At 75.1% G+C, this 57,671-nt stretch carries 51 protein-coding genes and 1 tRNA gene (1 of these 52 running past the window's edge); 12 read left to right on the top strand and 40 right to left on the bottom strand.

What is annotated here, in order from left to right; genetic code table 11:
* Positions 1 to 729, bottom strand: the 5' portion of a protein-coding gene (locus tag CS2_RS03360; protein ID WP_070318881.1) for a sensor histidine kinase. 450 nt of this gene lie to the left of the window's left edge; the window shows 729 of its 1,179 coding nt (coding positions 1–729); the start codon lies at positions 727 to 729; its stop codon lies beyond the left edge, outside the window.
* A 77-nt stretch (positions 730 to 806) separates the two neighbouring features.
* Between CS2_RS03360 and CS2_RS03355 the strand changes: the two genes are divergently transcribed.
* Together CS2_RS03355 and CS2_RS03350 are read left to right on the top strand one after the other, a co-directional pair.
* A complete protein-coding gene (locus tag CS2_RS03355) occupies positions 807 to 1,481 on the top strand; it encodes a response regulator (RefSeq protein WP_070318880.1) in 675 nt (224 codons plus the stop codon).
* 89 nt (positions 1,482 to 1,570) lie between these two features.
* A complete protein-coding gene (locus CS2_RS03350; RefSeq protein WP_174524290.1) occupies positions 1,571 to 2,332 on the top strand; it encodes a deoxyribonuclease IV in 762 nt (253 codons plus the stop codon).
* A gap of 993 nt (positions 2,333 to 3,325) precedes the next feature.
* Here CS2_RS03350 and CS2_RS03345 read toward each other — a convergent pair.
* The 4 genes from CS2_RS03345 to CS2_RS03330 form a co-directional block, all read right to left on the bottom strand.
* Positions 3,326 to 3,398, bottom strand: a tRNA-Thr gene (locus CS2_RS03345).
* A 179-nt stretch (positions 3,399 to 3,577) separates the two neighbouring features.
* Positions 3,578 to 4,504: a DsbA family protein gene (locus CS2_RS03340; protein ID WP_070318879.1), complete on the bottom strand. Its 927-nt coding sequence runs from the start codon at positions 4,502 to 4,504 to the stop codon at positions 3,578 to 3,580.
* Positions 4,505 to 4,558: 54 nt separating this feature from the next.
* Entirely contained in the window at positions 4,559 to 5,065 is a 507-nt protein-coding gene (locus CS2_RS03335; protein ID WP_134852226.1) for a hypothetical protein, read from the bottom strand.
* 46 nt (positions 5,066 to 5,111) lie between these two features.
* Positions 5,112 to 6,983, bottom strand: coding sequence for a serine/threonine-protein kinase (locus CS2_RS03330; protein WP_070318877.1), 1,872 nt, complete (start codon positions 6,981 to 6,983; stop codon positions 5,112 to 5,114).
* 79 nt (positions 6,984 to 7,062) lie between these two features.
* Between CS2_RS03330 and CS2_RS03325 the strand changes: the two genes are divergently transcribed.
* The 4 genes from CS2_RS03325 to CS2_RS03310 all read left to right on the top strand — a co-directional run bounded on the left by CS2_RS03325 (position 7,063) and on the right by CS2_RS03310 (position 12,073).
* Complete coding sequence (locus tag CS2_RS03325) at positions 7,063 to 8,526, top strand: alpha,alpha-trehalose-phosphate synthase (UDP-forming) (RefSeq protein WP_169798619.1); 1,464 nt, start codon at positions 7,063 to 7,065, stop codon at positions 8,524 to 8,526.
* On the top strand, positions 8,519 to 9,316 hold the full coding sequence (otsB, locus tag CS2_RS03320; protein WP_070318876.1) for a trehalose-phosphatase: 798 nt from the start codon (positions 8,519 to 8,521) through the stop codon (positions 9,314 to 9,316). The genes CS2_RS03325 and otsB overlap by 8 nt, the downstream gene beginning before the upstream one ends.
* 211 nt (positions 9,317 to 9,527) lie before the next feature.
* Positions 9,528 to 10,652 carry an ABC transporter ATP-binding protein gene (locus CS2_RS03315; protein WP_046530085.1) on the top strand — a complete coding sequence of 375 codons (1,125 nt, stop codon included), beginning with the start codon at positions 9,528 to 9,530 and terminating at the stop codon, positions 10,650 to 10,652.
* A gap of 116 nt (positions 10,653 to 10,768) precedes the next feature.
* Complete coding sequence (locus tag CS2_RS03310) at positions 10,769 to 12,073, top strand: DUF4032 domain-containing protein (RefSeq protein ID WP_046530084.1); 1,305 nt, start codon at positions 10,769 to 10,771, stop codon at positions 12,071 to 12,073.
* Between the two features lie 21 nt (positions 12,074 to 12,094).
* Here CS2_RS03310 and rlmB read toward each other — a convergent pair whose 3' ends face one another.
* The 4 genes from rlmB to CS2_RS03290 are packed head-to-tail and all read right to left on the bottom strand — an operon-like array spanning position 12,095 to position 16,540.
* A complete protein-coding gene (gene rlmB / locus CS2_RS03305; RefSeq protein ID WP_070318875.1) occupies positions 12,095 to 13,096 on the bottom strand; it encodes a 23S rRNA (guanosine(2251)-2'-O)-methyltransferase RlmB in 1,002 nt (333 codons plus the stop codon).
* Positions 13,096 to 14,535: a cysteine--tRNA ligase gene (gene cysS, locus CS2_RS03300; protein WP_070318874.1), complete on the bottom strand. Its 1,440-nt coding sequence runs from the start codon at positions 14,533 to 14,535 to the stop codon at positions 13,096 to 13,098. Before cysS ends, rlmB begins: the two co-directional genes overlap by 1 nt.
* A gap of 56 nt (positions 14,536 to 14,591) precedes the next feature.
* Positions 14,592 to 15,842, bottom strand: a complete 1,251-nt coding sequence (locus CS2_RS03295; protein ID WP_082739759.1) for an alanine racemase — start codon at positions 15,840 to 15,842, stop codon at positions 14,592 to 14,594.
* The gene (locus CS2_RS03290) at positions 15,839 to 16,540 is read right to left on the bottom strand and encodes a TetR/AcrR family transcriptional regulator (RefSeq protein ID WP_070318873.1); all 702 of its coding nucleotides are present in this window, start codon (positions 16,538 to 16,540) and stop codon (positions 15,839 to 15,841) included. Before CS2_RS03290 ends, CS2_RS03295 begins: the two co-directional genes overlap by 4 nt.
* 146 nt (positions 16,541 to 16,686) lie before the next feature.
* On the opposite strand from CS2_RS03290, the gene CS2_RS03285 reads away from it, so the two are divergent.
* Positions 16,687 to 18,027 (top strand): D-arabinono-1,4-lactone oxidase, encoded by a 1,341-nt coding sequence (locus CS2_RS03285; protein ID WP_070318872.1) that lies wholly within the window; start codon positions 16,687 to 16,689, stop codon positions 18,025 to 18,027.
* A gap of 21 nt (positions 18,028 to 18,048) precedes the next feature.
* Here CS2_RS03285 and CS2_RS03280 read toward each other — a convergent pair whose 3' ends face one another.
* Both CS2_RS03280 and CS2_RS03275 read right to left on the bottom strand, forming a co-directional pair.
* Positions 18,049 to 18,321, bottom strand: a complete 273-nt coding sequence (locus CS2_RS03280; protein ID WP_134852220.1) for a hypothetical protein — start codon at positions 18,319 to 18,321, stop codon at positions 18,049 to 18,051.
* 130 nt (positions 18,322 to 18,451) lie between these two features.
* On the bottom strand, positions 18,452 to 19,363 hold the full coding sequence (locus tag CS2_RS03275; protein ID WP_070318870.1) for a LysR family transcriptional regulator: 912 nt from the start codon (positions 19,361 to 19,363) through the stop codon (positions 18,452 to 18,454).
* A gap of 72 nt (positions 19,364 to 19,435) precedes the next feature.
* On the opposite strand from CS2_RS03275, the gene CS2_RS03270 reads away from it, so the two are divergent.
* A complete protein-coding gene (locus tag CS2_RS03270; RefSeq protein ID WP_070318869.1) occupies positions 19,436 to 20,365 on the top strand; it encodes an EamA family transporter in 930 nt (309 codons plus the stop codon).
* Between the two features lie 20 nt (positions 20,366 to 20,385).
* Here CS2_RS03270 and ispF read toward each other — a convergent pair whose 3' ends face one another.
* From ispF to CS2_RS03255, 3 genes are all read right to left on the bottom strand, one after another.
* Positions 20,386 to 20,874 carry a 2-C-methyl-D-erythritol 2,4-cyclodiphosphate synthase gene (gene ispF, locus CS2_RS03265; protein ID WP_070318868.1) on the bottom strand — a complete coding sequence of 163 codons (489 nt, stop codon included), beginning with the start codon at positions 20,872 to 20,874 and terminating at the stop codon, positions 20,386 to 20,388.
* Entirely contained in the window at positions 20,871 to 21,614 is a 744-nt protein-coding gene (ispD, locus tag CS2_RS03260) for a 2-C-methyl-D-erythritol 4-phosphate cytidylyltransferase (protein WP_070318867.1), read from the bottom strand. The genes ispF and ispD overlap by 4 nt, the downstream gene beginning before the upstream one ends.
* A gap of 91 nt (positions 21,615 to 21,705) precedes the next feature.
* Positions 21,706 to 22,188, bottom strand: coding sequence for a CarD family transcriptional regulator (locus CS2_RS03255; RefSeq protein WP_046530074.1), 483 nt, complete (start codon positions 22,186 to 22,188; stop codon positions 21,706 to 21,708).
* Positions 22,189 to 22,545: 357 nt separating this feature from the next.
* Between CS2_RS03255 and CS2_RS03250 the strand changes: the two genes are divergently transcribed.
* Positions 22,546 to 23,118, top strand: coding sequence for a hypothetical protein (locus CS2_RS03250; RefSeq protein WP_046530073.1), 573 nt, complete (start codon positions 22,546 to 22,548; stop codon positions 23,116 to 23,118).
* 76 nt (positions 23,119 to 23,194) lie between these two features.
* Here the strand turns inward: CS2_RS03250 and pstB are convergent, their stop codons facing one another.
* From pstB to CS2_RS03220, 6 genes are all read right to left on the bottom strand, one after another.
* Positions 23,195 to 23,974, bottom strand: coding sequence for a phosphate ABC transporter ATP-binding protein PstB (pstB, locus tag CS2_RS03245; RefSeq protein ID WP_046530072.1), 780 nt, complete (start codon positions 23,972 to 23,974; stop codon positions 23,195 to 23,197).
* A 38-nt stretch (positions 23,975 to 24,012) separates the two neighbouring features.
* Complete coding sequence (pstA, locus tag CS2_RS03240) at positions 24,013 to 25,071, bottom strand: phosphate ABC transporter permease PstA (protein ID WP_046530071.1); 1,059 nt, start codon at positions 25,069 to 25,071, stop codon at positions 24,013 to 24,015.
* A complete protein-coding gene (gene pstC, locus CS2_RS03235; protein WP_046530070.1) occupies positions 25,071 to 26,075 on the bottom strand; it encodes a phosphate ABC transporter permease subunit PstC in 1,005 nt (334 codons plus the stop codon). Before pstC ends, pstA begins: the two co-directional genes overlap by 1 nt.
* Before the next feature lie 133 nt (positions 26,076 to 26,208).
* Positions 26,209 to 27,339 (bottom strand): phosphate ABC transporter substrate-binding protein PstS, encoded by a 1,131-nt coding sequence (gene pstS, locus CS2_RS03230; RefSeq protein WP_070318866.1) that lies wholly within the window; start codon positions 27,337 to 27,339, stop codon positions 26,209 to 26,211.
* 154 nt (positions 27,340 to 27,493) lie between these two features.
* A complete protein-coding gene (locus CS2_RS03225; protein WP_070318865.1) occupies positions 27,494 to 28,204 on the bottom strand; it encodes a response regulator in 711 nt (236 codons plus the stop codon).
* Positions 28,201 to 29,490: a sensor histidine kinase gene (locus tag CS2_RS03220; RefSeq protein ID WP_070318864.1), complete on the bottom strand. Its 1,290-nt coding sequence runs from the start codon at positions 29,488 to 29,490 to the stop codon at positions 28,201 to 28,203. The genes CS2_RS03225 and CS2_RS03220 overlap by 4 nt, the downstream gene beginning before the upstream one ends.
* A gap of 148 nt (positions 29,491 to 29,638) precedes the next feature.
* On the opposite strand from CS2_RS03220, the gene phoU reads away from it, so the two are divergent.
* Positions 29,639 to 30,313, top strand: coding sequence for a phosphate signaling complex protein PhoU (gene phoU, locus CS2_RS03215; protein WP_046530066.1), 675 nt, complete (start codon positions 29,639 to 29,641; stop codon positions 30,311 to 30,313).
* A 177-nt stretch (positions 30,314 to 30,490) separates the two neighbouring features.
* Here the strand turns inward: phoU and CS2_RS03210 are convergent, their stop codons facing one another.
* The 4 genes from CS2_RS03210 to CS2_RS03195 form a co-directional block, all read right to left on the bottom strand.
* Positions 30,491 to 31,231 carry a phosphoglyceromutase gene (locus tag CS2_RS03210; protein WP_046531123.1) on the bottom strand — a complete coding sequence of 247 codons (741 nt, stop codon included), beginning with the start codon at positions 31,229 to 31,231 and terminating at the stop codon, positions 30,491 to 30,493.
* Between the two features lie 72 nt (positions 31,232 to 31,303).
* Positions 31,304 to 32,638, bottom strand: a complete 1,335-nt coding sequence (locus CS2_RS03205) for a glycosyltransferase (protein WP_070318863.1) — start codon at positions 32,636 to 32,638, stop codon at positions 31,304 to 31,306.
* 244 nt (positions 32,639 to 32,882) lie between these two features.
* A complete protein-coding gene (locus CS2_RS03200) occupies positions 32,883 to 33,965 on the bottom strand; it encodes a lactonase family protein (RefSeq protein WP_070318898.1) in 1,083 nt (360 codons plus the stop codon).
* Positions 33,966 to 34,279: 314 nt separating this feature from the next.
* Positions 34,280 to 35,575 carry an ROK family transcriptional regulator gene (locus CS2_RS03195; protein ID WP_082739757.1) on the bottom strand — a complete coding sequence of 432 codons (1,296 nt, stop codon included), beginning with the start codon at positions 35,573 to 35,575 and terminating at the stop codon, positions 34,280 to 34,282.
* A 98-nt stretch (positions 35,576 to 35,673) separates the two neighbouring features.
* Here CS2_RS03195 and xylA point away from each other — a divergent pair, with 98 nt between their 5' ends.
* The gene (xylA, locus tag CS2_RS03190; protein WP_046530063.1) at positions 35,674 to 36,864 is read left to right on the top strand and encodes a xylose isomerase; all 1,191 of its coding nucleotides are present in this window, start codon (positions 35,674 to 35,676) and stop codon (positions 36,862 to 36,864) included.
* A gap of 146 nt (positions 36,865 to 37,010) precedes the next feature.
* Entirely contained in the window at positions 37,011 to 38,450 is a 1,440-nt protein-coding gene (gene xylB, locus CS2_RS03185; RefSeq protein WP_070318862.1) for a xylulokinase, read from the top strand.
* A 91-nt stretch (positions 38,451 to 38,541) separates the two neighbouring features.
* On the opposite strand, the gene CS2_RS03180 is transcribed toward xylB, so the two are convergent.
* From CS2_RS03180 to ftsH, 16 genes are all read right to left on the bottom strand, one after another.
* Positions 38,542 to 38,886 (bottom strand): histone-like nucleoid-structuring protein Lsr2, encoded by a 345-nt coding sequence (locus CS2_RS03180; RefSeq protein WP_070318861.1) that lies wholly within the window; start codon positions 38,884 to 38,886, stop codon positions 38,542 to 38,544.
* Between the two features lie 83 nt (positions 38,887 to 38,969).
* Positions 38,970 to 39,149, bottom strand: coding sequence for a hypothetical protein (locus CS2_RS03175; protein WP_070318860.1), 180 nt, complete (start codon positions 39,147 to 39,149; stop codon positions 38,970 to 38,972).
* 10 nt (positions 39,150 to 39,159) lie between these two features.
* Complete coding sequence (lysS, locus tag CS2_RS03170; protein WP_233421053.1) at positions 39,160 to 40,626, bottom strand: lysine--tRNA ligase; 1,467 nt, start codon at positions 40,624 to 40,626, stop codon at positions 39,160 to 39,162.
* Between the two features lie 87 nt (positions 40,627 to 40,713).
* Entirely contained in the window at positions 40,714 to 41,712 is a 999-nt protein-coding gene (nadC, locus tag CS2_RS03165) for a carboxylating nicotinate-nucleotide diphosphorylase (protein ID WP_082739755.1), read from the bottom strand.
* A gap of 152 nt (positions 41,713 to 41,864) precedes the next feature.
* On the bottom strand, positions 41,865 to 45,050 hold the full coding sequence (locus tag CS2_RS03160) for an endo-1,4-beta-xylanase (protein WP_070318859.1): 3,186 nt from the start codon (positions 45,048 to 45,050) through the stop codon (positions 41,865 to 41,867).
* A gap of 159 nt (positions 45,051 to 45,209) precedes the next feature.
* Positions 45,210 to 46,958 (bottom strand): L-aspartate oxidase, encoded by a 1,749-nt coding sequence (locus CS2_RS03155; protein ID WP_070318894.1) that lies wholly within the window; start codon positions 46,956 to 46,958, stop codon positions 45,210 to 45,212.
* A 78-nt stretch (positions 46,959 to 47,036) separates the two neighbouring features.
* Positions 47,037 to 47,504 (bottom strand): aspartate 1-decarboxylase, encoded by a 468-nt coding sequence (gene panD, locus CS2_RS03150; RefSeq protein WP_070318858.1) that lies wholly within the window; start codon positions 47,502 to 47,504, stop codon positions 47,037 to 47,039.
* A complete protein-coding gene (panC, locus tag CS2_RS03145; protein ID WP_070318857.1) occupies positions 47,501 to 48,460 on the bottom strand; it encodes a pantoate--beta-alanine ligase in 960 nt (319 codons plus the stop codon). Before panC ends, panD begins: the two co-directional genes overlap by 4 nt.
* On the bottom strand, positions 48,457 to 49,512 hold the full coding sequence (locus CS2_RS03140) for a Rossmann-like and DUF2520 domain-containing protein (RefSeq protein ID WP_046530058.1): 1,056 nt from the start codon (positions 49,510 to 49,512) through the stop codon (positions 48,457 to 48,459). Before CS2_RS03140 ends, panC begins: the two co-directional genes overlap by 4 nt.
* Complete coding sequence (locus tag CS2_RS03135; protein WP_070318856.1) at positions 49,509 to 51,116, bottom strand: PH domain-containing protein; 1,608 nt, start codon at positions 51,114 to 51,116, stop codon at positions 49,509 to 49,511. The genes CS2_RS03140 and CS2_RS03135 overlap by 4 nt, the downstream gene beginning before the upstream one ends.
* A complete protein-coding gene (locus CS2_RS03130; RefSeq protein ID WP_070318855.1) occupies positions 51,113 to 51,631 on the bottom strand; it encodes a PH domain-containing protein in 519 nt (172 codons plus the stop codon). The genes CS2_RS03135 and CS2_RS03130 overlap by 4 nt, the downstream gene beginning before the upstream one ends.
* A 56-nt stretch (positions 51,632 to 51,687) precedes the next feature.
* On the bottom strand, positions 51,688 to 52,176 hold the full coding sequence (locus CS2_RS03125) for a DUF3180 domain-containing protein (RefSeq protein WP_070318854.1): 489 nt from the start codon (positions 52,174 to 52,176) through the stop codon (positions 51,688 to 51,690).
* The gene (gene folK, locus CS2_RS18420) at positions 52,173 to 53,828 is read right to left on the bottom strand and encodes a 2-amino-4-hydroxy-6-hydroxymethyldihydropteridine diphosphokinase (protein WP_082739768.1); all 1,656 of its coding nucleotides are present in this window, start codon (positions 53,826 to 53,828) and stop codon (positions 52,173 to 52,175) included. The genes CS2_RS03125 and folK overlap by 4 nt, the downstream gene beginning before the upstream one ends.
* Positions 53,825 to 54,700, bottom strand: a complete 876-nt coding sequence (gene folP / locus CS2_RS03115; protein ID WP_082739766.1) for a dihydropteroate synthase — start codon at positions 54,698 to 54,700, stop codon at positions 53,825 to 53,827. The genes folK and folP overlap by 4 nt, the downstream gene beginning before the upstream one ends.
* Before the next feature lie 163 nt (positions 54,701 to 54,863).
* Positions 54,864 to 55,469 carry a GTP cyclohydrolase I FolE gene (gene folE, locus CS2_RS03110; RefSeq protein WP_070318891.1) on the bottom strand — a complete coding sequence of 202 codons (606 nt, stop codon included), beginning with the start codon at positions 55,467 to 55,469 and terminating at the stop codon, positions 54,864 to 54,866.
* A gap of 49 nt (positions 55,470 to 55,518) precedes the next feature.
* On the bottom strand, positions 55,519 to 57,570 hold the full coding sequence (gene ftsH, locus CS2_RS03105; protein ID WP_070318853.1) for an ATP-dependent zinc metalloprotease FtsH: 2,052 nt from the start codon (positions 57,568 to 57,570) through the stop codon (positions 55,519 to 55,521).
* Positions 57,571 to 57,671 lie beyond the last annotated feature (101 nt).

Genomic DNA, 57,671 nt, shown 5'->3' with positions numbered 1-57,671 from the left:
GAGCAGCCGGCTCATGCGCCGGACGTCGAGGTCGCGCGCCTCCGCGAGCTGCGAGCGCACCCAGCGCACGTCGGCCGTCGCGGCCGGCAGCGTGCCCTCGGTCGCGGCCTGCACCGCGTCGAGCCGCGCGTCCACCAGGACCAGGCGCTGCTGCAACGTGCCGTGCAGCCCCTCGGCCACCGCGCGTCGCACCCGGATCTCCTCGTCCTCGAGCGCGCGCACGGCCATCTCGACGCTCACCGCCTCGCGCTCGGCCGCACGCGTCGCGGCGCGCGAGCGCCGCTGCAGCAGCATCGCGGCCACACCGATCGCTGCCGAGATCGTGGCGATCAGCGTGCCGGCGAACGCCTCGGCCTCGAGCGACTCGGTGTCGGACGCCGGGTAGACGCCCAGCACGACCTGCGCCGCGACGCGCAGCGCGCCCATGACGACTGCTGCGCCGAGCCCACGCAGCGCGACACCCACGATCCCGGGCGTGCTGCTCACCCGCAGCAGCACGAGCGCGACCACGAGCCCCGTGACCGCGACCCCGTTCGCCGACAACCGCCGCCACAGCTCGATCTCGCCCCACTCGGGGAGCACCTGGGAGTAGATCCACGAGCTCTGCAGGGCCGCGCCGAACGCGTACCCGAGCGCCACCACGCCTGCGGCGCCCAGCAGCGCGCGACGGTCCTCGACCTCGTCGCGCGTCCGGGTCGCCGTCGCCGCGACCTGCTGTCCGCCCTGCATCTTTTCACCCCGCCCGACGCCCTCGTCCGCGACGCGTCCGCCTGCGTCGACGCGCCTGCGTGACGATACTTGTCCCGATGACTTCAGCCACCCCGCCACGACGACTGCGCGTCGCGGTCGTCGAGGACCAGCCGCTGTTCCGCTCGATGCTCGAGCGGTCGTTCGCCGACGCCGGCGGCTTCGAGGTCGTCACGTCCCTCGGCTCCGCGGTCGAGGCGCGCGCCGTGCTGACGCCGGGCGTCGTGGACGTCGTCGTGCTCGACATCGACCTGCCCGACGGCAACGGCATCGCGCTCGGCGTGACGCTGCGCCGCTCGCAGCCGTCGCTGGGCGTCCTGCTGCTGTCGGCGCACGACGCGATGGACCTGCTGCTCGACCTGCCGCGCGACGTCGCGCACGGCTGGGGCTACCTGTCGAAGACGTCGACGACGAGCGAGGCGACGCTGCTGCACGCGGTGCGCGCGGCGGCCGCGGGCGAGACGGTCCTGGACCCCGCACTGCTCGAGCGTGTCGCGCCGCGGGCCGGGTCGAGCGTCGCGCGCCTCACGCAGCGCCAGTACACCGTGCTGCGGCTGCTGGCGCAGGGCCTGTCGAACGCGGGGATCGCGGCGCAGCTCGGCATCACCGAGAAGTCGGTGCAGAACCACGTCTACGCGGTCTACACGACCCTCGGCATCGACACCGACCCCGCACGCAACCCGCGGGTGAGTGCGGCTCTGCGGCTGCTCGAGGAGACCGGCCCCGCCCTCTGAGCGCGCGACGGGCGGCCCGCCGCGCGGCGCCGGCGTCCGTGGCGTGCGAGCCTGGTGCGGCACATCGTCGAGGACTCGAGGAGGACGTCGTGGTGCTGATCGGCGCGCACGTGCGCGGGGACGACCCGGTGGCGGAGGCGCAGCGCGTCGGCGCACGGGCCGTGCAGGTGTTCCTGGCCGACCCGCAGGGCTGGAAGAAGCCCGTGCGCCGCCCCGACGCGGACGCGCTCGTCGCCTCGGGCCTGGGGATCTACGCGCACGCGCCGTACCTCGTGAACGTCGCGTCGACCAACAACCGCATCCGCATCCCGAGCCGGAACATGATCGCGCAGCACACCGCCGCGGCGGCCGAGCTGGGCGCGCGCGGGCTGGTCGTGCACGGCGGGCACGTGGGCGACGGCGACGACGTCGCGGTCGGGTTCGACAACTGGCGCAAGACGTTCGAGCGCGCGACGTTCCCCGTGCGCGTGCTGGTCGAGAACACCGCGGGCGGCGAGAACGCGTGCGCGCGCACGCTCGACCGCTGGGCCATGCTGTGGGACGCGATCGGCGGCTACGACGTCGGCGTGTGCCTGGACACGTGCCACGCGTGGGCGGCCGGCGAGGACCTCGAGACGATCGTCGAGCGGCTCACCGCGATCACGGGCCGCATCGACCTCGTGCACGCCAACTCCTCGCGCGACCCGCACGGGTCCAGCCGCGACCGGCACGCGTCGTTCGCCGACGGCACGATCCCGCCCGAGCTGATCGCGCACGTCGTGCGCGAGGCGGGCTGCGACGTGGTCGTCGAGACGCCCGCCGAGGGTCAGGCCGACGACGTGGCGTTCCTGCGCGAGGCGCTCGGCGCCTGAGCGGCACCAGGACGGCGGCACCCTCGACATCGAGGGTGCCGCCGCGCAGGAGCCTGCAGACCGGATCAGACAGTGAACGACGTGATCGAAGAGCAGCTCGAGTAGCCCGAAGACGTGTTGCACACGTAGATCTGCACCTTGTTGCCGCTCTGTGCAACATAGCTGATGGTCTGACTCTTGGTGCTATTGCAGCCGTCACCATTGGCGACCGGATACCAGTTCGAGTTCGCGACCTTGACATAGGTCGTGGGACCACGACCGTCGCAGCTACCGTCGTACGCGGAAGCCCGCGGCAGCTGCCCAGCATTGGCACTCACACACCCCGTCGCACCACCATCGGGTGAAGTGACACATACGGTTTGGGCCGCTGCGGGGGTCTGCAGAAGAGCAACACCCCCTGTTGCCAGCACGACCGCCATGATCGCGCGATGAGTCTTCCTCACGAAACTGCCCCCTTATTCTCGCCTGAACACCTGACGTTGCGCCCGGAGCAGGACGAGCACAGAAAGCGCTCGCGTCCACTCCAACATGAACGCCCATGAACCGTAGCGCACACGCCGCGATGCCGACAAGCATGTTTCTCCGCGCAGATGAGAACGAGCGAGGTCCGCATACGTCCGACAGAGCCCCTCGGGGTGAGACGTGCCGACGCCGCCGCCACCCGATCCGGAAGCATCGACGACGAAACGTCGCCAGAACTCATGCGAGGCCCACCGGACCTCGCACGTCGCGCGGCGTTCTGCAGGTAACCGTTACAAACTCAGAGGGATATCCCGTCCTCATCTATCCCCCTGCCACCGCGGTATCGGGCACAGCGCGGGGCACGGCGGTCGGGTCTTGCACATCGCCCGAGCACTTGAGGCACAACCGCCGGTCCAGCCCACTGCGCAGGAGGGTCGCCCTGCGGACAGGGCGGTCAGCGACGCACTCGCGGCGGGCGACAGCCGCGACGACCACAGGCGATTCGCCAGCCGATACCCCGAGCGAAGTCTGAGCCGCCTGTCGGACTCGAACCGACAACCTACGCATTACAAGGGCGTTGCGCTACCAATTGCGCCAAGGCGGCACGGCCCAGTCGGGCTGCAAGACCCCCGTCCGGTGCCGTTCACATACCCCTACAGTGTCTCACCTCGACCACGTGATCGAGTCATGCGTCCGGAGCCGTCTTGCCGAGTCGTCAGGGACCACGATGGGACGCGCGCGGGCGCCCGCCCCCGACGAAGGGACGGGCGCCCGCGGCGACGGTCAGCCCTTGGCGGCGACGGCCTGGTTAATCGCCTCGGTCAGAGCTCCGGTCGTGTACAGGTCCGTCTCCCACTTCACACCGTCGATGAGGACGGTCGGAGTCCCAAGGGTCGGGAGGTCGGTCTGCGCCTGCTGCGTGGTCGCGGCCACGAACGGCGCGTACGTGCGCCACGTGCCGTCGCGCGACTCGGTCTCGGAGTCGGACGTCGCGACCTCGTAGGAGCCGTCGACGGTCGCCGTGAACTGGTCGACCACGGACTGCGGGACGCCGACGCCCAGGGCGATCTCGGCGATCTCGGCGTCCTTGAGGCCGTTCGTGTTCTCCTCGGGCTGGTTGTCCTCGGTGTACAGCGCGCTGACGAAGTCGACGTAGTGCTCGGGGTCCTGCGCGGCGACCACGGCGGCCGCGTTGGCGGTGCGCGTCGAGTAGAACGTGCCGCGCGAGGCGCCGTCGAGGAACGAGATGTTCTTGTAGACGACGGTCACGCCGCCCGCCTCGGCGAGACGCTCGAGCTCGGCGCCGTTCGCGCGGTCGAACATGCCGCAGTAGGGGCACATGAAGTCGAAGTAGACCTGGACCTCGACGTCGTCGGGCACGGCCGTGCCGACGCCCTCGGAGCTGACCGGCACGCCGCCCGCGTCGTCGGCCACGTCGGGCCGCTCGACGTCGGCGAGCGCGGGCACGACGGTGTTGGCGGTGCCGCCGGCGTAGACGACGTCGCCGTAGGCCTCGGCGTTGGCCTGGCCCTGGCGGACGATGCCGAAGACGATCGCGCCGAGCACGACGACGGCGGTGACGAGGCCGCCGATGGCGATGAGCCGGGTGCGCTTGGCCTTGCGCTCCTGCTCCTGACGCATGGCGAGGGCCTTGGCGCGCGCCTCGTCGCGGCGCTGCGCCTTGGAGGGACGGGGGTCGTTCGTGGGCATGGGTGCTCCTGGGTGGGGCCGGCGGACCGGCGGGGACGTGCGGGCGGGCGCTGCTCAGCGCGCCGGCGGTCCTCGGTGCGGCCGGGCCGGGTCGAGCACGCGCCCCGCGGGGACCCGCACCGCGACGTCGGCGACGACGCGCACGCGCGCCGGCACGACGACCGGTGCGACCGGCGTCCGCGCGACGAGCCGCGCCGCGAGCAGCGCACGCGCGGTGGCGGCGCCACGCCGGGCGGCGGCGCCCAGGCTGAGCCCGCACGCCGCGAGCAGCACGTGCGCGGCCAGCACGGGCAGCGCCACGCTGAGCAGCACGACGGCGCCCTGCGACGTCGCGCCCAGCCCGACCGCGCCCTCGGGGCACTCGGCGGCCGAGCGCAGCACCGCCAGGCGCATGCCGAGCGCCGCGAGCGGGCCCTCGGCCGCGAGGCACTGGTGCAGCAGCACGCGCCCCTGCACGCCCAGCACGACGGACGCGACCGACAGCAGCACGCCGAGCAGGCCCAGCAGGTGGGCACGCGCGGCGGAGGGGGTCGCCCCTCGCACCGCCCGCGTCACACGCACGGGCCCAGGGTAGGCGTACGCGCGGGCGCGGGTCACGCCGTTCGGCTCACGGGTTCGGCAGGACAGGCGGCTCGGACAGCGGCCACCAGCCGATCGGCCGCGCGTCGACCAGGCCGTCGAACAGCAGCAGCGCGCCGACCAGCGCGAGCACGACGACCACGAGCGCACCCACGGGGCCGGGCGCGACGAGCGCGAGCGTGCGGCGCGCGCCCGTGCGCGTCATGCGCGACAGCGGGCCCCACCACACGAACCCGACGAGCACGAGGGTGAGCGCCGCGACGACCAGCCGCGCCGTCGTGCCCTGCGGGGGCTCGCCGCCCGGCGAGCCGCCGATCTCCCACCGCCCCGAGCCCAGCAGCCACCAGCCGATCCCGCCGACGATCGTCACGACCGCCCCGCCGACCAGCAGCGGGGGCAGCACCGCGAGCCCGGCGCGCAGCAGGTACCAGGGCAGCGCCGTGACGGCCAGCGGCACGTCGGAGCGGCGCACGCCGCGGCGCTCGCGGCGCGTGTGCATGGTCTCGACCGCGAGCCCGACGGTGCGCACGAGCACCGCGAGCACCACGACGACGAGCAGCGTCACGAACGGCTGGAGCATCGCGGCGAGCACCACCACGAGGCCGATCGCGAGCATCGACCCCCAGCGACGACGCGCCGGCGGGCGGACGTACCAGGGGCCGTCGTCGGCGGCGTCGGGGTCCGGCGCGAGGTCGTCGCCGAGCCACCGCTCGTCGCCGTCCTGCCAGTCGCCGTCCTGCCCGTCCTCGTCCTGCCAGTCCTCCTGCCAGGCGTCGGCGGCGGACGGCGGGACCGTCGGGGGCAGCGCTGTCGTCCGGTGCGGGTCGTCGTCGCCGACCGGCACGGCAACGGTGCGCCCGTCGTTGACGGGCACCGCCGCGGAGGCCACGGCGGCTCCGGCGCCGAGCGCCGTGGTCGGCTGCACGTCCCGCGGCGACGACGCGACGTGCTCGGTCGCGAGGTCGTCCTCGTCCGGGCCGTCCCCCTCGTCCTCGTCGAGGTCGTCCGGGTCGACGACGGTCGTCGCGACGTCATCGGCGCCGCCCGCGGGCAGCACGACCGTCGCGACGGCGCCCGGCGGCAGGTCGCCCTCGGCGGCCACGGCGCGCAGGGCCGCGACGACGTCCTCGGGGTCGGTCCGCTCGGCGGGCTCGGGGCGCAGCGCGCCCGCGATCGCAGCTGCGGTCAGCGGGCCGACGTCGGCGAGGTCCGCGTCGCCCGAGCGCGCGCGCGCCAGGACGGCCTCGACGGGCCGGGAGCCGAACGGGTCGCGGCCCGTCGCGGCGAACGCGAGCAGCGCGGCCCAGCCCCACATGTCCGTCGCCGGGCTCGGGTCGCCGCCGTCGAGCAGCTCGGGCGCGAGGTAGCCCGGCGTCCCCAGCACGAGCCCCGCGGTCGTGAGGTTCGCTTCGTCGTCGACGCCCTGCGCAAGCCCGAAGTCGATGAGCACCGGGCCGTCGTCGGTGAGCAGCACGTTCGACGGCTTGAGGTCGCGGTGCACGACGCCCGCCGCGTGCACGGCCGCGAGCGCGGCCCGCAGGCCCTCGGCGAGCGCGACGAGGTCGTCGGCGTCGAGCGGCCCGCGCTCGCGCACGTGCTTGGTCAGCGTGTCCCCGGCGACGAGCTCCGTCACGAGGAACGCCTCGGTGGAGTCCGCCTCGGCGTCGAGCACGGCCGCGACCGCGGGGTGCCGCAGCCGCTGCAGCGCGGCGACCTCGCGCAGCAGTCGCGCGCGCACCGTCGCGTCCGACCCGACGTGCGGGTGCAGCAGCTTGAGCGCGACGGCCGTGCCGCCGCCGTCGACCGCGCGGTACACGGTCCCCATGCCGCCGGAACCGAGCGGGGCCACCACGGTGTACCCGCCGATCTCCGACCCCGGCGTCAGACCGATCCGCTCCATGCCCGGCAACCTAGCCGGTCACGGGCCCGGACGGGTCCTGCCCGTCCCCGAGCGTGTCACCCATAGGACGACTAGGGTCATGGCGAACCTCGAGGAGTTGATGTCGTTGCCCACCGACACCCCGCAGGACGGCTACGACCTGGTCGTCGTCGCGAACCGGCTGCCCGTCGACGTGAGCCTGGACGACGACGGCGCGCCGAGCTGGACCCGCTCCCCCGGCGGCCTGGTCACGGCGCTCGCGCCCGTGATGGCGAAGGCCGACGGCGCGTGGGTCGGATGGGGCGGGTCGCCCGGCCTGGAGCTCGACCCGTTCGACGTGGACGGCACGCAGCTCGTGCCCGTGACGCTCACGTCCGACGACGTCGAGCGCTACTACGAGGGCTTCTCGAACGACACGCTGTGGCCCCTGTACCACGACGTGATCGCGCCGCCCACGTTCCACCGGCAGTGGTGGGACGCGTACCAGCGCGTCAACCGGCGGTTCGCCGAGGCCGCCGCGCGCGACGCGTCGCCGGGCGCGACCGTGTGGGTGCACGACTACCAGCTCCAGCTCGTCCCGGCGTACCTGCGCGAGCTGCGGCCCGACCTGCGGATCGGCTACTTCCACCACATCCCGTTCCCGCCGCTCGAGATCTTCGCGCAGCTGCCGTGGCGGCGGCAGGTCGTCGAGGGGCTGCTCGGCGCGGACCTGCTGGGCTTCCAGCGCGCGGGCGACGCCGCGAACTTCGTGCGCGTCGTGCGCCGCGTCACCGACCTGACGACCCGCGGCCAGACCATCACCGTCGACGAGGGCACCGACGCGCAGCGCGTCGTGCGGGCGGCCGCGTTCCCGATCTCGATCGACTCGCGCGCGTTCGACGCGCTGGCGCGCACGCCCGAGGTGCAGGAGCGTGCGCGGGAGATCCGCCGCGAGCTCGGCGACCCCGAGCACCTGCTGCTGGGCGTCGACCGCCTCGACTACACCAAGGGCATCCGGCACCGCATCAAGGCGTACGGCGAGCTCCTCGAGGACGGCCGGCTGTCCCCCACCGACACCGTGCTCGTGCAGGTCGCGAGCCCGAGCCGCGAGAACGTCGGCGCCTACCAGCAGCTGCGCGACGAGGTCGAGCTGCTCGTGGGCCGCATCAACGGCGACCACGGGCAGGTCGGGCACACGCCCGTGCAGTACCTGCACCAGTCGTTCCCGATGGAGGAGATGGCGGCGCTGTACCTCGCTGCCGACGTCATGCTCGTCACCGCGCTGCGCGACGGCATGAACCTCGTGGCCAAGGAGTACGTGGCGGCACGGTCCGACGACCGCGGCGCGCTCGTGCTCAGCGAGTTCACGGGCGCCGCCGACGAGCTGAGCGGCGCCGTGCTCGTCAACCCGCACGACATCGACGGCATGAAGGACAGGATCGTCGCCGCCGTGCACCTCGACGCGCGCGAGTCCCGCAAGCGCATGCGCCAGCTGCGGCGGCGCGTCCTGAGCCACGACGTCGCGGCGTGGTCCGACGAGTTCCTCGCGGCGCTGACCGCGATGCCCGGGAGCAGCCGTGGCTGACACGACCACCGACCCCACCACCGACCTCACGGCCCGTCTCACGGCGCTCGCCGCGGACCCGGCGGCGCGCCCGCTGCTCGTCGCGCTCGACTTCGACGGCACGCTCGCACCGCTGCAGGACGACCCGTCGGCGTCGCGCATCCTGCCCGCGGGCGTCGAGGTCCTCGCGGCGCTCGCCGCGCTCGACGGCGTCGTGCTGGCCCTCGTCTCGGGGCGCGCCATGGGCGACCTGCACGCGCTCGCGCAGGTCCCGCCGGGCACGTACCTCATCGGCAGCCACGGCGCCGAGCGCGCCCGCGTCACGCAGTTCGGGCTGGACCGGGACGTCGTCGAGCTGACGCACGAGCAGGCCGACCGGCTCGCGGCGCTCGGCGCGCGCACGGCCGCGGTCGCGCGCGGGCGTGACGGCGTGTGGGTCGAGACCAAGCCGACGGCCGTCGTGGTGCACACGCGCCTGGCCGAGCGCGACGTCGCGGACGCCGCCGAGGCCGAGGCCGTCGCGCTCGGCGGCGAGCTGGGCGTGGGCACGATGCACGGCAAGGACGTCGTCGAGCTGTCGGTGCTGCCGGCGGACAAGGGCACGGCGCTGCAGGCGCTGCGCCACGAGCTCGGCGCACCGGTCGTGCTGTACGCCGGCGACGACGTGACCGACGAGCACGCGTTCGCGGCGCTCGACGCCGACGACGTGACGGTCAAGGTCGGCCCGGGCGACACCGTCGCGCGCTTCCGCGTGGCCGACCCGGAGGCCGCCGTCGCGGCCCTCGCGACGTTGCGCGACGCGCTCGTCTGACCCGTGCCCGCCGGGCCTACGGTCCCGCCGGCCGGCCCCGTGACCTGTGCCATACTGGCGCCGCGACCGAGGACGGTCTTGACCGTCCTCGATCCGTGTCAGCGGAGACACAGAGGGCTCGGCAGGCCCGCGTACCCCCGCGGACCTGCGTTGACACTCTTCACGACGGATCGTCCGGCACGTACCTGCCGGTGAAGGGATTGGCACAGCCATGGCTACGGTCACGTTCGACCACGCGACCCGGATCTACCCGGGAACGGAGCGCCCCGCGGTGGACGCGCTCAACCTGCACATCGAGGACGGCGAGTTCCTCGTCCTCGTCGGCCCCTCGGGCTGCGGCAAGTCGACCTCGCTCCGCATGCTCGCGGGCCTCGAGGACGTCAACGCCGGGCGCATCCTCATCGGCGACCGCGACGTCACCGACGTGCAGCCCAAGGACCGCGACATCGCGATGGTCTTCCAGAACTACGCCCTGTACCCCCACATGACCGTGGCGGACAACATGGGCTTCGCGCTCAAGATCGCCGGCACCCCCAAGGCCGAGATCCGCACGCGCGTCGAGGAGGCCGCGAAGATCCTCGACCTCACCCAGTACCTGGACCGCAAGCCGAAGGCCCTCTCGGGTGGTCAGCGTCAGCGCGTCGCCATGGGCCGCGCGATCGTCCGCTCGCCCCAGGTCTTCCTCATGGACGAGCCGCTGTCGAACCTCGACGCCAAGCTCCGCGTCCAGACCCGTACGCAGATCGCGTCGCTCACGCGCCGCCTCGGCGTCACGACCGTCTACGTCACGCACGACCAGGTCGAGGCCCTGACCATGGGCGACCGCATCGCGGTCCTCAAGGACGGCATCCTCCAGCAGGTCGACACGCCGCGTGCGCTGTACGACACGCCCGCCAACGTGTTCGTCGCCGGCTTCATCGGCTCGCCCGCCATGAACATCGGCACGTTCCCCGTGCTCGAGGGTGCGGCGTCCGTCGGCTCGTCGCGTCTCGCGCTGCCGCGCGAGGTCGTCGGCCGCCTCACGGACGACGACAAGGGCCACATCACGGTCGGCTTCCGCCCCGAGTCGCTCGACACGGTGCCGCAGGGCACGCAGGACTCGTTCCCGGTCGTCGTGAACCTCGTCGAGGAGCTCGGCTCGGACGCGTACGTGTACGGCGCGCTCACCAACGAGTTCGGTGCGGCCGCCGCGGTGCACTCGGGCGCCGGCGACGCGCAGATCATCGTGCGCGTCGACCCCCGCTCGGTCCCGAAGATCGGCGACACGATCTACGTCCGGATCCGCCCGAACGAGCAGCACCTGTTCCACGCGGGCTCCGGCGAGCGCATCGCCTGACACCCAGCACCACACGCACCGAGGCGGGTCCGGTCGACCGGGCCCGCCTCGGGCGTTCCACGCGACCGTCACGGTCCCCGCACGGACCCCGCCGCCCCACCTGAGAGGATCGAGCCATGAGCGGAACGGCGCAGCGCCTGCAGATCACGGCGGCGAACCCGGACCCCGCGCTGCTCGACCTGCCGTGGGACGTGCCGCTCGAGGACTGGCCCACCGAGATGCTCGCGGCCCTGCCGCGCGGCATCTCGCGGCACATCGTGCGGTTCGCGCGGCTCTCGGGGCGGGTCATCGCGATCAAGGAGATCGGCGAGACCGTCGCGTACCGCGAGTACGAGCTGCTGCGCCAGCTGCGCAAGCTCGAGGTGCCGAGCGTCGAGCCCGTCGGCGTCATCACGGGTCGCCGCTCGCCCGACGGCGAGCCGCTCGAGGCCGTGCTCATCACGCAGCACCTGCAGTTCTCGCTGCCGTACCGCGCGCTGTTCAGCCAGGCGCTGCGACCCGACACCGCGACGCGCCTCATCGACGCGCTCGCCGTGCTGCTGGTCCGCCTGCACCTCGCGGGCTTCTACTGGGGCGACGTGTCGCTGTCGAACACGCTGTTCCGCCGCGACGCCGAGACGTTCGCCGCGTACCTCGTGGACGCCGAGACCGGCGACCTGCACGACCGGCTCAGCCCGGGGCAGCGCGCGTACGACCTCGAGGTCGCGCGCGTCAACATCATCGGCGAGCTCATGGACCTGCAGGCCGGCGAGTTCCTCGACGAGGACGAGGACGTCGTCGCGATCGGCGAGGCGCTCGTGGTCCGGTACGACGAGCTGTGGCGCGCGCTCACCGAGGTCGAGGCGTTCGGCTACGGCGAGCGCTGGCGCGTGCAGGCACGCATCGACCGGCTCAACGACCTCGGCTTCGACGTCGGCGAGCTCGACATCACGACCGACCTCGACGGCACGACCGTCCGCATCCAGCCCAAGGTCGTCGACGCCGGGCACCACTCGCGTCGCCTCATGCGCCTGACGGGCCTCGACGTGCAGGAGAACCAGGCCCGCCGCCTGCTCAACGACCTCGACGAGTACCGCGCCGCGACCGACCGGCAGGCCGACGACGAGGCGTTCGTCGCGCACGACTGGCTGACGGACATCTTCGAGCCCGCGGTGCGCAGCGTGCCGCGCGAGCTGCGCCGCAAGCTCGAGCCCGCGCAGATCTACCACGAGCTGCTCGACCACCGGTGGTACCTGTCGCAGCAGGAGGACCGCGACGTGCCGATGACGGAGGTCGCCGCGAGCTACGTGCGGCACATCCTGCCGAGCCGGCCCGACGAGCAGGCCGTCCTGGGCACGCGCGCCGAGGACCTGCGCGACGGCGAGACGGGCGAGACCCCGCGCGTCGACGACGATCTGGACCCCGACCGGCTCATCGGCTGACGCCGGCCGGGGCGGGGCGCGTCAGGCGCGCTGGCGCGCGACCTCGTACAGCGCGATCCCGGCGGCGACGCCCGCGTTGAGCGACTCGACGGCCGACGCGATGGGGATCGACGCGATCGCGTCGCACTGCTCGCGCACGAGCCGCGACAGGCCCTTGCCCTCGGAGCCGACGACGAGCACGAGCGGGTCCGTCGCGAACGGCAGCTCACCCAGCGGCACGTCGCCGCCCGCGTCGAGGCCGACGACGAACACGCCCGCGGCGCGCAGGTCCTGCAGCGCGCGCGTCAGGTTGGTCGCGCGTGCGACGGGCACGCGCGCGGCGGCACCGGCCGACACCTTCCACGCCGACGCGGTCACACCGGCCGCGCGCCGCTCGGGCACGAGCACGCCGTGCGCACCGAACGCCCCCGCCGAGCGCAGGACCGCGCCGAGGTTGCGCGGGTCGGTCACGCCGTCGAGCGCGACGATCAGCGGCGCGGTCTGCGACGCCTCCGCGGTGTCGAGCAGGTCGTCGGGGTCGAGGTACTCGTACGGCGGCACCTGGATCGCGACGCCCTGGTGGACCGCGCCGTCGGTGAGCCGGTCGAGCTCGGCGCGGCTGACCTCGAGCAGCGGGTACCCCGCGTCCGCGGCGATCGACACGATCTCCTTGGTGCGGTCGTCCGCCTCGAGCCGCGACGCGACGTAGACGGTCGACACCGGGATCCCGGCGCGGAGCGCCTCGAGGACCGAGTTGCGCCCGCCCACGATCTCGTGGGTCGAGGACGTCCGGCCGCCCTTGCGCCCGGCGGCCGAGCGGGCGGCACCCGCCGACGGTCGTCCGGACGTCCCACGCCCACCTGTCGCGCCCTTCTCGGCCGCGACCTTGCGCTTGTGCGCCACGTGGTACGGGCGGTCCTCGGCCTTGGGCGTGGGCCCCTTGCCCTCGAGCGCGCGGCGGCTGTGCCCGCCCGTCCCGACGCGTGCGCCCTTCTTGGTCCCCGCCTTGCGGGTCGCGCCGCGGCGCTGCGAGTTGCCGGCCATCAGTCCTCCGTCGTGTCGGTCACGGGTGCCGCGAGCGTCCAGCGCGCACCCGTCGGTGAGTCCTCGACGACGACGCCCGCCGCCGTCAGCCGGTCGCGGATCGCGTCGGCGGCGGCCCAGTCGCGCGCGGCACGGGCCGCGGCGCGCGCGTCGAGCTCGGCGCGCACGAGCGCGTCGAGGGCGCGCGCCGTGCGGTCGTCGCCGCCGGTGGTGGCCCACTGCGGCGACCCGGGGTCGAGACCCAGCACGTCGAGCATGCCCCGCAGCGCGACCATCGCGTCGCGCGCGGCGGCGTCGTCGCCCGCGGCGAGCGCGGTGTTGCCCGCCCGCAGGGTCTCGTGCACGACCGCGAGCGCGGCCGGCACGTTGAGGTCGTCGTCGAGCGCGGCGCCGAAGGCCGCGGGCAGCGCCGCGGTCGCGACCTCCGCGGCCGGCACGGCCCCGACCCGCTCGGTCGCGCGCTGCACGAACCCGGCCAGGCGGTCCCACGTGGCGGCCGCCTCGGTGAGCGTGTCGTCCGTCCACTCGAGCATCGAGCGGTACTGCACGGCGGTCAGCGCGTACCGGACCACCGCCGCAGGCGCCTTCTCGAGCACGGCGCTGACCAGCAGCCCGTTGCCCAGGGACTTGCTCATCTTGGCGCCACCCTGCGTGACCCAGCCGTTGTGCAGCCAGTGGCGCGCGAACCCGTAGCCGGCCGCCCGGGACTGCGCCTGCTCGTTCTCGTGGTGCGGGAACCGCAGGTCCAGGCCGCCGCCGTGGATGTCGAACGTCTCGCCGAGGTAGCGGTGCGCCATCGCCGAGCACTCGAGGTGCCAGCCGGGGCGGCCGCGGCCGAAGGGCGTGTCCCACGCCGCGGTCGCGGGCTCGCCGGGCTTCGGCGCCTTCCACAGCGCGAAGTCGTGCGGGTCGCGCTTGCCGGAGCCCGCGTCGTCCGGCACGTCGGTCATGTCGTCGACGCGCTGGTTGGTCAGCGAGCCGTAGTCCGACCACGACCGCACGTCGAAGTACACGTCGCCCGGACCCGCCACGTACGCGTGCCCGCGCTCGACGAGCCGCTCCATGAGCGCGAGCATCGCCGGCACGTGCCCGGTGGCGCGCGGCTCGTAGTCGGGCGGCAGGACGCCGAGCGCGTCGTACGCGGACGTGAAGGCGCGCTCGTTGGTCAGCGCCCACGCCCACCACTCGTGCCCGGCCGCGGCGGCCTTGGCGAGGATCTTGTCGTCGATGTCGGTGACGTTGCGGACCAGCGTCACGCGCTGCCCCTGCCGCCGCAGCCACCGCACGAGCACGTCGAACGCGACGGCGGAGCGCACGTGCCCCACGTGCGGTGGTGACTGCACCGTGGCACCGCACAGGTAGATGCCGACCCGGCCCTCGACGAGGGGGACGAAGTCACGCACCGCCTGGGTGCCGCTGTCGAACAGCCGCAGAGTCACCCGCCCAGGCTACCGGCGCGGGACCCCCGCGACCGACCCGGACCTGCGCGGCGACGTCAGCCGACGCAGACGCCCTCGCCCCGGTAGGTGGGGACGGTGGCCGCCACGCGGTCGCCGCGCACCAGGTGGACCTCGGCGAACCGCTCCATGACCTCGCCGGCCTTGGCGTGCCGGAACCACACGCGGTCGCCGACGCGCAGGTCCGCACGGGCGGGCACCCGGAGCGGGGTCTGGACCTCGCCGGCCCCCTCGCGCGGCGCGAGGCGCAGCCCCTCGGGCCACACGGGCCGCGGCAGGCGCGTCGGCGTCGCCGGGCCGGACGCGACGTAGCCGCCGCCGAAGACGGTGGCCCAGCCGTCGCCCGGGATGCGCACGACGTCGAGACCCACGTACGCGGCGGGCCGCGGGCGGAACGCGCGGTACCCGTCGAAGAGCGTGGGCACGAACAGCCCCGAACCGGCCGTCACCTCGGTGACCGCCGGGGCCGACGCGCTCACCTCGATCGAGCCCGTGCCGCCGGAGTTCACGAGCGCGAGCGGCCGGCCGAGCGCGTCGGTGACCGCGTCGACGACGGCGGCGCGCCGCACGGCGAGCTCGCGCACCGACGCGGCCTTGACGAGCCGGACCGCGAGCGACGTGTCGGGCAGGCCTGCCACCTGGGCCTCGTAGAACATGACGCCGCGCACCTCGAGCCCGCCGCGGGCCTGCACGGCGGTGGCGAGCGCGGCGGCCTGCGCCGGGGTGCGGACCGGCGAGCGACGCACGCCGAGGTGCACGGCGAGCGGCCCGCGCCCCACGCGCAGGGACGCGTCGACGTCGAGGCACACGCGCAGCGTCCGGTCGTGGCGGCGCGCGGCGGACGCGAGCAGGTCAGCCTGCGCGGTGTCGTCGACCATGAACGTCACGGCGGCAGCGGCGTCGGCGTCGGCCGCGATCGCGTCGATCGCGACGGTGTCGACCGTGGGGTAGCCGAGCAGGACGTCCCGGACGCCGCGGCCGACGAGCCAGCGCGCCTCGGCGGCCGCGTACGCCATCACGCCCGCGAACCCGGGGCGGGCGAGCACCTGCTCGAGCACGTGCCGGACCCGCACGGACTTGCTGGCGACGCGGACGGGCACGCCGCCCGCGCGCCGCACGACGTCGGCGGCGTTGGCCTCGAGCGCGTCGAGGTCGACCACCACGAGCGGCCCCGGACGCCCCGTCGTCGCGGCGTCGAGGCGCTGCCCCACGGTGCGTCCCGCCGGGTCGGCGCCACCGCCGGACGGGGCGGGGGCGGCGGCCGGGGGACGCACGGGGGTCGACGTCATGCCAGGGACGCTACCCCTGACGGTGCGACGGGCGACGGGAGGCGGGGTGTGTCGGCGTCGCTCTCGGGCGCGTCGCGCGTCTCGCCGAGCAGCGCGGACTCGTCGACCGGCACCGCGAGCGTCGCGAGGTGCTCGGCGAACAGCCGCAGGCCCTGGTACCCGGCGTCGTCGTCACCGTCGACGAGCCACGCGAGCGAGAACCCGTCGACCGCCGCGATGATCGACCGCGCGATGAGGTGCCGCGGCACGCGCCACACGATGCTGCCTGCGCGCTCGACCTCCTCGAGGAAGTGCTCGGCGACCGCCCAGCTGTACGTGTACTGGTCGACGCCGACCTGGCGGAGCTCGGGGTGCCGCAGCGACGTCGTCGTCAGCTCGTACGTGAGCAGCTGGGGGCCGCGCGTCGCGCGGATGTTGGCCCACACCGTGTCGAGGACGCCCACGATGAGGTCCGAGACGGGCGCGGACTCGGGCATCTCCGCCTCGCCGCGCGCGGTGTTGCGCAGCGTGATGGTGTGCGCCATCGCGCGCAGCAGCTCGTCCTTGTCACGGAAGCAGTAGTGGACGACCCCGAGCGAGACACCTGCCTCGGCGGCGACGGCGCGGACGGTCGCACCGTCGACCCCGTCACGGCACGCGACGACCAGCGCCGCCTCGATGAGCTGCTCGCGTCGCTCGGCGACCGGTAGACGGTTCATGGTTCCTCCTCGCGGCGACGACCGGCGCACCCCCCCCGGGCGCCGTGACGTCACTCTTCCCGAGGATAATCTCATCGGCCGTCATGACGTTAGTCAAGGGTCTCACACACTTGACTTGGACGGCCGCCCAATCCCATGCTCGCAGGATGGGGGGACACGCGCCCGGCAGCACCGGGCCGGAGCGCTGGCGCAACTGGGCGCGCACCGAGAGCGCCGTGCCGCGGCGGGTCACCCGGCCGCGCGACCTGGACGAGCTGGTCGCCGAGGTCGTCGCCGCCACCGCGTCGGGCGAGCGGCTGCGCGCCGTGGGCGCGGGGCACTCGTTCTCGGGCGCCGCCGTGACCGACGGCGTCCACGTGCACCTCGACGCGCTGGCCCGGTTCGAGCGCGTCACGCCACGGCCCGACGGCACCACGCACGTGACCGTGGGCGCAGGCATGCGCCTGCACGCCCTCAACCGCGGGCTCGCCGCCCGCGGCCTGGCGATGCGCAACCTCGGCGACATCGACCGCCAGTCGGTCGCGGGCGCGATCAGCACCGGCACGCACGGCACGGGCGCGCGTCTCGGCGGGCTCCCGACGCAGGTCGTCGGGCTGCGCGTCGTGACGGCCGCGGGCGACGTGGTCGAGGCGTCGCGCACGCACGAGCCGGAGCTGTTCGAGCTCGCGCGGCTCGGGCTGGGCACGGCGGGGGTGCTCGCGGCCGTCACGCTCGAGGTTGTGCCGGCGTACCGGCTGCTGGCGCGCGAGGAGGCCATGCCGCTGCCCGCGGTGCTCGAGGGGCTCGACGACCTGGTCGACGGGCACGACCACTTCGAGTTCTTCTGGTTCCCGCACACGGCGACGACGCTCACCAAGCGCAACGACGTCACGGACGACGTCGACCGCCCCCTGCCGACGTGGCGCCACGTGCTCGACGACGAGCTGCTCGCGAACGTGGCGTTCGGCGCCGCGCAGGAGGTCGCGACCCGCAGCCGGCGCCTGACGCCGGCCCTCAACCGGTTCCAGACCGCGGGGCTGCCGCCACGCACGTACACCGCCGCGTCGCACGAGGTGCTCGTGTCGCCGCGGCGCGTCCGGTTCCGGGAGGCCGAGTACGCCGTGCCCCGCGAGTCCGTGCGGGACGTCGTGCACGAGCTCGCGGCGTGGTTCCGTGCGACCGGGGCGCACGTGCCCTTCCCGCTCGAGGTGCGGTTCGCGGCCGCGGACGACGTGTGGCTGTCGACGGCGCACGGCCGCGAGACGGCCTACGTCGCGGTCCAGCAGTACCACCGGCTGCCGCACCGCCGGTACTTCGACGCGGCCGAGCGGATCGTCGCGGCCGTCGGCGGGCGCCCGCACTGGGGCAAGATGCACGGGCTCGACCACGGGACGCTCGCGTCGCTGTACCCGCGGCTGGCGGACGCGAACCGGGTCCGCGCGCGCGTCGACCCGGCGGGGACGTTCCGCAACGCGTACGTCGACCGCGTGCTCGGCCCCGCGCACTGACCGCGCACCCCGCGGGGGGGATCAGCCTCCGACGCGGGGCAGCGCACCCGTGACGGGCGGCCACACCGGCGGCAGGTCCGTCGGCGGCTCGAGCGCGACCGTGGGGCGCGCGCGCTCGTCGACCTGCTGGAGGCCCGCGAACGTGGCGCGGAGGGTCTCGAGCGAGACCCGGTCGCGCTGCCGCACCGGCAGCCCGGGGACGCGCTGGGGCAGACCGCGCGGACCGAGCGCCGGCACGGTGCTGCCGGGTGCGGGCGCGGCGGTGCGCCCGTCGTCCGTCGATGGCACTGTCACGGCGTCGGACCGTACCGGTGATTCGCCCGGTTCGCGACGAGCCCCGCGACCCCTGCCGCACCACGGCCGGGGTCCGCGCGCCGAGGTTCACCCGCCCGGGTGGAAGCGTGTCCACATCCTGACACCGCGGTCAGGACGTGGACGCGGCGACGTCCGCGGCGAGCGCTCGCAGCTCGGTGAGCACGCGCTGCACCGCGACCCGGCGCGCACGGTCCGGGCGCAGCAGCACCTCGACCAGGCGACCCGCGCGCACGTCGCGCAGCGGCAGCAGCCGCAGCCCGGAACCCGGCCCCGCGCGCGTCGTGAAGCGCGGCAGCAGGCTCACGCCGTGCCCCGCGGCGACGAGCGCCTCGACGACGTGGAAGTCGTTGATGCGGTGCACGACCCGCGGCTCGACGCCCGTGCGCACGGTCAGCTCGTCGAGGACGCGCGCGACCGGGAACCCCTCCCGCACGGCGATCCAGGGCAGGTCGACCAGGTCCCCGGGTGCGACCGACCCGCCGGCCGCCAGCGGGTGGTCGGACGGCACGGCCACATCGAGCGGCTCGCGCAGGAGCGGCTCGACCACGACGTCGGCCCCCCACCCGACGCCGCCGTCGGGCCGGTGCGCGACCACGAGGTCGAACCGGTCGGTCAACGCGACGAACCGGTCCTGCGCGACGTCCTCGTCCGCGCACTCGACCGTCACTCCCCCGAGCGCGGCGACGCGGCCCAGGAGGCCCGGGAGGAGCAGCTCGGCGCCGCTCGAGAACGCGCTGACGGTCACGGTCCCGCCGGGGCTCGCCACGAACGCGTCGCACGCGGCACGCGCGCGCTCGAGCGCGACGGCGACGTCGAGAGCGGCGTCCGCGAGCGCGTGGCCCGCGGGGGTGAGGCGCACGCCGCGACCCGCGCGCTCCGTGAGGGCGACGCCGACCTCGCGCTGCAGCGTCGCGAGCTGCTGGGACACGGCGGACGGCGTGAGGTGCCGCACCGCCGCGGCCGCGGTGACGCCGCCGTGCGCGCGCACCGCCCGCAGCGTCGAGAGAGCGGACGGATCCATGCAGTGACGCTACATCGTCGCTGCAGGTCTTTTCGATGGTGCTGCACGGTCGAGCCCCGCAGACTCGACCGCGTGCCGCTCCGTCACCGCCTGCTCGCCGCCCTCGTCGCCGTCACCTGGGGCCTCAACTTCGTCGCGATCCACCTCTCGCTCCAGCAGTTCCCGCCGTTCCTGCTCGTGGCGCTGCGGTTCGCGGTCATCGCCGTCCCCACGGTCCTGCTGGTCCCCCGGCCGCGCGTCGCGTGGCGCTGGGTGCTGGGCTACGGGCTCGGCTTCGGCGTGCTGCAGTTCCTGTTCCTCTACCTCGCCATGGACACCGGCATGCCGACCGGTCTCGCGTCGCTCGTGCTGCAGTCCTCGGCGCCGTTCACCGTGCTCCTGGCGGCCGCGCTGCTGCGCGAGCGCCTCAGCCCGCGGCAGGGCCTGGGCGTCTTGGTCGCCGTGCTGGGGCTCGGCGGCATCGCGGTGCACCGCGCCGGGCTGGACGGCGGCGCGACCCTGCTGCCCGTCGTCCTCACGCTCTGCGGCGGCCTCGGCTGGGCGCTCGGCAACCTCGCCAACCGCCAGGCCCGCACCGACGCGCCCTTCCGCCTCGTGCTGTGGATGTCGGTCGTGCCCCCGCTGCCGATGCTCGCGGTCTCGCTCCTGGTCGAGGGCCCGGACGCCGTGGCCGCGTCGTTCCGGGGCCTCACGTCGCCCACCGGACTCGCCGCCCTCGGCGGCCTCGCGTACACCGTGCTCGTCGCGACGCTCGTCGGCACGGGCCTGTGGACGTGGCTCATGACGCGCCACCCGTCGAGCGTCGTCGCACCGTTCTCGATGCTCGTCCCCGTCGTCGGGATCGCGGCGTCGTGGCTCGTGCTGCGCGAGGCCGTGCCGCCCGTCGAGCTCGCGCTCGGCGCCGTCGTGGTCGGCGGCGTGCTGCTCGGGTCGGCGCCCGCGCGTCGCCGTCCCGCACCGCAGGACGCGCCCGCGCCGGTCCCGGCGGTCACCGCCGGCTAGCGGGCGGCGCCCGCGGGACGTCAGTCGGTCCCGAGCGAGACGAGCGCCGTCGCGATCGCCGCGACCCCCTCGCCGCGGCCCGTCAGGCCCAGCGCGTCGGTCGTCGTCGCGGACACCGTCACGGGCGCGCCGCACGCCATCGACAGCACGGCCTGCGCCTCGACGCGACGCGGGCCGAGCTTCGGCCGGTTGCCGATCACCTGCACCGCGACGTTGCCCAGCGTGAAGCCCGCCGCCCGGACGCGCCGCGCCGTCTCCGCGAGCAGCGCCGCACCGGACGCCCCCGCCCACCGCGGGTCGGACGTGCCGAACTGCGCCCCGAGGTCGCCCAGCCCGGCGGCCGAGAGCAGCGCGTCGGCCGCCGCGTGCGCCGCGACGTCCGCGTCGGAGTGCCCCGCGAGCGGCCGCTCCCCGGGCCACTCGAGGCCCGCGAGGTGCAGCACCGCGTCGGGCGCGGGGTCGGGGTCGTAGGCGTGCACGTCGACGCCGATGCCGGTGCGGAGGTTCACGCGAGCGCTCCCGTCGTCAGGGCCTGCGCGACCAGCAGGTCGCGGGCCGTCGTCACCTTCGCCGCGCGCTCGTCGCCCGGCACCACCCACACCGCGACGCCCGTCGCCTCGACGAGCCCCGCGTCGTCCGACGCGGCGGTCGCCTCGGACGCGCCGCGCCCGGTGCCCACCGCGTGCGCGCGCTCGAGCACGTCACGGTCGAAGCCCTGCGGCGTCTGCACGGCGACGAGGTCCGCGCGCGGCACGGTCTCGACCACGGGCCGTCCGCGCTCGTCGCCCTGGCCGACCCGCTTGACGGTGTCGACCACCGGGAGCCCCGGCACGACGGCGACGTGCCCCGCGCGCACCGCGTCGGCGACCCGCGCCACCAGGTCCGCCGGGACGAGGGGGCGCGCGGCGTCGTGCACCAGCACGACGTCGACGTCGTCGGTGAGCTCCGCGAGGCCCGCCGCGACCGACTCCTGACGCGTGCGCCCGCCCCCGACGACGTCGAGCCGGACCTCGGCGGCGGCCGCGTCGACCACGTCGTCGAGCAGCGCCGCGACCACGTCGAGATGCGTCTCGGGCGCCGTGACGACCAGCTGGGAGACGGCGGCACCGTCCGCCGTGCGCGCCGCGAGCAGGGCGCGGGCGGCATGGACCACGAGGGGTTCGCCGGACACGGGCACGAGCGCCTTGGGCAGCGTGTGCCCGAGGCGCGTGCCGCTCCCGGCGGCGGTGAGGACGGCGGCGATGGTCATGTGCGCATCGTGCCCCGTGCGGCGGGGCGCACGGGTCCCCGACACAGCAGACGGCCCGGGCGGCGTGCACCCGGACCGTCGTGCGTGCGGATCAGGAGGCGAGGACCTCGTCGAGGATGGCCTCGGCCTTGTCCTCCTCGGTCTTCTCGGCGAGCGCGAGCTCCGAGACGAGGATCTGCCGGGCCTTGGCGAGCATGCGCTTCTCACCGGCCGACAGGCCACGGTCGGCGTCGCGCCGCGACAGGTCGCGCACGACCTCCGCGACCTTGATGACGTCGCCCGACTGGAGCTTCTCGAGGTTGGCCTTGTAGCGCCGCGACCAGTTGGTGGGCTCCTCGGTGTACGGGGCGCGCAGCACCTCGAACACGCGGTCCAGGCCCTCCTGGCCGACGACGTCGCGAACACCGACGAGGTCGACGTTCTCCGCCGGAACCTCGATGGTCAGGTCACCGTGCGCGACCTTGAGCTTGAGGTAGATCTTCTCCTCGCCCCGGATGGTCCGGCTCTTGATCTCCTCGATCTTGGCTGCACCGTGGTGCGGGTAGACGACGGTCTCCCCAACAGTGAAAGTCATCTGCAGGTGTCCCCTTTCGCAGACGTGTATGGTATCACGCCGGATTGCCGTGATTTCCGGCGCTTCCCGGGCGTCCGCCCAGGTCAGAGGCTCGTCACCCGCCCGTCGCACGCAGTTCGCGCGACGGCCGCGCACGCCCCGGCACGCCGCGACGGCGCCCGCGGGGCCCGGCGCGCGACCGTCGCAGGACCCGCGCACGACCCCCGCAGCACCCGCCCGGCACCCGCCCGGCACCCCCGCAGGGGCGCGCCACGGGTAGGCTGACCTGCGGCTCCCCGCGCTACCACACGCGCGTGGGTGCTGGTCGTGACCACCGTCCCACCCCGCCCCCGCGCGCGAGACCGAGCAGGAGCCCTCGTGACCCGCCTCCGCCCCCGCACCGCCCGGACCGCCGCCGGTCTGGCGGCCGCCGCCGTCCTCGCGCTGAGCGGCTGCTCGGCCACCAACCCGATCGCGACGATCGCGGACTACCAGCCGTCCGACGGCGTCGCGACCACGGTCGGCGACGTGCGCGTGCTCAACATGATCGTCGTCGCGCAGGCCGAGGGGCAGCCCGGCACGCTCACCGGTGCGCTGGCCAACGGCTCGTCGCAGGACGAGACCGTCACGCTCACGATCGCCGGCGAGGAGGTCCGCGTGCCCGTCGCCGCGTCGACCACCGTGCTGCTCGGCGCCCCCGACGCGCCCCCGCGCTACGAGACGGCCGACGTCGAGGTCGCCGCCGTCGACGCCGCCCCCGGCGGGCTGACGACCGTCACGGTCGCGACCGCGTCGAGCGGCTCCGTGCAGCTCCAGGTGCCCGTGCTGAACGACAAGCTGCCCGAGTACCAGGCGCTGCTCCCCGACACCACCGCGACGTCGACCGCCACCCCCGCCGCCACGCGCGACGCGTCGCAGCCGTCCGGCCAGGAGGGCGACGAGGAGGGCTGACGCCCCCCGACCCCGCACCACGCACGACGGGCCGACCACCGCGCGGTGGTCGGCCCGTCGTGCGTGCGGGGACGGCTCAACCGAAGCGGCCCGAGATGTAGTCCTCGGTGGCCTGCTCGCGCGGCGACGAGAACATCGTCGCGGTGTCGTCCATCTCGATGAGCCTGCCCGGCTTGCCGGTGCCCGCGATGTTGAAGAACGCGGTGCGGTCGGAGACGCGCGCGGCCTGCTGCATGTTGTGCGTGACGATGACGATCGTGTACTCCGACTTGAGCTCGGCGATGAGGTCCTCGATCGCGAGCGTCGAGATCGGGTCGAGCGCCGAGCACGGCTCGTCCATGAGCAGCACCTGCGGCTTCACGGCGATCGCGCGCGCGATGCACAGCCGCTGCTGCTGCCCGCCCGACAGGCTCGACCCCGGGCGCGCGAGGCGGTCCTTGACCTCGTTCCACAGGTTCGCGCCGCGCAGCGACCGCTCGACGAGGTCCTGCTGGTCGCCCTTCGACATGCGGCGGTTGTTGAGGCGCACGCCCGCGAGCACGTTGTCCGCGATCGACATCGTCGGGAACGGGTTGGGGCGCTGGAAGACCATGCCGATCTGCCGGCGCACCGTCACCGGGTCGACGTCGGTGCCGTACAGGTCCTGGCCGTCCATGAGCGCCTTGCCCTGCACGCGCGCACCGGGGATGACCTCGTGCATGCGGTTGAGGGTGCGCAGGAACGTCGACTTGCCGCAGCCGGACGGGCCGATGAGCGCCGTGGCCTGCCGGGCCTCGATGGTCATGTTGACGCCCTCGACGGCGAGGAAGTCGCCGTAGAAGACGTCGAGGTCGGAGACGTCGATCCGCTTGGACATGGGGAGGGTCCTTCCTTCGGGTCGGAGCGGGCCCGCGGTCAGCGGGCGCCCTTCGGGGCGAACCAGCGGCTGACGAGCCGGGCCACGAGGTTGAGGAGCATGACGATGAGGATGAGCGTGAGCGCCGCGGCCCAGGCCCGGTCGATGCCGGTGCCGCCCTGCTCGTACTGGCGGTACGCGAACACGGGGAGGGTCGCCATGCGGCCGTCGAACAGGTCCCAGTTGACCTGGGTCACCAGGCCGACGGTCAGCAGGAGCGGCGCGGTCTCGCCGATGACGCGGGCGACCGCGAGCATGACGCCCGTGACGATGCCCGCCGCGGCGGTGCGCAGCACGACCTTGACGATCGTCAGCCACTTCGGCACGCCCAGCGCGTACGACGCCTCGCGCAGCTCGTTGGGCACGAGACGCAGCATCTCCTCGACCGAGCGGATGACTACCGGCGTCATGAGCAGCGCGAGCGCGACGGCCCCCATGACGCCCGCGCGGTACGCGGGACCGAAGACCAGGGTGAACAGCGCGAACGCGAACAGGCCCGCGACGATCGACGGGATGCCCGTCATGACGTCGACGAGGAACGTGATGGCCCGCGCGAGCGGCCCGCGCCCGTACTCCACGAGGTAGATCGCCGTGAGCAGGCCGATCGGCACCGAGATCACCGCCGCGGCGAGCGTCACCATGAGCGTGCCGACGACCGCGTGCCGGATGCCGCCGTCGGTCATGTCGCCGAAGATCCCGACCATGTCGGTCGTGAGGAACGACCAGCTGAACGACGTCGAGCCGCGCGTGAGCACCAGCAGCAGGAGCGAGACCAGCGGGATCAGCGCGAGCAGGAACGAGCCCGTCACGAGCGTCGTCGCGAGCCGGTCGGCGGCGCGGCGCGGCCCCTCGACCACGCGCGAGGTGATGCTCAGCGACAGCACGTACAGCGCCGCGCCGAGCGCGACGACGCCGGGCACGCCCGGCGTCCCGGCGACCAGGAGCACGAGGAACGCGAGGACCAGCGCACCACCCGCGAACCCCCACGGGGCCCACGACGGCAGCCGCCGGTACGTGGCGTCGGCGAGCAGCCCGGCGGGGGCGACGTCGGCGGTCATCAGTTGGCTCCCGAGAACTCGGCGCGCCGCGCGATGATCCAGCGCGCGGCGAAGTTGACGGCGAACGTCACGACGAACAGCGCGAGACCCGTCGCGATGAGGGCGCTGACGCTCAGGCCGCTCGACTCGGGGAACTTCGAGGCGATGTTCGCGGCGATGGTCTGGTGCTGCCCCGGCTTCAGCAGGAAGAACGAGTAGAGGAACCCGGGCGAGATGACCATGAGCACGGCCATCGTCTCGCCGAGCGCACGCCCCAGTCCGAGCATCGCGGCGCTGATGACGCCCGAGCGGCCGAACGGCAGCACGGCCATGCGCACCATCTCCCAGCGCGTCGCGCCGAGCGCGAGCGACGCCTCCTCGTGCAGGCGCGGGGTCTGCAGGAACACCTCGCGCGAGACGGCCGTGATGATCGGCAGGATCATGACGGCGAGCACGACCGACGCCGACAGCACGTTCTTGGCGGGCGCCTGGTAGCCCTCGAAGAGCGGCACGAACCCGAGCGTCGACGACAGCCACGTGAACACCGGGTCGAGCTGCCCGATGAGCCACAGCGCGCCCCACAGGCCGTAGACGACCGACGGGATCGCCGCGAGCAGGTCGATGAGGTAGCCCAGGCCCTGCGCGAGCCGGCGCGGCGCGTAGTGCGAGATGAACAGCGCGATGCCGATCGACACGGGCACCGCGAGCAGCAGCGCCAGCACCGAGGCCAGCAGCGTGCCGAAGACGAGCGGCCCGACGTACGCGGCGACCGAGGACGCGTTGAACCACGAGATCGCCTCGAGGTCTTCGGACGACGCCGTGAGGGCCGGCCACGCCTCCATGACGAGGAAGACGGCGACCGCGGCGAGCGTCACGAGGATGAGGACGCCGGCGCCCGTGGACAGGCCCGCGAAGACGCGGCTCGCGACGCGTCCGGTCGAGGCGGCGCGCACGGCGGCGCCCGCGTCGGCGGGCGCCTGCGGGTCGGCGCCCCGCTGCGGGGGTGTGCTGGTGGTGACGGCCACGGCTGCTCCGGGTGTGGTCCGCAGGGGCGGGGAGGGTGGGGCGGTGCTCAGGGGCGGTGCGGGCACGCCCCCGCCCCGGGGCCGGCGACGGGCCGGTCCCCGGGGCGGGTGCGCGCTGCGGTCATCCGTGCGGTCAGCTCGCGACCGTGATGGCGTCGATCGCGGCCTGCACCTTGGTGCGCAGGTCGTCCGAGATCGGCGCGGAGCCCGCGACGCTCGGGTCGGCCGCGCGCTCCTGGCCCTCCGGGCTCGCGACGTAGGACAGGTACGCCTTGACGTTGTTCGCGTCCGACTCGGAGTCGTACGTCGAGCAGGCGATCGAGTACGACACCAGGACGAGCGGGTAGGCGCCCTTCTCGGTGGTCGTGCGGTCGAGCTCGACGACCAGGCGCTTGTCGGTGGCGTCCGCCGCGGCGGGCGACGCGTCGACGACCTTCGCGGCGGCCTCGGCCGAGAACGGCACGTACTCGTCGCCGACCTTCAGCGCGACCGTGCCCAGGTCGCCGGCGCGCGACGCGTCGGCGTAGCCGATCGCGCCCTCGGCGCCCGAGACCGTGTCGATCATGCCCTGCGTGCCCTTGCCGGACTGCCCGCCGGACAGCGGCCAGTCGCCCGAGGCCTCGTGCGGCCAGGCGCCGTCCGACGCCGCCGCGAGGTACTCCGTGAAGTTCTCGGTCGTGCCCGACTCGTCGTTGCGGTTGACCGGGATGATGCCCGTCGACGGCAGCGTGACGTCGGGGTTCTCCGCGGCGATCGCCGGGTCGTCCCACGTCGTGATCTCGCGGTTGAAGATCTTCGCGATCGTCGCCGCCGAGAGCTGCAGGTGCTCGGTGTCGAGGTCCGGCAGGTTGTACACGACCGCGATCGGGCTGATGTAGAGCGGGAGCTCGAGGGCCTCGCCGCCGAAGCAGCGCTCGGTGGCCTTCTCGATCTCCTCCGGCTTGAGCGCCGCGTCCGAGCCGGCGAACTGCACGCCGCCCGAGAGGAACTGCTCGCGGCCGCCGCCCGAGCCCGCGGCGTCGTAGCTGACGGCCACGTCGGGGTACGTGTCGTTGAAGCCGGCGATCCAGCCGGCCACGGCCTTCTCCTGCGACGAGGCGCCCGCACCGGCGAGCGAGCCGCTCAGCTCGGCCGCGGAGCCACCGCCGGCGCCCGACGTCTCACCCGGCTCCGCCGAGGAGGTCGAGGAGCACGCGGCGAGCGCGAGGGCGAGCACGCCCGTGAGGGCGACCGCACCGAAACGCTTGTGGGGGGTGAGCTTCACTGTGTCCCGTCCTGTCGGTCCGCGCGCACCGGTCGGTGCGCGGCCGACGCCGACGGTAGGGGCGGCAGGTGACCGCACCGGCGGTGCTCGGTGAACCCCGGGTGAACGGTGGTCGACCAGACGCGCGTCCGGGTGCGACGTGCGTCACGGCACGTCAGTCCTCGGTGCCGTCCGACAGCTTGTAGCCGAGCCCGCGGACCGTGGTGAGCAGCGTCGGCGCGGACGGGTCCGCCTCGATCTTCGCGCGGATGCGCTTGACGTGGACGTCGAGCGTCTTGGTGTCGCCCACGTAGTCCGAGCCCCACACACGGTCGATGAGCTGGCCCCGCGTGAGCACGCGGCCCGGGTTGCGCAGCAGCATCTCGAGGAGCTCGAACTCCTTGAGCGGGAACGGCACGAGCGCGCCGTCCACGTGCACGGTGTGCCGGTCGACGTCCATGCGCACGTGCGCGACCTCGAGCGTGCCGTCGTCCTCGCCGTCGTCCGACGGCGCACGGCCCGCCGCCTCGCGGCGCCGCAGCACCGCGCGGATCCGCGCGAGCAGCTCGCGCGACGAGTACGGCTTGGTCACGTAGTCGTCGGCGCCCAGCTCGAGGCCCACGACCTTGTCGATCTCGTCGTCCTTGGCCGTGAGCATGATGACCGGCACGTCGGACTCCAGACGCAGCCGACGGCACACCTCGGTGCCCGGCAGGCCCGGGAGCATGAGGTCGAGCAGCACGAGGTCGGCGCCGTGCTCGGCGAACGCGTCGAGCGCGTCGGGGCCCGTCGCGGCGGTCACGACGTCGTAGCCCTCGCGGCCGAGCTGGTAGGACAGCGGGTCGCGGTAGGACTCCTCGTCCTCGACGAGCAGGATGCGGGTCACGGGGTGCTCCTGGAGAGGTTCGGCGGCGTGCGCGGCTCGCGGCGCGCCGGGGCGTCGGTCGGGTGGTCGGGTGCGCCGGGCGCACCCGGCGTCGACGAGGTCGTGCCGGCGGCGTCCGGCGCGTCCGCGGCGGACGCGTCCGGCGCGTCGTCGCCGCGCGCGTCGGCCACCGGGAGACGGAGCGTGAACGTCGAGCCCCGGCCGGGCTGCGACCACACCGACACGTCGCCGCCGTGGTCCGCCGCGACGTGCTTGACGATCGACAGCCCGAGCCCGGTGCCGCCCGTGTCGCGCGAGCGCGCGGGGTCCACGCGGTAGAACCGCTCGAACACGCGGTCCTGGTCGGCCTCCGCGATGCCGACGCCCTCGTCGACCACCGCGATCTCGACGAGCTCGCCGCGGCGCCGGACGCCCAGGCTCACGCGCGTGCCCTCGGGCGAGTACGCGACCGCGTTGTCCAGCAGGTTGCGCACGGCCGTGACGAGCAGGTTGTGGTCGCCGAACACCGTGACCCCGCGGTCGCCGCCCGCCGCGATGCGGATCTGCTTGGCGTCGGCGCCCGTGCGCGCGCGGTCGACGGCCTCGGCGACGACGTCGTCGACCCCGACCGCCTCGACGTCCTCGAGCGCGCCCGCGACCTGCAGGCGCGACAGCTCGATGATCTCGTGCACGAGCGCCGACAGCCGCGCGGCCTCGGCGCGCATGCGCCCGCTGAACCGGCGCACCGCCTCGGGGTCGTCGGCCGCGTCCTGCACGGTCTCGGCCAGCAGCGACAGCGCACCCACGGGCGTCTTCAGCTCGTGCGACACGTTGACGACGAAGTCGCGTCGGATCGCCTCGAGCCGGCGCGCCTGCGTGAGGTCCTCCGCGAGCAGCAGCACGTGGTCCGGCGTCACCTGCGCGACCCGCACCTGGACCATGAGCCGCGCCGGGCCGACCGGGCCGCGCGGCACGTCGAGCTCCTCGTCCCGGATCACGCCGTCGCGGCGCACGTCCGTGACCATGTCGCGCATCGCGGCGTGCACGAGCCGCCCGTCGCGCACCAGGCCCAGCGCGTGCGCGGGCGGGCTCGCCCGCACCACGCGGTCCTGCGCGTCGAGCACCACGGCCGCCGAGCGCAGCACGGCCAGCGTGCGCACCAGGCCGTCCTCGAGCTCCGGCTCGGGCTGCGGCGGCACACGGCGCTGCTCGCGCTCGCTCCACCGGAACGCCGCCATCGCGACCGCGCCGACGAGGACGCCGAGCACGCCCGCCGCCAGCGGCACGGCATCCAGGAACCACTCCACGGGGCCACACTAGGCGCGGCTCCGCGGGGCTCCGCGCCACCGACGGCGCGGGACCACGAACCGCCGCCGGCTGTTCACCTGCCGGGCGGCGCTCGTTCACCGACGCGTGCCACCGTGTGGGCTGCACACGCGCAGGGAGAGGGAGCACATGCGGGACATCTTCGAGGCCGAGCTCACGCAGCTCGGCCAGGACCTGGTCGCCATGGCCGGCCGGGTCGAGCAGGCCATCAGCAGCGCGGGGATCGCGCTGCTCACCGCCGACCTCCAGCTCGCCGAGTCCGTGATCGCCGACGACCTCGCGATCGACGCGCTCGAGCGCGACCTCGACGACCGCTGCGTGCGGCTGCTCGCGCAGCAGCAGCCCGTCGCGACCGACCTGCGGGTCGTCGTGTCGGCGCTGCGCATGAGCGCGTCGCTCGAGCGCATGGGGGACCTCGCGCGGCACGTCGCGCAGGTCGCACGGCTGCGGTACCCCGGGACGGCCGTGCCGGCCGGGCTCGAGCCGACGTTCACGCAGATGCAGGACGCCGCCGTGCGCGTCGCCCGCCGCGTCGCGACCCTGCTGGAGACGCGGGACATGGCGCTGGCCGAGTCGATCCAGCAGGACGACGACCTGCTGGACGCGCTGCACTCCGACACGTTCACCGCGATGCTGTCGGGCCCGTGGGAGCGCAGCACGCAGGAGACCGTCGACGTCACGCTGCTGGGCCGCTACTACGAGCGGTTCGGCGACCACGGCGTGTCCGTCGCGCGGCGCATGGTCTACCTGGTGACGGGTGACCTCGCCGACGCGCTGGACCCGGCCGCGGTGCGGGGCGCCTGACCGGCACCCGTGCCGTCCGCGGGGCCGACCGCCCCGCCACGGACGACGAGGCGTCCGTCCCGGGGAGGGGGCGGGCGCCTCGTCGCGTCCCGGCCCCGGGGGCCGCACCGACGACGACGGCCGGCCCACCCGTGGGTGGACCGGCCGTCGTCGTGCGTCAGCGGTGCGTCAGGGCGTTCAGCGACCCTGGTTCGCCACGGCCGCGATGGCCGCCTCGGCCGCCTCGGGGTCGAGGTACGTGCCGCCGGGGTTCGTCGGCTTCAGCGTCTCCTCGTCCAGGTGGTAGACGAGCGGGATGCCCGTGGGGATGTTGATGCCCGCGATGGTCTGCTCGTCGACGTCGTCGAGGTACTTGACGATCGAGCGGATCGAGTTGCCGTGCGCGGCGACCAGGACGGTCTTGCCGGACTTCAGGTCGGGCACGATCTCGGCGTCCCAGTACGGCAGCGCGCGCTCGAGGACCTGCGCGAGCGCCTCGGTGCGCGGGATCGGCTCACCGGCGTAGCGCGGGTCCTGGTCCTGCGAGAACTCGGTGCCGAGCTCGATCTCCGGCGGCGGCACGTCGTACGAGCGGCGCCAGAGCATGAACTGCTCCTCGCCGTACTCGTCGAGCGTCTGCTTCTTGTTCTTGCCCTGCAGCGCACCGTAGTGACGCTCGTTGAGGCGCCACGAGCGCTTCACGGGGATCCACAGGCGGTCGGCCACGTCGAGCGCGTAGTTCGCGGTCGTGATCGCGCGGCGCAGCAGCGACGTGTGCACGACGTCCGGGAGCACACCCGCGTCCGTCAGGAGCTTGCCGCCCCGCTTGGCCTCCTCGACGCCCTTCTCGGAGAGGGGGACGTCCACCCAGCCGGTGAACAGGTTCTTCGCGTTCCACTCGCTCTCGCCGTGGCGGAGCAGCACGAGGGTGTAGGTCATGACGTCCATCCTGCCCCAGCCCGGCGGGCCCCGCAGGGACGTCCGTCCCGCGGTCCGCGGGACGGACGCGGGTCAGCGACGCGCCTCGCCCGCGACCGCGTAGACCTTGAGGAGCTGGTCCGCGGCCGTCGTCCACGCGTACCGCTCGGCGACCCGCCGCGCGCCCTCGCCCCAGCGCGCGCGTCGCCCCGGGTCCGCGAGCGCGTCGGCGATCGCGTCGGCCCACACCGCGGGGTCGTGCCCCGGCACGAGCCGGCCCGACACGTCGTCGTCGACGACCGTGCGCAGCCCGCCCACGGCGGCCGCGAGCACGGGCGTGCCCGTGGCCTGCGCCTCGACCGCGACCAGGCCGAACGACTCCGAGCGGGACGGCATCGCGACGACGTCGGCCGCGCGGTACCACGCGGCGAGCTCGTCGCGCGGCGCCGGCGGGCGCACCACGACGTCGTCGTCGACGCCGAGCGTCACCGCGAGCGCGAGCAGCTCGCGCACCGCCGTCGGACGCCCGCTCGGCCCGCCCAGCACCACGAGCTGCGGCACGGCACGACCCGTGGCGCGCAGCACGCCGAGCGCGCGGACCAGCACGTCGGGCGCCTTGAGCGGCTGCACGCGCCCCGCGAACAGCACCACCGGCCGGTCGGTCGGCAGGCCCAGGCGACGCCGCGCGTCGGCCCGCGCGCCGGGGCCGCCGGGCCGGAACCGGTCGAGGTCCACGCCCGGCTCGACGACGTGCACGCGCTCCGGGTCCGCGCCGTACAGCTCGACGAGCTCGCGCGCCTCGACAGGCGTCGACGCGACGAGCGCGTCCGCGTCCGCGACGACCTGCTCCTCGCCGACGACACGCACGGTCGGCTCGGGCGCGTCACCCGGGCCGAGGTTCGCGTTCTTCACCTTCGCGAGCGTGTGCGCGGTGTGGACCAGCGGCACCTCCCAGCGCTGCGCCGCGATCGCCCCCACCTGGCCCGACAGCCAGTAGTGCGAGTGCACGACGTCGTACCAGCCGGGCCGGCGCGCCGCCTCGGAGCGCAGCACGCCCGCGGCCATGCCGCACAGCACGCCGGGCAGGTCGTTCTTGTCGAGCGCCTCGAACGGCCCCGCGGGCACGTGGTGCACCAGCACGGGCGGCGTGACGCCCGGCGGCACCGCGTCGGCCAGCAGCACGCCCCGCGCGTCGGCGTCCGTCAGCCCGCGCCCCGCGGCGTCGGCGCCGTCGAGGACCACCGTCTCCGGCACGTCGGACCGGGTGGCGCGCGTGAACACCTCGACGCGCGCACCCCGCGCCGCGAGCGCGTGCGCGAGCTCCAGCACGTACACGTTCATGCCGCCCGCGTCGCCCGTGCCGGGCTGGTCGAGCGGCGACGTGTGCACCGAGAGCATGGCGACGCGCGGCGCCCGGTCGGTGGTCACCCCCCATTGTGGACCGCCGCCGGGGCGGGCACGCCACCGGTGCCCACCGGCCGGACCCACCGCTCCGGCGCGCACCCCGGGCGCCGACGGACACGGTCGCGGCTCGACGGACAGCCGCACGCCGCTGTCCGTCGTCCGCACGGGTGTCCGTGGACGCGCGCGGCGGGAAGGCGCGCGGGGCGGGAGCGCGCGGGCGGGCGTCGGCGAGAGTCCGGCCGCACCGCGGCGTGCGGCGTGCGGCGTATCAGGCGGTGACGACCGGCACGACGCACGCCGGCGAGCGCAGCGCGACGGCCGCCACCTGGGTGCCGTCGGGGCCCTGCACGACGAGCGCGTGCGCGTCCTGCAGCGCGACGACCGTCCAGCCGTCGACGACCGCGAGGTGGCGGGGCGTCGGGCCTGGCAGCGGCGCGGTGCGCGGCTCGCCGAGCGTGCCGTCCGCGCGGACGTCGTAGGAGGTCACCGCGTCCGGGCCGCGCAGGCCGAGCGCGCGCACGCCCAGCAGCAGACGGTCGCCGTCGAGCAGCACGTGCGACGGCGACCGGCGCACGCCGTCGGCCGCCTCCGCCGGGGGCACCGCGGGCACCGTCTGCCGGGGGGAGCCGGTCGCCGACGCCGCGTCCCAGGCCAGCACGTGGACGGTCGCGTCGAGCTCGCCCGCGACGTACAGGTGCGCGCCGTCGGAGGCGAAAGCGACGTGGCGCGGGCCGGTGCCGGGCGGCAGCACGGCCGCCACGCCGTCGGCCACGAGGGTCCCGTCGGCCGCGCGCGCGTAGCGGCGCAGCTCGTCGGTGCCGAGGTCGGCCACGAGCACGTGGCGGCGGTCGGGAGTGAGCGCGACGAAGTGCGCGTGCGGGCCCTCCTGGCGGTCGGCGTCCGGGCCCGTCCCCGCGTGCGGGAAGACCTGCACGGGCACACCCGCGGCGACGACGTCCGGACGGACCGCGCCGTCGGGCGTCAGCGGGACGACCGCGAGCACGCCGTCGACGTAGTTGGCGACGAGCAGCGCGTCGTCGACGACCAGCAGGTGGCACGGCGCCGAGCCACCCGACGTCACGGTCGCGCGGGGCACGAGACCGCCGTCGGCGGTGACCTCGAACGCCGTGACCGTGCCCCGCTCGCTCTCCCCCACGGCGTACAGCCAGCGGCCGCCGGGGTGCGTCGCGACGAACGTGGGCGCGGGGGTCTCGACGACGGGCCGCGGCTCGCCCAGGGCGCCGGTGGTGCGGTCGAGGTCCACGCGCCAGATCCCCTCGCCGAGCCCGGCCTCGGTGCCGATGCCGGCGTGCGGGAAGGTGCCGATCCACAGGGGTGTCGTCGCGCTCACGGCGACGACCCTACGCAGCCGCGCCGTGGTCGACGCAGCCACCAGGACGTCGACGGACCGCACGGGCGGAGCCGGCCGCGGGCGCCCACCGGAGCACCGGCCGGCGGGCGTCGTGCCGGAGCTCGGACCGTACCGTCCGCGACCTGGGACGTGGCACCACCGAGACCGGGCTGGGGTCGCCCGTCGGCCCCCGTGAACCACGTCAGCCCGGTCTCGCGACGAGCCGATCCCGGCATGCGGACGCAGACGCGCCGCCCGGAAGCGACGGTCAGCGAGACGGCCGCCGGGGCGCGGCGACGCGCGCGCCCGGCGGGTCAGGACGCCGCGGCGATCCAGGGGGTGGGGTCGGCGACGACCGTGCGCAGGACGGCGAGCGCGCCGCCCGTCATGGCCGGGTAGTCCCCGGAGCGCGAGCGGGACACCGAGGGCGACGACCAGTCGGCGAAGATCACGCGGTCGGCGAGCGCGTCGGCCACGGCACCGCGGACCTCGTCGAACACGAGCCCGAACGTGCCGCCGAGCACGACCTCGCTGACGTCGACGACGTTGGCGACGGTCGACACCGCGAGGCCGAGCCACCGCCCGGCGCCGCGCACGGCGTCAAGCGCGCGCGGGTCGCCCGCCTCGACCGCCGCGACGACGTCGGCGAACGGCGTCCCGGGGGCCAGGCCCGCCGCGCGGGCGATCGCGTCCTGCCCGGCACGCTGCTCGAGCGACACGGGCGCGGTCGCACCGGGCCCGGCGTCGACGACGACGTGCCCGATCTCGCCGCTCCAGCCGTGCCGGCCGAGGAAGATCTCGCCGTCCAGCACGAGCGCGCCACCGACGCCGACCTCGCCGGACACGTAGAGGAAGGACGGCGCGACGGGTCCGCGGCGCGCGTGGGCCTCGGCGCGCGCGGCGAGGTTGGCCTCGTTGGCGACGCGCGGCGGCAGGCCCGCGAGCACGGGGTGCGCCGCGAGGCGCGCGACCACGTCGACGTCGCGCCACCCGAGGTTCGGCGCGTAGCGCAGCGGTCCGGTGATGCGGTCGACGAGCCCCGGCAGCGCGAGCGCGGTCCCGGCGACGCGCACGCCGTCGGCGGACAGCGCGGCGAGCACGGGGCCCGCGAGCGCGGCGAGCCGGTCGAGGACGGTGCCGGGGTCGCTCGCGCGCAGGTCGGCCCGCTCGACGGTCTCGACGAGCACGTCGCCCGCGAGGTCGACGGCGCGCAGCCCCAGGTAGTCGACGTTGACCTCCATGCCGACGCCCGCGACCCGGCCGGGTGCGGGCGCGAGCGGCACGGCGGGCCGGCCGGCGCGCGCGACGACGACGGGGTCGAGCTCGCGCACGAGCCCGGCCTCGATGAGCACGTCGACCAGGCCGGTGACGGTGCCGCGCGACAGTCCCGTCGCGGCGGCGATCTGCGCGCGCGACGGGGGCTCGGTCGCGTCGACGACCTGTGCGAGCGCGACCGACAGGTTGTGCGTGCGCATCTGCGCCTGCCGGGCCGCGCGCTGCGGGTCGGGCACGCACTCGGCCGCCCGGCCCTCCCGTGTGCGGGGCGTCCGGGGACGCTCCGCGGCGACGTCGCCGGGGGCGGCGTCGGGTGCGTCGTCCGTCCTCGGCATGGCTTGACCCTACCGAGACCGCGGGATAAATTCATCCCGAGAACAAAACCGGGGTCGCCATCGACGCGCCTCCGGACCGCACTCGACGTGGAGGCGTCATGGTTCGCAAGCCCACCCCCGACGACAAGTTCTCGTTCGGCCTCTGGACGGTCGGATGGAACGCGCAGGACCCGTTCGGGGCCGCCACCCGCCCGTGGCTCGACCCGGTCGAGTCCGTGCACAAGCTCGCCGAGCTCGGCGCGGCGCACGTGACCTTCCACGACGACGACGTCGTGCCCTTCGGCTCCTCGGACGCCGAGCGCGAGAAGATCCTCGACCGCTTCCGCGGCGCGCTCGCCGAGACCGGCATCACGGTCGAGATGGTCACGACCAACACGTTCACGCACCCCGTCTTCAAGGACGGGGCGTTCACGTCCAACGACCGCCGCGTGCGTCGCTACGCGCTGCGCAAGATCCTGCGCAACGTCGACCTCGCCGCGTCGCTCGACGCCGACACGTTCGTCATGTGGGGCGGCCGCGAGGGCGCCGAGTACGACTCGGCCAAGGACCTCTACGCCGCGCACCAGGCGTACGCCGACGGCATCGACACGGTCGCCGCGTACATCAAGGAGAAGGGCTACAAGCTGCGCATCGCGCTCGAGCCCAAGCCCAACGAGCCCCGCGGCGACATCCTGCTCCCGACGATCGGGCACGCGCTGGGCCTCATCGCCAAGCTCGAGCACGGCGACATCGTCGGCCTCAACCCCGAGACGGGCCACGAGCAGATGGCCGGCCTCAACTACACGACGGGCCTCGCGCAGGCGCTGTGGGCGGACAAGCTCTTCCACATCGACCTCAACGGCCAGCGCGGCATCAAGTACGACCAGGACCTGGTGTTCGGCCACGGCGACCTGTTCTCCGCGTTCGCGACCGTCGACCTGCTCGAGAACGGCTTCCCCGGCGGCGGCCCGAAGTACACCGGCCCGGTGCACTTCGACTACAAGCCCTCGCGCACCGAGGACTTCGACGGCGTCTGGGAGTCGGCGCGCGCCAACATGGCGACGTACCTGCTGCTCAAGGAGCGCGCGATCGCGTTCCGCGAGGACCCCGAGGTCCAGGAGGCCGTCGAGGCCGCCGGCGTGCTCGAGCTCGCCAAGCCGACGCTGGACGAGGGCGAGTCGCTGGCCGACTTCCTCGCCGACCGCTCGGCGTTCGAGGACTTCGACGTCGACGGCGTGGCCAAGCACGGCTTCGGCTTCGTGCGCCTCAACCAGCTCGCGCTCGAGCACGCGCTCGGCGCGCGCGGCTGACCCCAGCACCACCCGACGCCCGGGGAGCCTCGCGCTCCCCGGGCGTCGCCCGTCCCCGGCACCCGACGTCCGAGCGGGCCGGCAGGACCCCCGCTCGGACACCCGACGCCCGGCACGCCCGGGCCGCTCGCAGAGGAGCACACGCGATGACGCTCGTGGCAGGTGTGGACTCGTCCACGCAGTCGTGCAAGGTGGTGGTGCGGGACGCGCAGACCGGTGCGCTGGTGCGCCAGGGCCGCGCGAAGCACCCCGACGGCACCGAGGTCCACCCCCACCACTGGTGGGACGCGCTGCAGGCGGCGATCGCCGACGCGGGCGGCCTCGACGACGTCGAGGCGATCAGCGTGGGCGGGCAGCAGCACGGCATGGTCGTGCTCGACGCCGACGGCGAGGTGGTCCGCGAGGCCCTGCTGTGGAACGACACGCGCTCGGCGCAGGCCGCGCTGGACCTCGTCGCCGAGCTCGGCGACGGTGACGCGGCCGCCGGGGCGCAGGCGTGGGCGTCGGCCATCGGCTCGGTGCCCGTCGCGTCGCTCACGGTCACGAAGCTGCGCTGGCTGCGCGACGCCGAGCCCGAGAACGCGGCGCGCGTCGCGGCCGTGGCGCTCCCCCACGACTGGCTCACCTGGAAGCTCGCCGGCGGCATGGCCGAGGTCGGTCTCGACGGCCTCGTGACCGACCGGTCGGACGCGTCCGGCACGGGCTACTGGTCGCCGTTCACCGAGGACTACCGCACCGACCTGCTCGAGCTCGCGCTCGGCTCGACGCCGCGCCTGCCGCGCGTGCTCGCCGCGAACGAGGCGGGGCCGGTGGCGCCCGGATTCGCGCTGCGGCCCGTGCTCGGCCCCGGCGCCGGCGACAACGCGGCCGCGGCGCTCGCGCTGGGCCTGCTGCCCGGCGACGTCGCGGTGTCGCTCGGCACGTCGGGCGTCGTCTCCGCGGTGGCCGCCGCGCCGACGGCCGACGGCTCCGGCCTCGTCACGGGCTTCGCGGACGCGACCGGTTCCTACCTGCCGCTCGCGTGCACGCTGAACGCGTCGCGCGTGCTCGACGCCGCGGCACGCATGCTCGGCGTCGACCACGCGGGCCTGTCGCGCCTCGCGCTGTCGGCCCCCGCGGGCGCCGACGGCCTCGTGCACATCCCGTACCTCGAGGGTGAGCGCACGCCCAACAAGCCCCTGGCCACGGGTGCGCTGCACGGCATGCGCCTGGCCAACACGACGCCCGCGCACCTCGCGCGCGCGGCCGTCGAGGGCATGCTCTGCTCGCTGGCCGACGGCATCGACGCGCTGCGCGCGGTCGGCGTGCCGGTCGAGCGGGTCTTCCTCATCGGCGGCGGCGCGCAGTCGGAGGCCGTGCGGCACGTGCTGCCCGGCATCCTCGGGCTCGACGTGCAGGTCCCCACCCCCGGCGAGTACGTCGCCGACGGCGCCGCACGGCAGGCGGCGTGGGTCCTGTCGGGCCAGGACGCGCCGCCCGCGTGGTCGGCGTCGACCGGCGCCGAGGTCATGACCGGCACGCCCGAGCCGCACGTCCGCGCGCAGTACGCCGCGGCGCGCGAGCTCACGGTCGACCGCCCGGCCTGACCCCCGTCCCGGGACGACGAAGGGGCCGGCACCCGCGGGTGCCGGCCCCTTCGTGCTGCGTCGCGCGACCCCCTGGGCGACGCGGCGACGCTCAGTGCGCGTCGTCGTAGGCCTTCTTGACCTCGGCCGAGATGCGGCCGCGCTCGGAGACCTGGTAGCCGTTGGCCTTGGCCCACTCGCGGATCTCCTGCGCCTCGTTCGAGCGCGCCGAGCGCGACGACGTGGAGGTGGCGCGGCCCGCCGACCGGCCCGAGGAGCGACCGCTGACCTTGCGGGCGTTGGCGACCCACTGCGCGAACGCGTCGCGCAGCTTCGCGGCGTTCTCCGACGTGAGGTCGATCTCGTACGTCACGCCGTCGAGACCGAACGTGACGGTCTCGTCCGCCGTCCCGCCGTCGACGTCGTCGACCAGCAGGACCTGCACCTTCTGTGCCATGAATGCTCCCGGACAATGGGGGATTTGAGCTGACGCGCTCACTGTCTCACCCGACATTGAGCGCGTCAAACGCAACCCTCGAATTACGGGGCTTCTGTGCGCCCGCTGTGCTCGTGCTCGGCGTCCATCCGTGCGATCGCCTGCCGCTCGGAGCGGTCGGCGTTGATGATCGCCCGCATCGAGAACCAGAAGATCAGCCCGACGCCGACCGACGGCAGCAACGCTGCCAGAACTGCACCCCAGCCGTTCACGGACCCTCCCACGGTGACAACGTCAGACCTGCGGCTTCACGAGAGGGAATGGGATGGTGTCACGAATACCGTGACCAGTCATCGCGATGAGCAGCCGGTCGACGCCCATCCCCATGCCGCCCGACGGCGGCATCGCGTGCTCCATCGCGGCGAGGAAGTCCTCGTCGATGCGCATGGCCTCGTCGTCGCCGCGCGCCGCGAGCAGCGCCTGCGCCTCGAAGCGCTCGCGCTGGACCACGGGGTCGACGAGCTCGGAGTACGCGGTCGCGAGCTCCATGCCCCGCACGTACAGGTCCCACTTCTCGACCAGGCCGCGCTCGGTGCGGTGGTCACGCGTCAGCGGCGACGTCTCGACCGGGAAGTCGCGGACGAACGTCGGCGCCCACAGGGTCGCGCCGACGTGGTGCTCCCACAGCTCCTCGACCATCTTGCCGTGGTTGCGCTGCGCGGGCGCGAGCTCGACCTCGGCGGCGTCGAGCAGCGCGAGCAGCCGCTCGTCGGACGTGTCGTGCGTGATCTCCTCGCCCAGCGCCTCGGACAGCGAGCCGTACATCGTCAGCGACGTCCACGTGCCGCCCAGGTCGTACTCGCTGCCGTCGGCGAGCGTCACCACGGTCGTGCCCAGCGCGTCGAGCGCGGCGGTCTGCACGAGGTCCTGCGTGAGGGCCGCCATGGTGTCGTAGTCGCCGTAGGCCTCGTACGCCTCGAGCATCGCGAACTCCGGCGAATGGGTCGAGTCGACGCCCTCGTTGCGGAAGTTCCGGTTGATCTCGAAGACCTTCTCGACGCCGCCGACCGCCGCGCGCTTGAGGAAGAGCTCGGGCGCGATCCGCAGGTACAGGTCGATGTCGAACGCGTTCATGTGCGTCTCGAACTGCCGCGCGGCGGCCCCCTCGGGGCGCACCTGGAGCATGGGGGTCTCGAGCTCGAGATATCCGCGGCGGTAGAAGTTCTCGCGCAAGGACCGCACGACGGCCGACCGCAGCCGCACCATCTCACGCGCACCCGGACGCACGATCAGATCGACGTAACGCTGCCGGACGCGCGCCTCCTCGGACATCTCGGTGCCCTCGTAGAGGTTCGGCAGCGGGCGGATCGACTTGGCGGCCATGCGCCATTCGTCGGCCATCACGGACAGCTCGCCGCGCCGCGAGGCGATCACGCGGCCGTGCACGAAGACGTGGTCGCCGAGGTCGACGTCGGCCTTGAACGCGGCGAGCGCGTCGGCGCCGACCTCCTTCTCCGACAGCATCGCCTGCAGGCGCGTCCCGGCGCCGTCCTGCAGCGTCGCGAACGCGAGCCTGCCGGTGTTGCGCAGGAACACGACGCGCCCGGCGACGCCCACGACGTCGTCCGTCTCGCTGCCCGGCTCGAGGTCGGGGTGCGCCGCGCGCACGTCCTCGATGGTGTGCGTGCGCGGCACGGACACCGGGTAGGCCTCGACGCCCGACGCGAGCAGCCGCTCGCGCTTGGACCGACGCACGCGCATCTGCTCGGGGACGTCGTCCACGGCGGGCGTCGCCGCGTCGGCGGCGGTCGGGTCGGCGGGTGCGGTGCGTTCGGTCACCCCGGGATTCTACGGGCGAGCGCGGAGCTCCCCCGCGTCCGTCGCGGCGCCCGGTGCGACGACCGAGCGCGGGTCGAGGTCGAGCGCGACGTCGAGGATCGGCGACGAGTGCGTGAGCGCGCCGACCGACAGGAAGTCGACGCCCGTGAGCGCGACCTCGCGCGCCCGCTCGAGCGTGAGGTTCCCCGTCGCCTCGAGGTCGACGTGCCCGGCGGCGGCCTCGCGGGCCCGCACGCGCGCGACCGTCGCGGCCAGCACGTCGGTCGGCATGTTGTCGAGCAGCAGGAAGTCGGCGCCCGCGTCGAGCGCCTCGTCGGCCTGCTCGGGCCGGTCGACCTCGACCTGGACCGCGACGTCCGGGTGGCGCTCGCGCACCGCGCGGACCGCGGACGCGACCGACCCCGCCGCGACCACGTGGTTGTCCTTGACCATCGCGACGTCGTACAGGCCCATGCGCTTGTTGGTGCCCCCGCCGCACCGCACGGCGTACTTCTCGAGCGCCCGCAGCCCCGGCGTCGTCTTGCGCGTGTCGAGGACCTGCGCGCCCGTGCCCGCGAGCGCACGGGTCCACCGGTGCGTGTGGGTCGCGACGCCCGACGCGCGCGAGACGAGGTTGAGCAGCGTGCGCTCGGCGACGAGCAGCACGTGCGTGGGGCCCGTGACGGTCGCGAGCACCGCACCCGCGTCGACCACCGCACCGTCGGCGACGTGCCACACGACGTCGGCGTGCGGGAGGCCGAGCCGGTCGGCGACCTGGTCGAGCACGACCGGCACCACGACGAGCCCCGCGACCGCACCCGCCTCGCGCGCGACGACGTCGGCGCCGCCGCGCGCGGCCCGGTCCACCGTCGACTGCGTCGTGACGTCACGCCCGGGCGCGGCGCCCAGGTCCTCGTCGAGCGCGACCGCGACGAGCCGCGCGATCGCGCCCGCGTCGGGGCCCGGGTCGCCGGGCAGGACGGGCGAGGCGGGCCGGGCGGGGGCGGCGGGCGTGGGTGCGGCGGTCACCGGGACACGGTAGCGGCGCGAGCCGGCGGCCCACCGGCGCAGCCGCGCGCGACGCCCCGGGCACGACGAGGCCCCGCCGGACGTCGGGAGGGGACGTCCGGCGGGGCCGGTGCCGGGGTGACCCGCAGGTCACCCCGGCGCCGCTGCCACGGTCAGCGCCGCAGCAGCGTCTGCCGCACCGTCGCGGGGGTGAGCCCGCGACGACGCGCGACCACGAGCGTGGTGCCCGTGCCGGCGAGGAGCAGCGCGAGCAGCCCCAGGCCGAGCCCGGTCCCGGTGACGGCGAGGCTGCCGCCGGCGCCGGTGCTGCCGGTGCCCGTGCCACCGGCCGACCCGGTGCCACCACCGCCGTCGCCGCCGCCCGTGCCGCCGTCGCCCGGGGCCGCCGCGAGGACGGTCAGGGCGGCGTCGGCCAGCGGCGAGCCGTCGACCGACGCGACCAGCAGGTACACGCCCGGCGCGGTGGTCGCCGGCACCGTGAGCGTCCCGACGGCCGACCCACCCGGGTCGGTCGTCAGGGTGCCCAGCACGACGGGGCCCTCCGGCGCGGCGGCCGCGCCGACGCCGCCGAGCCCGCCGCGCGCGGTCGCCCCGGCGTCGAGCGCCAGCACGACGTCGGTCTGCGGCGCGAACCCGGCGAGCTCGACCTCGACGCCCTCGCCCGCGCGGACCTCCTGGCTGCCGAGCGTGACGCGCGGCCCCTCCGGCTCCACCGGGCCCTCGACGAGCCTGGCGACGCCCCAGCGGGCGGTGGACTGGTAGCCCTGCCCCGTCGGGTCGGCCCAGTTCGTGATGCCGATGCGCGAGCCGCCCGCGGCGTCGTTGACCTGGAAGTCGACGCCGTGCACGGTGTCCGCGCCGCCGAGACCCATCAGGTCGATCGCGACCTCCACGACGTACCCCGTGCCCGTGGCCGCGGTCGCGGTGCGCACGCGGTCGGCCTGCTCGGCCGGGCCGTTGCCGAACGACACCGCGTTGTCGGCCCCGACGCGCAGCTGCATGTCGGTCGGCAGGTAGGCGCCGTTCTTGCGGTTGCCCAGGTCGAGGTAGATCTCGACCGAGTCCTGCTCCCACGGCTGCGTGGCGGTGCTGTCGACCGCCGGGTCGGTGACCTCCGCGAGCACGAACAGCGTGTCGGTGTCCCACAGCGCGCGGACCTCGGCCGTCGCGGTGCCGCTGCCCGAGACCTGCTTGCCGGTGACGACCGGCTCCAGGCCCGCCCAGACCTCGTCGACGTCGCCGTCGACGTCGGGCACGTCGGCCGCGGCGTACGGGATCTCCAGGTACGACAGCGGCTCGACGAGCGCGAGGGACCCCGCGCGGCCGGACCACGACGTGATCTGCTCGCCCTGCACGACGCCCACGTTGAAGGCGAGCACGTCGCCCTCCTCGGCCCCGGTCAGGGGCACCTGGACGACCACGCGGTACCCGTCGCCGTGCGCGGCCCAGACCGCGGGCAGGTCGCCCTGGCCCTCGCGCGGCACCGCGTACGTCGTCGTCCCGACCGTGACGCGGACCGCGTCGATGCCCGCCGGGACCTGCGCGAGCACCGTCAGCGCGTCGGCCGTCCACCGCGTCTGCAGACCGCCGGCGACGCCGTCCTCCCCGATCGGGGAGAGCGGGAGCTGCTCCCACTCGGGCGCCGAGGCCGCGGCGTCGTCGAGCGCGACCTGCCCGCCGAACGACTGGCCGGACGCGATGCGCCCGGGCAGCTCGAGCCCGGCCGCGCCGTAGTACGCGGGCTTGCCCTGCAGGCGGTCGTCGAACAGCAGCGGGGCGCCGTTGTCGTTGACCCAGCTGCGGCCGTCGAACAGGCCCCACACCGTGACCGAGAAGAGCGACGCCGCCTTCGCGCGGAACAGGTCGAAGGCGTCGCGGTAGTAGTAGCCCTGCTCGATGAGCCGCGCCTCGGTCACGGGCGTGCCCGTGGCGACGTCGAGCTCGGTGACGGCCTGCGTGACGGGCAGCGCCTCGAAGCGCGTGAGCGCCGCCTCGAGGGCCGAGACCGGCGTCGAGAGGCTCACGTGGAACTGGTGACCCACGCCGTCGACCGGCACGCCGCGCTCGAGCAGCCGCGAGACGAGCGCGAAGTAGCGGTCCTGCTTGCCGATCGCCTCGGTGCTGTAGTCGTTGATGAACAGCGTCACGGGACGGTCGGAGCCGGCGGCCGCGTACTCGTCGTTGAACGCCTCGTCGGCGTACCGGAACGCGAGGTCGACGAACTCCTCGCCGAGGATCTGGAACCAGGCCGAGCGGCGCATGCCGTCGGGGTTCTCGCCGCCGTCGGCGACGACCTCGTTGACGACGTCCCACGCGACGAGCGGGTTCGACTCCGAGCCGAACGGGCCGTACGCGTCGGCGATCGTCTCCGCGACCGAGAAGATGTGCTGCCGCATGCGCTGGCGCAGCAGCTCCTGGTCCTCGGGGCTCGACGTGAGCTGCACGCCGTCGTCGTCGAGGAACATCCAGCCCGGGTTCGCGGGCGTGCCCGTGTCGGGGTCGGCGTCCGTCTGGCCGGGGTTCTGCCCGTGCCACACCAGCACGTGCCCGTAGACGCGCAGGTCCTCGGCCACCGCGGTGTCGAGCAGCGCCTTGGCCTGCGGGTCCATGCGGAAGTTCCGGTCGGCGTCGTACCAGGCGTACGGCTTCATGTGGTTCTCGGCCGTGATCTGGTTGAAGTGCCGCGTCACGAGGTCGCGCGAGTCGCCGAGCGTCTCGCGCTGGTCGATGGCGACGCCCATCGGCCAGGGCACCTCGCCCCGCAGCGGCGGCAGGTCCTCGACCGTGACCTGCGGGGTCGCGATCGTCACGTCGTCGAGCAGGAACGTCGAGGTGTTGCCGGCGTTGCCGCCGTCCCACTGCGTCTCGAGGTAGAGCTCGGCGGCGGTGCCGAACTCCGGCATCGTGAAGATGCCGCCCACGCGGGTCCACTCGGTCGTCACGCCCGTGAACGTCGCGACGTTGGAGTACGCGACGGTGCCGTCGGTGTCGGTGCGCGCGCTGAGGACGAGCGTGCCCGGGTCGGCCTCGAAGCGCAGCCACGCCTCGTACTCGTACTGCGCGCCGGGCGTGAGCACGTCCGTCACGGGCAGCTGGACGCCCTGGCCCTGGTGCACGCGGTCGGAGACGCGCGCGGCGTGCTGGCCGGAGTGCGCGCCGGAGTCGACGAGGTCCACGGCCGGCGCCCCCTGCTCCGTCGCGCGGGGCTCCCAGCCCTGGAGCGTGCCGTCCTCGAAGTCGAAGACGAGGTCCACCTGGGCGGGCGCGTCGGCCGCGACCGCCGCCGATCCCAGCGTGACGGCGGGTGCCACGACGAGCGCGGCCGCCGCCACCCCCACGCCGATAGTTTCGAGGACACGATGGTGTCTGAGACGACGCATTGACGCTCCTTTGCGCACGAAGTCGGATCTCGCCGGATCAACGTACGGGGGATCTGGTCGCCTGACCAGAGGCGTCGTCGCGATGCCGCGACTTTCGTTGCAGGATCGAGATCGAAACTATCGAGAGTCGTCGGACGACACGCCGTCGGACGCCGGGCCCGACGTCCCGACGACGACGCCGCCGCCGACCGCCGCGCGCACCCCCACCCGCACGCGCCACGCGTCCCGCGGCGCCGGGTGGTCCGCGCGGGCGTGCCCGCCCCGCGACTCCTCGCGCGCCAACGCCGCGAGCGACAGCACCGTCGCCACCTGGTGCACGTTCGTCGTCTCCCACTCGGCGAGCTGCGGCTCCCCCAGCGGCCGGCCGTCGTCCCGCCGGGCCTGCGCGTCGGCCGGGATCCGGCCCAGCGCGTCCAGCGCGCGGCGCAGGCCCTCCGCCGAGCGCAGGACGCCCGGCCCGTCGGTCGCCACGCGCTGCACGCGCGCCCGCGAGGCCGCCGCCACCAGCGCCTCGTCACCCGGCCGCACGACCGGCTCGACGCGCGGCAGGAACCCGCCCTCGACGCGCCCCGCCACGTCACGCGCCGCGCGGTGCGCGAACACCAGGCCCTCGAGCAGCGAGTTCGACGCGAGCCGGTTGGCGCCGTGCACGCCCGTGCACGCGACCTCGCCGACAGCGTACAGACCGCGCACCGAGGACCGTCCGTCGAGGTCCGTCACGACGCCCCCCGAGTGGTAGTGCTGCGCCGGGGCCACCGGGACCAGGTCCGTCGCCGGGTCGATGCCGTGCTCGGCCAGGCGCTCGTGGATCGTCGGGAACCTGCGACGCAGGAAGTCGCCGCCCAGGTGCCGCGCGTCGAGCCACACGTGGTCCGACCCCGTCGCGGCCATGCGCCGCACGATCGCGTGCGCCACGACGTCGCGCGGCGCGAGCTCCGCCAGCTCGTGCACGTCGGGCATGAACCGCACGCCGTCCGTGTCGAGCAGCAGCGCACCCTCGCCGCGCACCGCCTCCGACACGAGCGTGAGCTGGCCCTTCACGCCCGCCCCCAGCCACAGCACCGTGGGGTGGAACTGCACGAACTCCAGGTCGCCCAGCAGCGCACCGGCCCGCAGCGCCGCCGCGATGCCGTCGCCCGTCGCCTGCGCCGGGTTCGTCGACGAGCGGTACACCTGCCCGATGCCGCCGGTCGCGAGCACCACCGCGGGCGCGAGCGCCGCGCCGACGCCGTCGCGCGAGCCCTCGCCGATGACGTGCAGCGTGACGCCCGCGACCGGGCCCGGCGCGCCGTCGGGTCCCGGCGCGCCCGTGAGGACGTCGAGCACGAGCGCGTGCTCGATCACCTCGATGCCCGGGTCCTCGCGCACCGCCTCGATCTGCGCGACCAGCGCGCGCGAGATCTCCGCGCCCGTCGCGTCGCCGCCCGCGTGCGCGATCCGGTCGGCCCGGTGCCCGCCCTCGCGCGTCAGGCTGAGGACGCCGTCGGGACCGGTGTCGAACACCGCGCCGCGCGCCACGAGCTCCCGGACCCGGCGCGGCCCCTCGGTGACCAGCGTCTCGACCGCGCGCGGGTCGCACAGCCCGCCGCCCGCCAGGAGCGTGTCGCGCAGGTGCGCCGCCGGCGAGTCCGCGGGGTCGAGCGCCGCCGCGATGCCGCCCTGCGCCCACACCGTCGACCCCGACGACAGCACGCCCTTCGTCACCAGCAGCACGCGCCGCACGCGCGAGCGCAGCTCGAGCGCGGCCGTCAGGCCCGCGACGCCCGAGCCGACCACCACGGCGTCGGCCTCGACCGACCAGCCGGGGTCGGGCGCGGCCAGGCGCGTCGCGACACGGACGGGGGGCAGGTCGGGCAGGAGCGGCACCGCGGGCACGCACGGACACTAACGCGGCCGCGCCCCGGGTCGGCGCCACGGTCGGACCGCGGACCGCCCGGCGCGGGCTCAGTCCTCGCGCACGACCGCCGCGCGGCCCTCCGCGAACGGCAGACCCGAGGGCACGAGCCCCGACTCCGCGGTCCACGCCTCGGGCACCTGGCCCGGGTCGTCGCCCGTGTCCACGATCCGGTTGGCGGCGTCGACGAGCACGACGTGCGGCGAGTACGTCCGCGCCTCGGCGTCCGACATCGCGCCGTAGGCGATGACGATGACGACGTCCCCCGGGTGCACCAGGTGCGCGGCCGCGCCGTTGACGCACACCTCGCCGCCGCCCGGCTCGCCCGCGATCGCGTACGTCGTCAGGCGCGAGCCGTTGGTCACGTCGACCACGTCGACCTGCTGGCCCGGCAGCACGTCGGCCGCCGCGAGCAGGTCCGCGTCGATCGTGATCGACCCGACGTAGTGCAGGTCGGCGGCCGTCACGGTCGCGCGGTGGATCTTGCCGGTCATCATCGTGCGCTGCAGCGTGGTCACGCGGCACCTCCGTGCGTGCGGCCCGCGGCCGGGGCACCCACGGGTGCCCCCCGCAGCGCGAGCGGGGCGTTGTCGATCAGGCGGGTCGCGCCCACGCGGACCGCGAGCAGCAGCAGCGCGTCCGTCGTGGCCGGGCCCGCGGGCGTGAACGTCGCGGCGTCGACGAGCGCGACGTAGTCCACCGCGTCGCCGGTGGTCAGGTGCTCGTCGAGCACGGCGCACGCGGCCGCGAGGACCGCGTCGGGCCCGGCACCGTCCTGCGCGGCACGCGTCCCGGCCGCGAGCGCGGCCGACAGCGCGAGCGCGCGTCCACGCTCGTCCGCGGTGAGGTACGCGTTGCGGCTCGAGCGCGCGAGCCCGCCGGCCTCGCGCACGGTCGGCTGCGCGACGACGTCCACCGGCACGTCGAGGTCGTGCACCATGCGCCGCACCGCCGCGAGCTGCTGCGCGTCCTTCTGACCGAACACCGCGACGTCGGGGCGCGTGAGGTGCAGGAGCTTGAGGACGACCGTGAGCACGCCGTCGAGGTGCCCGGGGCGCGAGGCCCCCTCGAGCACGTCGCCGAGGCCGCCCGCGACCACGCGGACCGTCGGGTCGCCGTCCGGGTAGACGACGTCGACGGTCGGCGCGAACACCACGTCCTGCGCGCGCAGCAGCCCCGGCCCGGTGAGCAGCGCGACGTCCCCCTCGAGGTCGCGCGGGTACCGCGCGAGGTCCTCGGTCGGGCCGAACTGCAGCGGGTTCACGAAGATCGTCACGACGACCGCGTCGGCGAGCTCGCGCGCACGCTCCACCAGCGCGAGGTGCCCCGCGTGCAGCGCACCCATGGTCATGACGACCGCACGCCGGTACGGACGGGCCGCAGCACCGTCCGGCCGGGGCGCGGCGTCCTGCGCGGCGAGCGCGGCGGCCAGTGCCGCGCGGTCGCGCACGAGCGCCGGGTGGGTCGTGGTCATGCGTCCTCCTGCGGCGGGGTGCCGCCGTCGTCCTGCGGGGCCGGGCCGGTGCCCGGCGGGCCGTCGGGGCCCTCGCCGGGCCGCTCGTCCCCCTCGTGCAACGCGGCCGGGGCGCCGATGATGCCCGCGAGCGCGTCGAGCACCGCCTGCGCCGCGTCGGGGCCGACGAGCCCCGCACCGAGCGCGCGGGCCGCGGCCGCGCGGGCCAGAGCACCGTACCCCGCCGGCACGTCGACCGCCCCGCTGGAGGTCCCGAGCGCCGACAGCACCGCGACGTGGTCGGCGACCGTGCCCGCGTCGCCGCGCCGCACGGGCCCCGTGAGCGCGGCGATCGCGCCCGGACCGCCGTCGCCGGACGCGTCCTCGGCGCGCAGCGCACCGTCCAGTGCCGCGTCGAGCAGCGGGCGCAGCGCGCGCCCCGGCTCGGCGACGCCCGCCTCCCGCAGCGCCTGCGCGGCCTGCGCGACCAGCACCACCAGGTGGTTCGCGCCGTGCGCGAGGGCCGCGTGGTAGAGCGGCCGCGCGTCCTCGGCGACGACGACGGGCTCGCCGCCGACCTCGACGACCAGCGCCTGCCCGATCGGCAGCACCGGCGCCGGCGCGGTCACCGCGAACGTGCAGCCGACGAGCCGCGAGAGGTCCAGCGAGGTGCCCGTGAACGTCATCGCCGGGTGCAGCGCGAGCGGGATCACGCCCGCGGCGCGCGCGGGCCCGAGCACGTCGACGCCGAACCGGCCCGACGTGTGCGCCACGATCTGACCGGCCTGCCACGCGCCCGTGCCGGCGAGCCCGCGCACGAGCGGCGCGAGCGCGTCGTCGGGCACCGCGAGCAGCACGAGCTCGGAGCGCCGCACGACCTCCGGCACGTCCAGCACCGGCACGCCGGGCAGCAGCGCGGCCGCACGCTCGCGCGACGCCTCCGACACCGCCGAGACGCCGACCACGGGGTGCCCCGCGGCGCGCAGCGCGCTGCCGAGCACGGCCCCCACGCGGCCGGCCCCGACGACGCCGACGCCGAGGCGCCCGGGCCGCGACGCGGGGTCGGCGCTCACGGCCGCGGGTCCGGCGACGCGGGCTCGGCAGGGGCGGCGACCGGGTCGGCGACCGGGCGCGGCGGCTCGGCGCCCACGACCTGCCCCGCGCCGCCGAGGTCCGCCGACGCGGTCCGCATCCACAGCTCCGGCCCGGCCACGGCCCGCGCCTCGCGGGCACGACGCGCCTGCTGCTCGAGCAGCGCCGCCGCGACGTGCTCGTCGAGGTGCTCGACGCGCGGCGAGATCGGGCCGGGCGTCGAGTGCGCGACGAACGTCGCCACGCGCAGCCGACGCTGCACCGGCCCCTGCTCCAGGGCGAGGCTCTGCGTGCGCTCGTGCGGCACCACGACGACCGTGCGCCACCAGCGCCCCGAGCGCATGATCAGCGCCGTCCGGGTCACGAGCACGCCGTGCCGGCGGCGGCTCAGCGGGTCCACCCACCGCGCGCGCCGCGGCGCGGGCGTGAAGCCGCCCGCGTCGTCGACGCCGCGGAACGCCGCGTCGAGCGTGCCCAGCGGGTCGTCGACACCCAGGTCGGGCAGCACGAGCCACAGCGCGACGGCCGCCTCGGCGCGCGTCGCGACCGGGTGCAGCACGGACTCGGTCGTGGCCTCCGGCCCGTACCCCGCGACGTTGATCTCGACCTTCCACCAGTCGGGCCCGCGCCACAGCGGACCCTGCGTGAGCCGCACCGCCTGCACACGTCCCGGCGGCACGGTCTGCGCGCGGGTCTCCGTGAGGCCGTGTCGCAGCCGGATGCCGTCGGGCGACGCCGCCGCACGGAACGTCGCGCCCGTGTTGAGCCGGTTCCACACGTACCCGCCGACGCCCAGCAGGGCGGGGACGCCGACGAGCAGGCCCCCGAGGTCGTGGGTCACGACGCCCACGACGAGACCGCCGACCAGCGCGACGACGACGAGCCACGGCGGCACCGACCGCACGATCGAGTGCACGAGCCGGCCCATCGGCAGCTCGTACACCTGCCGCTCGGGCGCGGCCTCGAACGCGGCGGCACCGGCCGGGGCGCCGTCGGCGACGGGTGCACCGGCCGGGACCGCGCCCTGCGGGACCGCGCCGGCCGCGGGCTGCGGCGTGGCACCGCGCGGGCCCAGCCCCGCCGCGAGCGCGAGGATCTGCGCGCGCAGGGCCGTCGCCTCCGACTCGCGCAGGAACGCGAGCTGCACCGCGGAGCCGCTGCCGCCCGCGACCTCGAGGTTGAGCTGCGCGAGCCCCAGCAGGCGCGCGAGCAGCGGCTGCACGACGTCGACGGCCTGCAGCCGGTCGAGCCGCGCCTGCCGCTGCTGGCGGAACAGCAGCCCCGTGCGCAGGTGCACGGCCTCGTCCGTCACGGCGTAGCGCATGACGCGCCACGCGAGCGCCGAGTACACGAAGCCCACGACCCCGACCAGCAGCACCACGCCCAGCACCACGAGCCACGCGCGCCCGGGGCCGAGCGCGTCCATGATCTGCCGCAGCGTGTCGGACATCTGGAACCCGATGACGGCGACGAACGCCGCGACGACCTTCCAGCCGCGCAGCGCGGGCGTCACCGGGTGCAGCCGGCGCCAGTCGTAGCCCTCCTCGCCCGCCGACTCGGGGACGGGGTGCAGCGAGGTGCTCACAGGCCGGCCAGACGCGACTCGCCGCGCGACGCGAGACGGTCGCGCAGGCGCGCGGCCTCGGCCGGCGGCAGGCCCGGGATCGTCGCGTCCGTGCCCGGCGCCGCGGTGTGCAGCTGCACGGTCGCGATGTCGAAGCGACGGGCGAGCGGGCCGGAGCTCACGTCGACGTACTGCATGCGCCCGTAGGGCACGACGACGAGCTCGCGGAACATGATGCCGCGGCGGATCAGAAGGTCGTCGTCGCGCTCGGCGTAGCGCAGCGCGCGCACCTGCCGGTGCACGACGAGCGCACCCCACAGCAGGAGCGCCGCGAGCACGCCCGGCACGGCCCACAGCCACGCGATCCCCAGGGCCGCGGCCAGCACCGACGTCGGCACGAGCAGCACCACGGCCCACACCGCGAGCACGAGCAGGCGCGCGCCCGCCAGCCGGGGCGACACCGGCGTCCAGGCGACGTCGTGCAGGTCGAACGGGTCGGCGGCGGACGGCCCGGGGGCCGCGGCGGCAGTGGTCATGCCCCCATCCTCCCGCACCGGGGTGCCTCGCAGGTCACGACCGCGCGGCCGTGACCTCAGCCCGCCGTCGGGTCCGGGTCGCGCGTCAGCGTCGGCGCGTCCGCGTCCGGCGGGGGGATGCGGCACCAGTGCTCGACGACCAGGCCCGCGACCGCGAGCGCAACCGCGCCGAGCACCGCGAGACCGGCCGCGCCGGCCCGCGCCGGGTTGCCCGGGACGTCCGCGTCGGTGAGCAGCGAGAGCGCCTGGCCGCCGTACCACCCGGTCAGCAGCGCACCCGTGTAGCACGCCGCCTTCGCGAGGACGACGGTCCGGGCGGCGCGCAGCGGGTTGAGGTCGGGGCGCCTGCCCTGCTGGAACTGCCGCACGGCCCAGCCCATCGACAGCACGACGCCCGCGATCACCAGCTCGACCGCGATCACGAGCCACGGCACCTCGGGCGGCGTCGCGGCCCCGCGGCCCACGAGCATCCGCATGGCCCACCACGTGACCGCGGCGACGCCCGTGGCCAGCAGGACCAGCGTGCCGCGACGGGTCGCGCTCACGGCAGCCGCGCCTCCCCCGGCCCCGCGCCGTCGCCGTCGGGCTCGGGGCTGGCGGCCGGCACGGGCGCCGTGAGCCAGTCGAGCGCCATCCAGCGCACCCCGTCACGGTCCGGCGCGGTCGCCGCGAGCTGCGCGACGGGCCCGCCCCCGAGACCGGGGAGCACCGCGTCGGGCTCGACCTGCGCCCACGGCTCCAGCACGAACGCGCGCTGGTGCGCGCGCGGGTGCGGCAGCTCGAGGTCGTCCGTCACGGCGAGCGTGTCGCCGTACACCACGATGTCGACGTCGAGCGTGCGCGGACCCCAGCGCTCGAGGCGCTCGCGCCCGTGGTGCTGCTCGACCGCGTGCACCGCGCGCAGCAGGTCCCGCGGCGCGAGCGTCGTGCGCACCACCAGCACGGCGTTGAGGTAGTCCGGCTGCTCGGGGCCGATCGCGGCCGTCCGCGCGAGCGGCGACACCGCGACCACCTCGATGCCGGGCACCGACGCGAGGTCGGCGACCGCCTGACGCAGCGTCTCCTGCGCCGGGCCGAGGTTGGCACCGAGCGCGAGCACCGCGCGCACCGGCGCCGCCGGGGGCTCGTCGAGCGCGTCGAGGACCAGCTCGCCCTCGACGACGTCGGCCACGGGCGCCATGAGCTGCGTGGCGGGGCCGTCGAGCGGCGGTGCCGCGGGGGTCTCGTGCGCCGGCACGTCGTACGCGGGCTGGTCGGACGCGGGCTCGGCGTACCGGGGCTCGACGTACGCGGGCTCGGCGTACGCGGACGCGTCGTGCTCCGGGGCGTCGAACGGCTGCGCGTCGTGGTCCGGGAGGTCGACCGGGGCCATGAGCTGCGTGGCGGGGCCGTCGTCGTCGGCGTCGAGGTGGGCGCGCGGCGCGGTCGCGGGCGACGGGACCGGCTCCGAGGGGCCCGCGCCGAACGTGCCCGGGACCGGCCCCGTGGGGCCCGTGACGACGGGCGGCGGGACGGGGCCGGGCGCGGCCGCGGCGAGCGCGGTGGCCGCGGCCACCGCCGGCAGCACACCGGTCGGCACCGCACCCGACGGCGCCGGCACGACGACCGCGCCCACGCCGTCGGGGCCGGTGTCGGCATCAGCCCGCGCGGACCCCGGAGCGGCGGCGACCACGGGCGCCGAGGCCGCGTGCGTCGGCCCGGTCACGGGCAGCGGCGCGGTCCGCGGGCGCACGTCGGGCTCGGGGTCGCGTCGCACGGCACCCGTCGGCGGGCGGTACGGCTCGGCGGCCGGCAGCTTCGTGCGGTCGCGCCGGATCGAGACGACCACGTCCCCGAACGGCACGGTGATCGGCGCCTGCGGCTTGTGCAGGGCCACGTCCACGGCCTGCACGTGCGGACGCGCCAGCACCGTCGCGGCGATCCGCTCCGCGACCGTCTCGATGAGGTCCGCGGGCTCGCCCGAGAGGACCGCGGCCACGAGCTGCGCGACCTCGCCGTAGTCGACGGTGTGCGCGAGGTCGTCGCCCGCCGCCGCGCGGCGCGTGTCGAGGTGCACGACGACGTCCGCGACGAACGTCTGCCCCTCGCGCCGCTCGTGCGCGAACACGCCGTGGTACCCCGTCGCGCTGATGCCCGACAGCCGGACCTGGTCCAGCCGGCGCCCGCCGTCGTCGTGCACGTCGTCCTGACCGCTCACCGTGCTCCCTCCCGTGCGGCCCGCCCCGTCGCGGACCGTGCCGTCGTGCCCGTCGTCGCCCAGCCTGCCGTGCCGTCGCGTGCCGCGCGCCAGCGGGCCGCGACGCGCACCGCCGCGGCCGACGCCGCGACCTCGTGGACGCGCACCGCCCACACCCCGTCCGCCGCCGCGAGCGCGCTGATCGCCGCCGTCGCGTCGTCCCGCTGCGTCGGCGGCACGGGGACGCCGTCGGCGCCCGCGAGCAGGTGCCCGAGGAACCGCTTGCGCGACGCCCCGACCAGCACCGGGAACCCTTCGGCGACGAGCTCGGGCAGGTGCGCGAGCAGGGGCCAGTTGCTCGCACCCGCCTTGGCGAACCCCAGCCCCGGGTCGAGCACGACCTGCGCGTCATCGACACCCGCCGCCCGCAGCGCGGCGACCCGCTCGCGCAGCTCGGCCCGCACGTCCACGACGACGTCGTCGTACACGTCGTGGTCGTCCATCACGTCGGCGTGGCCGCGCCAGTGCATCGCGACGTAGGCGACGCCCGTGCGCGCGACCAGGTGCGGCATGTCGGGGTCGGCCAGGCCGCCGGACACGTCGTTGACGAGCACGGCGCCACGCTCGACGGCCGCGCGCGCGACCTCGGCCCGCGTGGTGTCGACGCTCACGACCGCACCGGCCGCCGCGAGGCGCTCGACCACCGGCAGCACGCGCGCGAGCTCCTCGTCGACCGGCACGCGCGCCGCGTCGGGCCGCGTGGACTCGCCGCCGACGTCGAGCAGGTCGGCGCCCTGCGCGAGCAGCGCGTGGCCGCGCTCCACCGCGGCGTCGACGCCGTACCAGCGACCGCCGTCGGAGAACGAGTCGGGGGTCACGTTGACGACGCCCATGACGAGGGCGCGCCCGAGGCGCTCGTGCGCGTCGAGCAGCCCCGACGGGCCACGGAGGAGGGAGCCGTGGTCGGTCACGGTGCGAGCCTAGGCGCTCGTCGCGGTGCGCGGGACCGTGCGGGTCCGCGCGCCGCAGCCCGACGCGGTGGCACGGCCGGGTCCGTCAGTGCCGGCCGGCCAGCAGGCTCATGGCCTCGGCGCGGGTCGCGACGTCGCGCATCTGGCCGCGCACGGCCGACGTGACGGTCCGCGAGCCGGGCTTGCGCACGCCGCGCATCGACATGCACAGGTGCTCGCACTCGAGGACGACCAGCACGCCCTTGGGGTTGAGCACCTCGACGAGCGCGTCGGCGACCTGCGAGGTCAGGCGCTCCTGCACCTGGGGCCGGCGCGCGTACACGTCGACCAGGCGCGCGAGCTTCGACAGCCCCGTGATGCGGCCGTCGGCGCCGGGGATGTACCCGACGTGCGCGACGCCGTGGAACGGCACGAGGTGGTGCTCGCAGGTCGAGTACACCTCGATGTCCTTGACCAGCACCATCTCCTCGTGGCCGAGGTCGAACGTGGTGGTCAGCACGTCGCGCGCGTCCATCGTGAGACCCGCGAAGATCTCGCGGTAGGCCCGGGCGACGCGCGCCGGCGTCTCCTGCAGACCCTCGCGGTCGGGGTCCTCGCCGACCGCGAGCAGCAGCTCGCGCACGGCACGCGCAGCACGCTCCTCGTCGAACGGCGCGACCGCACGGCCGCCCGCGTCGTGCGTGCGGGAGATGACCGAGCCGTCGTCGCCCGGCGTGCCCGTGACGTCGGTGGCGGCCACGTCAGCGCGGCCCGTCGGCGTCGGGGGTGCCCGCCGGGGGCAGCTCGACGACCGCGGTCGCCGGGTGCTCGGCGTTCGCCGCCGCGGCCTCGTCCTGCGGGACCACGGGGTGCCCGTTCTGCGCGGCCAGCTCGGCGGGCGTCATGACGGGCCCGCGGTCGGAGACCGCACGCTCGTCGCCCGAGAGCCACACGTCGCGCGGGGGGCGCTTGGTGATCGGCGCGAAGATCGCGGCGAGCTGCTCCTGGTTGAGCGTCTCCTTCTCGAGCAGCTCGAGGACCAGCGCGTCCAGCACGTCGCGGTACTCGACGAGGATCTCGCGGGCCTCGTCGTGCGCGTGCTCGATGAGCGCGCGGACCTCGACGTCGATCGCGCCGGCGATCTCCTCGGAGTAGTCGCGCTGGTGGCCGACGTCGCGGCCGAGGAAGACCTCGGAGGACTCCTGGCCGAGCTTGATCGCACCGAGCCGGGCGCTCATGCCGAACTGCGTGACCATCTTGCGCGCGGTCGACGTGGCCTTCTCGATGTCGTTGCTCGCGCCCGTGGTCGGGTCGTGGAACACGAGCTCCTCGGCGACGCGGCCGCCCATCGCGTACGCGAGCTGGTCGAGCAGCTCGTTGCGCGTCGTGGAGTACTTGTCCTCCTGCGGCATGACCATCGTGTAGCCCAGCGCGCGACCGCGCGGCAGGATCGTCACCTTGGTCACCGGGTCGGTGTACCGCAGCGCGGCCGCCACCAGGGCGTGGCCGCCCTCGTGGTACGCCGTGATCTTGAGCTCCTTGACGTTCATGACGCGCGTGCGCTTCTGCGGCCCCGCGATCACGCGGTCGATCGCCTCGTCGAGCGCGGCGTCGTCGATGACCTGCGCACCGCGGCGCGCGGTGAGCAGCGCGGCCTCGTTGAGCACGTTGGCGAGGTCGGCGCCGCTGAAGCCCGGCGTGCGCCGCGCGACGAGCGCGAGGTCGACGGCCGGCGCCATGGGCTTGCCCTGCGCGTGCACCGTGAGGATCCGCTCGCGACCCTTGAGGTCGGGCGGCTCGACCGCGACCTGGCGGTCGAAGCGGCCCGGGCGCAGCAGCGCGGGGTCGAGGATGTCGGGGCGGTTGGTGGCCGCGATGAGGATGACGTTCGTCTTGACGTCGAACCCGTCCATCTCGACGAGCATCTGGTTGAGCGTCTGCTCGCGCTCGTCGTGCCCGCCGCCGAGGCCCGCGCCACGGTGCCGGCCGACCGCGTCGATCTCGTCGACGAAGATGATCGCGGGGCTGTTCTCCTTGGCCTGCTGGAACAGGTCACGGACACGGCTCGCACCGACACCCACGAACATCTCGACGAAGTCCGAGCCGGAGATCGAGTAGAACGGCACGCCCGCCTCGCCCGCCACGGCGCGCGCCAGCAGGGTCTTGCCGGTCCCGGGCGGGCCGTACAGCAGCACGCCCTTGGGGATCTTGGCGCCGACGGCCTGGAACTTCGCGGGCTCGGCGAGGAACTCCTTGATCTCCTGCAGCTCCTCGACCGCCTCGTCGACGCCCGCGACGTCGGCGAACGTGACCTTGGGCGACTCCTTGCTCACGAGCTTGGCCTTGGACTTGCCGAAGCTCATGACGCGCGAGCCGCCGCCCTGCGCGTTCGACATCAGGAACCAGAACAGGCCCAGGATGATGATGAACGGCAGCACGAGCGTCAGCAGGCTGCCCCACCACGACGGCTGCGGGACCTTCGACGTGAAGCCGTCCTTGGGGTCGGCCTGCGTGATCGCGTCGACCACCTGGTCGCCCTGCGGCGTGACGTAGAAGAAGTAGACCTGCGTGCCGAGGTCGCCGTCCTGGTCGGGGTCCGGGTCGTACGGCTCCGCGAGCGTGAGGTCCACGCGCTGCGTGCCCTCGGTGACGAGGACCTGGTCGACCTTGCCGTCCTTGAGGAGCTCGAGGCCCGTGGACGTGTCGATCTGCCGCTGCGTGGGCATCTGCAGCATGCTGAAGGCGGCCAGGGACAGCAGGACGGCCAGGGCGACCCAGATGAAGGGGCCGCGGAAGAGACGCTTGACGTTCATGGGCGATCGGGGCCGGGCCCCTCAACCTCCGCTCGCGGGGACTCTGCCTTGAAAGTACACGGTGGACCTGGCAGGGCCCCGCGGTGTTCGCCCAGGGCACA

Source organism: Cellulomonas iranensis NBRC 101100 = JCM 18110 (assembly GCF_001552375.1).
Classification (GTDB): domain Bacteria; phylum Actinomycetota; class Actinomycetes; order Actinomycetales; family Cellulomonadaceae; genus Cellulomonas; species Cellulomonas iranensis.
This window is presented reverse-complemented; position numbering and strand designations above follow the sequence as displayed.

Coding starts and splice junctions, on each gene's coding strand:
- CS2_RS03355 (WP_070318880.1), top strand. CDS start 807: ATGACTTCAGCCACCCCGCCACGACGACTGCGCGTCGCGGTCGTCGAG.
- CS2_RS03340 (WP_070318879.1), bottom strand. CDS start 4,504: ATGCCCACGAACGACCCCCGTCCCTCCAAGGCGCAGCGCCGCGACGAG.
- CS2_RS03330 (WP_070318877.1), bottom strand. CDS start 6,983: ATGGAGCGGATCGGTCTGACGCCGGGGTCGGAGATCGGCGGGTACACC.
- CS2_RS03325 (WP_169798619.1), top strand. CDS start 7,063: ATGGCGAACCTCGAGGAGTTGATGTCGTTGCCCACCGACACCCCGCAG.
- CS2_RS03315 (WP_046530085.1), top strand. CDS start 9,528: ATGGCTACGGTCACGTTCGACCACGCGACCCGGATCTACCCGGGAACG.
- CS2_RS03310 (WP_046530084.1), top strand. CDS start 10,769: ATGAGCGGAACGGCGCAGCGCCTGCAGATCACGGCGGCGAACCCGGAC.
- rlmB (WP_070318875.1), bottom strand. CDS start 13,096: ATGGCCGGCAACTCGCAGCGCCGCGGCGCGACCCGCAAGGCGGGGACC.
- CS2_RS03295 (WP_082739759.1), bottom strand. CDS start 15,842: ATGACGTCGACCCCCGTGCGTCCCCCGGCCGCCGCCCCCGCCCCGTCC.
- CS2_RS03290 (WP_070318873.1), bottom strand. CDS start 16,540: ATGAACCGTCTACCGGTCGCCGAGCGACGCGAGCAGCTCATCGAGGCG.
- CS2_RS03285 (WP_070318872.1), top strand. CDS start 16,687: ATGGGGGGACACGCGCCCGGCAGCACCGGGCCGGAGCGCTGGCGCAAC.
- CS2_RS03275 (WP_070318870.1), bottom strand. CDS start 19,363: ATGGATCCGTCCGCTCTCTCGACGCTGCGGGCGGTGCGCGCGCACGGC.
- ispD (WP_070318867.1), bottom strand. CDS start 21,614: ATGACCATCGCCGCCGTCCTCACCGCCGCCGGGAGCGGCACGCGCCTC.
- CS2_RS03255 (WP_046530074.1), bottom strand. CDS start 22,188: ATGACTTTCACTGTTGGGGAGACCGTCGTCTACCCGCACCACGGTGCA.
- pstB (WP_046530072.1), bottom strand. CDS start 23,974: ATGTCCAAGCGGATCGACGTCTCCGACCTCGACGTCTTCTACGGCGAC.
- pstA (WP_046530071.1), bottom strand. CDS start 25,071: ATGACCGCCGACGTCGCCCCCGCCGGGCTGCTCGCCGACGCCACGTAC.
- phoU (WP_046530066.1), top strand. CDS start 29,639: ATGCGGGACATCTTCGAGGCCGAGCTCACGCAGCTCGGCCAGGACCTG.
- CS2_RS03210 (WP_046531123.1), bottom strand. CDS start 31,231: ATGACCTACACCCTCGTGCTGCTCCGCCACGGCGAGAGCGAGTGGAAC.
- CS2_RS03195 (WP_082739757.1), bottom strand. CDS start 35,575: ATGCCGAGGACGGACGACGCACCCGACGCCGCCCCCGGCGACGTCGCC.
- xylA (WP_046530063.1), top strand. CDS start 35,674: ATGGTTCGCAAGCCCACCCCCGACGACAAGTTCTCGTTCGGCCTCTGG.
- xylB (WP_070318862.1), top strand. CDS start 37,011: ATGACGCTCGTGGCAGGTGTGGACTCGTCCACGCAGTCGTGCAAGGTG.
- CS2_RS03180 (WP_070318861.1), bottom strand. CDS start 38,886: ATGGCACAGAAGGTGCAGGTCCTGCTGGTCGACGACGTCGACGGCGGG.
- lysS (WP_233421053.1), bottom strand. CDS start 40,626: ATGCGCGTGCGTCGGTCCAAGCGCGAGCGGCTGCTCGCGTCGGGCGTC.
- panC (WP_070318857.1), bottom strand. CDS start 48,460: ATGACCACGACCCACCCGGCGCTCGTGCGCGACCGCGCGGCACTGGCC.
- CS2_RS03130 (WP_070318855.1), bottom strand. CDS start 51,631: ATGACCACTGCCGCCGCGGCCCCCGGGCCGTCCGCCGCCGACCCGTTC.
- folP (WP_082739766.1), bottom strand. CDS start 54,700: ATGGGCGTCGTCAACGTGACCCCCGACTCGTTCTCCGACGGCGGTCGC.
- ftsH (WP_070318853.1), bottom strand. CDS start 57,570: ATGAACGTCAAGCGTCTCTTCCGCGGCCCCTTCATCTGGGTCGCCCTG.